The sequence below is a fragment of the Microbacterium sp. AK009 genome (assembly GCF_013410955.1).
In the GTDB taxonomy this organism is placed as follows: domain Bacteria; phylum Actinomycetota; class Actinomycetes; order Actinomycetales; family Microbacteriaceae; genus Microbacterium.
In genome coordinates this window covers 1-56,665 of sequence record NZ_JACCCG010000007.1, presented here as the reverse complement: position 1 = coordinate 56,665, position 56,665 = coordinate 1, and the positions used below count along the sequence as shown (strand labels likewise).

Genomic DNA, 56,665 nt, shown 5'->3' with positions numbered 1-56,665 from the left:
ACGTGCTTGTCGTGCAGGTCGGTGTCGAGGTCCTTCCGGATCTGCACCACGCCGCTCGAGCGGGTTCCGGCGCCGTAGGACGACACCGCCATCCAGTCCATGGGGTAGGACACCGGCAGGGCGCGGGAGAAGTCCGCCATCACCATGATCGCCCCCTTGAGGACGCCGACGAGCACCACGTCCTTGCCCGCGTAGTCGGCGGCGACCTGCGCCGCGATCTCGTCGAGCTTGGTGCGGATCTCCTCCTCGGTGACGAGAACCCGGGTGATGTCGCCTTCGATGTCGGCCGCGCGCATGCGTTCCAGCTTACGGCGCCGCGTGTCGCGCGCCGAGCGCCCGCGTGGCTCTGCAGATTCCGCGCGGGGCACGCCCCCGGCCGAGGATGTCGCAGAACGAGCGGCATCACCTCCGGAACGACGCGTCTTCTGAGACATGCAGGAGAGGATGTCGCATAAGCGACGACCCGCGAGGCCGGAGGCCGCACCTTGTGTGACACGCCGGCGCGAAGCGCGGCCCGCGGCGGCGCGAAGCGCGGCCCGCGGCGACGGCGGCGCGAAGCGCGGCCCACGGCGGCGCGAAGCGCGGCGGCGGGCGCGAGGCGGTCCGCGGCGGCGGGCGCGAGGCGACAGTCCCCCCAGCCCCACGCTGAGGATGTCGCAGAACGAGCGGCATCCATCCCCGGAACGCCGCGACTTCTGAGACACCCGGGAGAGGATGTCGCAGAAGCGGCGACCTGCGCCGCGCGATGCGCGCACCTACTGAGACATGCTCAGGGGGATGTCGCAGAAGAGGCGGCGTGCGGTGCAGAAGGTCGCGCCTCCCGAGACACGGCGGAGCGACGGGCGCACAAGGCGCAGGCCCGCTGCACCCTCACCGGGCGGTGAACACCACGCGGCCGCCCACGCGCGCAGCGCGGCACGACGGGAGGTCGATCGGGCCCTGCCCCGACCAGTCGGTGACCAGGCGCGCGACCTCGAGCGTCTGCACTCGGGTGAGGCTCTCGCCGAACTCGGCGGCCACGACGTGGCGGATGATCCGGTGCCGGAGCGCCGGGGGGTTGGCGGCGAGCGCCGCGACCGAGACGGCGATGCCGGCCTCGGCGTGCTCGACGATGTCCTCGATCGTCTCGTCGATCATCTCCTCGAAGGCCGCCGCATCCTCCCGCAGCTGCTCGGCGGTGCGCGCGAGCGCCTCGGCGATGCCCGGGCCGAGCTCGGCCTCGAGCACCGGCAGCACCCGCTCCCGCACCCGCACCCGCGCGAAGCGCGCATCGGCGTTGTGCGGGTCGTCCCACGGGGTGAGCCCCTCCGCCGCGCAGGCCGCCCGAGTGGTCTCGCGGCGAAGGCCAAGGAGCGGTCGGAGCATCGGCAGGCCGTCGAGATCGGATGCCACGGCCATCCCCTGCAGGCTCGCCGCGCCCGAGCCGCGCGCGAGCCCCAGCAGCACCGTCTCGGCCTGGTCGTCGAGCGTGTGGCCGGTGAGGATCGCTGCGGCACCCTCCTCGCGGGCGGCGTTCCGGAGCGCGCGGTACCGCGCGTCGCGCGCCGCAGCCTCCGGCCCGCCCCCGGCACCTACGTCCACCCGCACCACACGGGCGGAGGCCCCGAGGGTCTCGGCGACCCGGCGGGCCGCATCCGCGGCATCCGCAGATCCCTCCTGCAGACCGTGGTCGACCGTGATCGCGACCACGCGAATCCGCCGCCGTGCGGCCTCGAAGACCGTTGCGGCCGCGAGGGCGAGCGAGTCGGCACCGCCCGAGAGGGCGACGATCACGGGATCACCGTCGGTCACGGCCTCGAGGCTCGTGCGCACGGCCAGCCGCACCGCGGCCACAGCCGGATCGAGCGAAGGTCGGTGGGTCACGACATCACGCTACCGAGCGTCGGCGCGGCGACCGAGGACCGAGCCCTCGAAGGGCTCTACGTTGTGGCCATGGAATCCGAATCCGAGATGGGTCGCACCCGCTACCGGCTGTACATGATCATCGGCCTCGTCGTGTCGTTGCTCTTCACCGCTGCCGGCGTCGCCGCTCTGCTCACCGGCGGCGGTCCGGTACTCGGCTGGGCCATGATCGTCGCCGGCCTCGCCATCGCCGTCGTCTCGGTCGTGCAGCTGCGACGATCCTGAGCGCGCAGGCCGCCGCGACTAGGCTGGTCGCCGGCCACCCACCCGTTCTGAAGGAGCACAGGCATGGGCGCATACGACGCCGTCATCGAGATCCCGCGCAACAGCAACATCAAGTACGAGGTCGACCACGGCACCGGACGGGTCTTCCTCGACCGCATCCTCTTCACGCCGATGGGGTACCCGACCAACTACGGGTTCTTCGAGAACACCCTCGGCGAAGACGGCGACCCGCTCGACGTGCTGGTGCTCCTCGACCAGGACCTCATGCCCGGCATCCTCGCGAAGGTCCGCCCCGTCGGCGTGCTGAAGATGGTCGACGAAGCCGGCGGCGACGACAAGGTCGTCGCGGTGCTCGCGAAGGACCCGCGCTGGTCGCACATCCAGGATGTCGACGACATCCCCGAGTACACCAAGAACGAGATCGGGCACTTCTTCGAGCACTACAAGGACCTCGAGCCGAACAAGTGGGTCAAGGTCGACCAGTGGGCAGGCGCCGCCGAGGCGGAGCGCCTGGTGAGCGAGGCCTTCGTCCGCTTTGAAGAGCACGAGGGCGAGACCCGCACCCAGGGTGAGGGCGAAGCCCCCAACACGCTGGACTGAGGCTGGAGCGACGGTGGCGCGGAACGGGTTCGGGCCACGCGCCGCCGCGCTCTCCGAGGCCATCGCCTCGCGGCTGTGGCCGATCCCGCTCGCCGCGACGGTGGTCGCCGTCATCCTCGGCGTCGTGCTTCCCGAGGTCGACCGGGCGATCGATCAAGACCTGCCCGCCACCTTCGCCGCTCTGCTGTTCGGAGGGGGCGTCGAGGCGGCGCGGGCTGTGCTCTCGGCGATCGCCGGCTCGGTCATCACCGTCACATCGCTGACGTTCTCGTTGACCGTCGTCGCCCTGCAGCTGGCAAGCAGCCAGGGCTCGCCGCGGCTGCTGCGGATGTTCGCCGCCGACCGGATGGTGCACGCGACCCTGGCGATCTTCATCGGTACGTTCGCCTACGCCCTGACGGTGCTGCGGACGGTGGAGGACGCCACCGAGGATGCGAGCGCCTTCGTCCCTCGGATCGCGGTCACCGTGGCATCCGTCCTGACGCTCACCAGCGTGGTGATGCTGACGTTCTTCCTCGGGCATCTTGCGCGGCAGCTTCGGCTCGAGACCATGATGCGCGACGCTCACCGGGAAGCGTCTCGCACCATCGGGATGCTGTGGGATGCTGCGCCGGGGCGCCCGGCCCCGGTCGCCCCTCGAACGCCGCAGGAAGCACGGGAGGTGACCGCGACGACGTCGGGCTTCCTCTCCGAGGTCGACCGGTCCGAGCTGGTCGCGATCGCGCGCGAGCACGACGTCGTCGTCGAGGAGATCTCACCGACGGGCGCGAATGTGGTGACCGGCTCGCCGCTGGTTCGGTGGTGGCCGCGCGCGGGCGAAGCGACGCGCGCTGATGCCGGCCTCGATGGCCGCCTTCGCGATCAGTTCAGCCTGTCGTACGAGCCCACTCCCTCGCAGGATGTGAGCTTCGGGATACGGCAGATCACCGACGTCGCGATGAAGGCCCTCTCCCCCGGAGTCAACGACCCGACGACGGCCGAGTACGCGGTGGGGCATCTGGCCGACCTCCTCGCGGACATCGCCGCGCGCGGTCCGCTGCCGGCGTCGTTCACGGATGACACAGGTGTCGCGCGTCTCATTCCGGCGCACGCCTCGTTCGCATCGCTCGTCGCGCTGAGCCTCGGCCGTGTTCGTCACTACGGCTCCGGTGACCCGCTCGTCGCCGGCCGTCTGCTCCGCGCCTACGGCGAGGTCGGCCGTCGCACCGTCGATGACGGCCAGCGGGAGGTGCTGCGGACCGAACTGGCACGCACCGTGCGCGCGATCGACGTGCACGCCGCCGACGACACGGACATCCGGGATGCGCGACGGATCGCGGACGAGGTTCGAGCAGCCCTCGACTGACCGACGGGCGACACGACCCGGGCGATCAGACGCCGATGCCCCGGGCGGCCATGAAGTCGATCGGGTTCGTCGTGCCCCCGTTGACGTAGCACTCGAAGTGGAGGTGGCAGCCGAACGAGCGTCCGGTGTTGCCCTCGGCGCCGATGAGCTGACCGGCGTTGACCCACTGGCCGTAGCCGACATAGATCGCCGACATGTGGCCGTAGCCGGTGCCGATGCCGCCGCCGTGATCGATGCGGACGTAATTGCCGTACCCGCCGTTGTAGCCGGAATAGGTCACCCGGCCCGCTGAGGCGGCGAAGATCCCCGCACCGCACCCGGCGGCCAGGTCGACCCCGGCGTGGAACGAGCTCGCACATCCCTGCGGGCCGCACTGGCTGGTGCGCCACCCGTAGCCGGAGGACCGCCAGCCCGACGACGGACGAGCCCAGCCGGTCCCGACGACGCCGCCGCCGTTCCCGCCGCCTCCGCCGCCGCCGCCACCGCCGCCACCGCCGCCACCGCCACCGCCGCCGCCACCGCCGCCGCCGCTGTTCTGCTGGGCTTCGCGACGCTTGCGCTCCTCCTCAGCGAGGCGGGCGGCCTCGGCCGCACGGGCGCGAGCTTCCTCCTCCTCGCGGCGCTTGCGCTCCTCCTCGGCCTTGCGACGGGCCTCGACGCCGGCCTGGTAGTCGGCGATCGTCTTGGCGGTGGTGTCGCGAAGGGCCGCGAGCTGGGCCTCGAGCTCGACGCGATGCGTCTGCTGCGCAGCCAGAGCCGCCTCGGCTGCGGCGGCCGCCTCCTGCGCGGCCACCATCTTCTGCTCCGCCTCCTGCTGCAGGCGGTCGCGCTCCGCACGCTGCACGGCGGCCTGGTCGCTGAGGCTCTGCGCTGAGTCGCGGGCGGTGATCGCCTCGGCGTAGACCCCGCGGTTGCGCTCAACGAGCTTGTCCATCGTGCCGAGCTTGGCGAGCAGATCATCGGCCGTGGCGGCGGAGCCGGCGAAGAACAGCTCGAGCGAAGTGTCGTCACCGCCGTTCCGATAGAGCTCGGCGGCCACGCGGCCGGCCTTGTTGGCGGCATCCGTGGCCTTCTCGGCCTGCTCGTCCGCCTGCCGCTGCAACTCATCGGCGCGGTAGGCGGCCTCGAAAAAGGCCTGCTGCGCCTCGTAGTACTCGTCGCCGGCCCGGACCGCTTCCGCCTGTTTCGCGGCGACATCGGCGGCGAGGCTGGCGATCAGGCCCTCGATGCGGGTGATCTCCGCGGCCTTCGCGCCCTCGTTCTGCTTGGCGCGCTCGACGTCGTCCCACGACGGGTAATCGACAGCGAAGGCCGGCGCAAGAGCAGGACCCGTCAGCGCGCCCGCTGCGGCGAGGCCGAAGATCCCGAGCCCGAGCAGGCCGCGACGACTGAGGTCGGGCCAGAGCATCGCCTTCTCGCGTGCCGTGGGCGCGCAGCCGCAGTCGTCATGCATAGCGTCGGAGTCCACAGGCCCTCTCCTTCGCGCACAGGCAGAAGTAGACGTGCATCACATTAGCAACATCAGTCACAATCGCAACGGTGATCACCGGAATCGTGCCCGTCGATCCCGGTCTGCCTTTCGCCCCAGTGTCGTGGTGGAGCCCACCGCTCACGCGCGCGACGCGCGGAGCGACGCGGCATCCGAGAGCTCGATTGGCGCAAGCGCCGGGGATTGCGTATGCTTGGGCGTCGGCGAGTGAGCCTCCGGGTTCGTTCATCCGGCCCCATCGTTTAGCGGCCTAGGACGCCGCCCTTTCACGGCGGTAGCACGGGTTCGAATCCCGTTGGGGTCACTCCGTAAGGCACAATTGAATAAGCATGGCCCTGTAGCGCAGTTGGTTAGCGTGCCGCCCTGTCACGGCGGAGGTCGCGGGTTCAAGTCCCGTCAGGGTCGCTCCAAGCGGCGGGCCTTCTTTCGAGAGGGCCTTTCGTCTAGGACGTGGCATCGCGTCGTTCGCGATACGGATGCTGCGCGGCTCTGTAGCTCAGTTGGTAGAGCGCACGACTGAAAATCGTGAGGTCACGGGATCGACGCCCGTCGGAGCCACTGGGACCCTCGTGTGGCTTCTACACACGGGGGTTTCTTCATTCCCTCCGGGCAACGCCGAAGCCGCAGCGATCCGCCCGATGCGCGGGATCATCGCGCCGGACGTGATGCGTCGTCACACTCGACCGGTCTCACAGATCGAAGCGGTGCGGGACGGCTCCGTCGCCGTCGCGATAGGGAGCGAATCCCATCGCCGCGTAGTACGCCAACGCCGCGGAGTTGTCCGCCCCGATCGTCGCGTCGATGTGGGCGAGCCCGGCGGCTCGGGCCGCCGCGAGCGAGCGGTCGAACAGGCCGCGTCCGATGCCCCTGCGTGCGGCATCGGGATGTATGTGGGTGCCGATGATTCCCCAGCCGGTCTCCACGCCATAGGGGTTTCCCTCCCACGCTCGTTTCAACGACTGGAATCCGACGACCACACCGCCGCGGTCCGCGACCGTGCAGGAGAGGGAGTGCTCGGGGTCGAGATATCGCTCGGTCACGAAGACGGCATCGACCGGAGAGGCGCGCAGCCCCGCGCGGTGGATCGCGTTCTGGACCTCGACCATGTCGTCGAGATCGGAGTGCCGGGCTTCACGGAACTCGATCATGTCGTCATCCTCGCATCCGTCGCGAGAGCCGCACCTCCCCCCGCCGCACGGGTTCCGAACGGTCGACACCTCAAGGGGTGGTTGTGCGCCTCCTTCAGGTGAGAAGTGTCTCGCCGATGAAGCCGCCCTCGGCGCATCCGGGTGGTGCGGCGAAGACGGCGGAGCCGATGGGGGTGGTCCATTCGTTGAGCAGGTCGAGTTCGTCGAGGCGGCGTTGGATCGGGATGAACTGCCGGTCGATGTCGGCTTGGAACGACACGAAGATGAGCCCGGCGTTGGCGATCTGCCCCGCGGCGGGGGTGTCGTCGTAGTTGAACGCGCGACGGAAGATGCGCTCGTGCGGGTTGTCGCTTCGGGAGCGGCGCAGGTGGGAGAACTCCGGGATGACCGGAAAGCCGATCGGCGTCTTGGCGTCGAAGTCGGGTTCGTCGAACTCGTCCGTACCGGTCAGCGGCGCGCCGTTGGACTGGTAGCGGCCGACCGACTGATCCCTCCCGGGCCGATCCAGGCGGTCCCACGTGTCGAGATCCATGGCGATCCTCCGGATCACGACCCCGGTGCCGCCGGCGGCCCATCCGTCAGCGGTGTTCCAGACCACCGCGTCGAAGTCGGCGGTGCCCGGTTCGGGATTGGTGGTGCCGTCGACCTGGCCGAAGAGGTTCCGCATGGTCGTGCCGGGTTTGACCGAGCCGTGAGCGCGTCGGAATCCCTGCTGGGTCCAGCGGAGCGTGGCGAAGCTGCGGGTGTCTTTCAGCAGCATGCGCGAAGCGTGCGCCACCGTCAGCGGGTCGTCCGCAGCGATCTGGATCAGTAGGTCACCATCGCTGTACCCGGGTTGCAGTTGATCGATCCCGAACGCCGGCAGCGGGGCAAGCCATGCCGGACCGGTGCCGCCGGCCCGCGCGACGAGCCCGGCGCCGAACCCGAAGGTGACGGTGAGGCGGGCGGGGGCGACCGCGAGCTCGGGCTCGGAGTCGGCCAGGGCAGGCTGTCCCTGCGTCATGCGGGCGGCGTCGTCGGTGAGGATCCGCATCATCCGCCGCAGCCCGTCCCTGTCGACGCCGGGAAGAAGGTCGAGGGCGAGGAACGTCCCGTGGGCTTGAGCGGCGGTGTCGATGCCGGCCTGATGCTCGCCGTGGAACGGCACCGTCACGTCGCCGTTCAGCGGGACCGATGCGGCAGCCGTGGAGCGGGCGGGTTCGGGCGCGGCGCGAAGTGCGGTGTCGATTCCGATCGCGGTGACGGCGCCGACGCCGGCGACAGCGCCTCCGAGGAGGAACTGCCGCCGGGTCGAGCCGCTGCGATCAGAACGGCTGCTCCGATCGCGGGGAGCCATTACTGATCCATCTCCATGTCCATCTCCCCGCCCTCATACGTCTCGTTCGCGCCGGAGTAGTCCTTCACCGGCGCGGTGAACTCGTATGTGCTGTCGTCGGAGAAGGTGAGGGTGAAGGTGACCTCCTCCCCCGCCGCAAGCGGCGCGGTGAGGTCCATCAGCATGATGTGATTGCCACCGGGTTCGAGGGTCATCGAACCGTCGGCGGGGATCACGAACCCGCCTCCGATCTCGCGCATCACCATCTGGCCGTCATCGTTCTCCACCGTCTCGTGGAGTTCGATCATGGATGACGCCTCGGTCGTGGCCGACACCACCGTCACGTCTGTGTCGCTGTCGTTGGTGAGTTCTCCGAACGCGGCCGACATGCCGGACTCGGCTGACTTGACCCACGCATCACTGATGACGACAGCGTCGCCCGCAGAGATGGTGGCGGCGGTGTCGGTCGCCGGGGTCGTGGAGGTTGCGCAGCCAGTGAGGGCAAGCGCAGCCACGGCGGTGAGGACGCCGAGGCGGGTGCGGGTAGAACGATTCATCACGAAGGTACCTTTCAGGAATGCTCCGACGGCGGCGCAACGGCCTCGTCGGCACCGACGACGTGACGTCGACGGCGAAGGAAGAAGATGGCGGCGAGCACGGCGACAGCCACAGCTGCGCCCGCGATGCCGATGAGGACGACTCGGAGGACGCCCCCGTTCTCCTGTGCGTTCTGACTCTGCTGTTCCGGCGCTGCGGCCCCACCCGTGTCCGTGGACGCATCTGTGCCGCCGGCAGCGGCGCTGCGTTGCAAGGGTTCAGCGTTCCCCACGGTGAACGGGATCACCCCGGAGATGGGGTGACCGTCCGAGGAGACGACCCGCCACCGAATCTCGTACCCACCGACCGGCATGCCCTCCTCGAGAGGAACAGTCAAGGTGTCCCACTCGATGACGGGAGCCGCAGCCGTCCAATCTCGATCCGCATGGTCTGCAACCAGCACCAGGGCGCCGAGCTCCATCACATCGCCGCTGAAGGTCAGTGACACGGAAGACGGCGGGACATCCAGACGCGCATCCTCCCCGGGCGAACTGGACAGCAATTCATCGTGAGCCGAAGCCGGGGCAACGGACGCCAGAACCACGACGACCGCCGCCACCAGCCCGACCGAGAACCGGCGGATCGGTGACATGACAACCTCTCGCACGCACCGTGAAGGGTGCGCAGGATTCGAGCGCTCGGAGGGAACGCGAGGAACGCGCCGAGGCGCGCGTCAGGCTGCGGCGTCGGCGAAGGTCAGAACACAGCGACGGCCGGCGGCCCGCGCCGCGACACCGCGAAGACGATGGCCGAAGCCACCGGCGGCACCCACGTGCCGACGGCGGCGACGCGCCCCGAGAGAGGCCGCACAGGCAGATTCAGAACCGGGAAAAGCCGGCGCCACGCCCAACGAGCGAACTCCGCGACGATCTCCCACAGCCGGTCGAGCGCCCGCTCGCCGCGGTACAGCGCAGCGATCGTCACAACCGCGGCAAGACCGTGCATGAGCCACATCGACGCATCCGCATGCAGATTCGTCGATGACCCCGCGGCGTCGGTCATCGCCAGAGACGCCACGCCGTGAGCGTGATGCGAAGACACGACAGGCGAGGAAGCGGACGAAGGCACCGCGCCCAGAACGAAGAGCGTGTGGAACAGCACCTGGCTCACCGCGACGGCCAGAGACAGCCGCCACAGCGACACCCGCCGTCCAGCGAGAACCGTGCAGACCGCCAGAGACAGGATGAGCGGCACGACGATTCCCAGCCACCCGGGCATGTGACCGCCGCCCGTGACATGCGACACCAGGGCGACGAACGTCGCAACCCCGGCTGCCACCGAACCCCGCACGACGCGGACGGCTCGAGCAGTGGACACTCCCTCAGTCTCGCACGTCGCCGGCATCATGTTCCCAGGGCCGACCTATCGTGGCACGCATGGTCGACGCCCTCACCTCCGCCGACGCCGAGAAGCCGTCGTGGCCCACCCAGATCCGTAGCGCCACCTGGAGATACGTGCTCCGGCGCACGTTCGTGGAGTTCGTGCGCGACGACGGCGTGGACGCGGCGGGCTCCCTCACGTTCTTCGGCGTGCTGGCGATCTTCCCCGCAGGTCTGGCGATCATGGCGGTGATCGGCATCGTGGGGGACAGCGACGACGTCCGCGAGCGGCTGCTCTCGCTCTTGGAACAAGTGGCACCGGGCGCGGTCATCGACACCGCCGACGCCATACTCGCCAACGTCTCGGGAACGACGGGCGCGGACATCGCGCTCATTCTGAGCATCGCGGTCGCGCTGTGGTCGTCGTCCATCTATGTCAGCGCGTTCGGGCGCTGCGTCAACCGCATCTACGGCGTGGCGGAAGGCCGTCCGTACTGGAAACGCAAGCCGTTCCAGCTCGGGCTCACCGTCCTGCTCCTCGCCGCCGTGATGCTGATGATCGCCATCGTGATGCTCTCGGGACCCACCCTGCGGCTCGTCGGAGGCCTCCTGGGCTTCGGAGAGGTGGCCCTCGATGTCTGGAGCATCGCACGGTGGCCGGTGTTCGCGCTCGCCCTCGTCGGCGTCATCGCGATCCTCTACCGGGGCACCGGAAACATCCGATTGCCGCGATTCCGGTGGCTGGTGCTCGGCGCATTCGTCGCTCTGCTGGTGATGGGTACGGCCTCGCTCGGTTTCGGCTTCTACGTGTCGAACTTCGCACGCTACAACGAGACGTTCGGCACGTTCGCCGGAGTGACGATCTTTCTGATCTGGCTCTTCCTGGTCAACGTCGCCCTCCTGCTCGGAGTGGAGCTGAATGCCGAGATCGAGCGGGGCCGAGAGCTGCAAGCGGGGTTTCCCGCCGAGGAGGCCGTCCACATCCCGCTGCGGGACACCACGGTCATCGAGCGGAACGAACGTGCGAGCCGGATCACTCGCGAGCACGGCTCCCTGCTGCGCCAAGGGGAGGTCCCCCCTCCCCGGCCCGACTCCGTCGTCACACGCATCCGCGAGTGGCTCGGACGGCGCGCTGATCGCAGGGTTCAGTCCCGGCCGCGGGACTGATCCGCCCTCCGGCGAGAACCACCGCCCCCCGTCCACCGGACCTCGTTCGGTCGCACGATCGCGATGATGTCGCAGGGAAGGGGCGATCCACTGCGACCTCGGCAGAATTCTGCGACGCCGCGGCACGGGATGACGCATAATCCAGATAGCGCGTCCTCGACCCGAACGGTTCCCCATGCCCTTTCGCAACGCCGCCACCCTGCAGGGGTGGCTGGAGGAGTTCCTCGCCTCCGGCGATCACGCCGGCTTCGCCGGCACGGTCCGTGTGCTCCCGCAGGACGGCGCTGGAGGCGCCGACACCGGGCTGGTGGGCGTGAGCTTCGAGCGCCTGTCCACCACGACCGCGATCCGCCCGGAGCGGCCCGGCTCTTCGCGATGGCTGGTGAGCTTCGAGCCGCGCGACGCACCCATATCGATGCCTCCCGAGCAGGTCAGCGCCCTGGCGGAGGACCTCGCTTACGTGGCCCGGCTCTGTCAGTTCCTGGAGCGCAAGTCGGCGGAGTACCTGGGGCGCGATCAGCCCTAGCCGGACCCGGTATCAGCGCGACGCGACCGCCGCCGTCAAGTCGTCGAGGAGCATCGACAATTCCTGGATGCGCGCCACATCGCGAAGCGCCACGGCCTCGTCGAAGTCCTCGTCGAAGCGGCAGAGCGATGACCACGGGTCATCCGACAGATCGACGGCGGGATTGATCCGGATGACGCGGCGATCGTCGGGGTCGTAGTCCCGGGTCGCGACACCACGCTCGACCAGCCGGTCGATGAGCGCAGTGGCGCCGGCCGCGGTGATGCCGAGGTATGAGGCGATATCAGCCGCGCGAACTCCCGGTCGCTCGCAGATGAACATCAGTGCGCGCGCGTCGCCCTCCCCCATGTTGAGGTCCCGGCGGGCCTGCGCGAACGCCGCGGAGCGCGCATCGGCGTAAACCGAGAGCGACCTGCGCAGAGCGGATGGCTGTCGTGCGATGGTGATCGCCTCCATCCTCATGCCCACCCGAGCGGTAGGTCACCCCCTGAGTATTACATCAATTTAATTAAATTGGTGAACTATCGTGTTACCGTTGCCTCATCGTCATTGGCTCGCTCCCGGTGGTGATACCTCGATCCCAAACGTTGGGTGGGCCCGGCGAAGGAGTGGACCATGGGTAACTTGTACTACGGCAGCGACACGCAGGCGATCTCGATGCCCGACCGCATGCTCGCGCATGTGAAGGTGCTGGCAGCGACGAAGCTGAGGCGGAACGAATCCTTCACCATCACGTGGCGTCACACCGACGACGAAGCCCCCGGGCGCACGACGCTCTGGCTGCATCCGGCCATTCCCCTCCGCTTCACTTTCAGCACCGTCGACGCCGAGAAGATCGATGGCCCGCTTCTGCAGCGGCTCGCAGCCGAAGCGAGCTCATCGGGAGGCCTCAACCTCGATGCACGCATGTTCGAGGCTCCCGTCGAGCCCATTGCGGCGCCGGTGCGAGAACTCGCCCACGCCTGACACCCGACGGTCAAGAGAGCGACATCGCTGATGTCACTCTCCCGAAAGGCGCGCATGGACAGTCTTTCCCGGGCCGTCGGCCGGCTTCTCAAGACCGTGTTCGCGGGCATCCTCGCTCTTCGGCATCCGCGACCCATCCACCCGCACGGCGTGGCATTGGTCGGCCGGTCGCGGTGGATCGGGCCATCCGGAAGCGGCATCCGATGGATCGACGAGGCTCCCACCGAGCCACAGGTGGTGACAGCCCGCGCGTCGCGCTCCCTCGGGGTTCCTGCACCGCTGCCTGACATCGTGGGACTGGCCATCCGCTTCCACACCCCCGACGGCTTCGCGGATCTGGAGTTGGCCTCCACAGGACTTGCCGTCCCCACGCGCTTCGCACTGCGGGTCCACGGCTCGCCGTCTCGCGCGCGCTTCACCACTCTCCTGCCCTACCGCGGCGTCCACGGCAACGTGCTCGTCGGAGCCGTCACCATCTCACCCGGCGATCTCCCCATCGACCCCGGCGAGCTCGCCGTTGCGCTGCGGAAGACCCCGTGGCGCCTGCGCCTGCTCGTCGCGCGACCCTCAGGCCGCTGGCACCCCTTCGCCGAAGTGGAGCTGTGGAGTGAGGAGGAGGGCGGGGACTCGCCCATCCACTTCGACGCCGGCCGGCACATGCTTCCCGGGGCCACGATGCCGGCGTGGGTCTGGAACGCCAGAGAACCCTCGTATCGACTCACCCGTCGCCACAGGTCACGCCGGGTCGACGTTCACGACGCCCCCCGTTCCACCGCGCCGACCCTCCCTCGCTGACGCCGCCGTAGGCTGACGGCATGGGAGACGGTCCGCGACGGGGCACCGCCCCGCTGGAGGCGGGCGAGGCCGAAGAGCTCCGGTCCCTGCGCCGGCGCGCGTTCAGCCCCGAGGCGGACATCCACCTCGATTCCGCAGCGCTCGCGCGCCTCGACGAGCTCGAAGCGCGCGCCCTTCCCGCACCTCCCCCCGCCGCTCCTGAACCCGCGCCGCCCCTGCCCCCGGGCGCCGCGGCCCCCCGCCCCTCGGCGACGGGCGCGGCCACCGACATCCTGCTGATCTCTGTCGATGAGGATGCCGCCGACGCGGCCGACGACCAGCAACCGCGTCGCACCCGACGACCTCGGCCGGCCGTGACCTGGGCGGCCTCGCTCGTGGGCGCCCTCGTCGTCGGTGCGGGAATCACGGCCGGGGTGATGGGGGCTGCCGCCGGCAGCGGCGAGGTCCGCCAGGTGGCGACCCTGACCGTGGTCGAGGACTTCCAGGCGCCGATGTTCATGGATCCCGAGGCGTCATCGGTGCGCGGCTTCGAGGACTTCCACGGCATGGTCGTGATGGCCAGCGACCAGAAGTGGCTCGGGCCGGGTTCGGACCAGTGCCTCGTCATCACCGCCGGTGGCGACATCAGCTACCAGTCCCAGGCGTTCCAAGGACGACTGTTCGTGGGGTGCGGCGCGGGCGAGTTCCCCGCCTCAGCGCAGTTCACGGTCTCCCCGGGGCTCCCCCGCGACCTCATCGCGGCGTTCCCCGTCGGCACCCCGATCCAGTTCGTGCTCGACGGGTCTCGCGTCGGGGTGTTCGTGGGGCAGGAGAAGTCCGTCGAAGCAGGCGGAGCGGGCGGAGCGGGCGGATGACGCGCGATGGCACGATCGACGAACTCCGGCGCCTGCGGGAGCGCGCGTGGGGTCCCGCCGCCGACCTCGCCGACGATCCGGCCGCGCTGGCGCGGCTGCGCGCCCTCGAGGCCGCCGCCAGGGAGAAGTCCGCGCGGTCGGATGACCCGGACCCGCCGGCTCACGGACCCGCAACGCCCACCGCCCCGTCCGCCGGCGCCCCCGCCGCACCGGCCGCACCTGATGCCCCTGCGCCGCTCGGCTCCGAGCCCGAGAGCCGGCCCCTTGCCGATGGCGGTGAGCCCGCGGCATCCGACCTCTCCCCGGCCTCCGACCACCCGCCGGCGTCCGACCAACCGCCGGCCTCCGACCTCTCCTCGGCCTCCGACCTCTCCTTGACCGAGGACCGACGTCCGGCCGAGGAACGACCGCCGCTCCGCGCCTGGTTCCCCCGACGCCGCGCGCCCTGGGCCGCCTCGCTCATCGCGGCGGCGGCGATCGGTGCGATCATCGCCGTCGCCGGCGCGACCACGGTCGAGCGCACCGGCGGCGGCCAGCAGGTCGGCACCCTCGCCCGAGACCCCGGTTTCACTCCGCCGGATTTCCTCGGCATCCCCGCGGACTCGCTGCGCGGGTTCGACGAGTTCTACGGCCTCACCGTCGTCAGCAGCGACGAGGAGTGGATCGGGGGCGGCACGGACGAGTGCCTCCTGGTGGTCGGAGGCAGCGTGGCCGGCGAGCTCGGCGGCGAGGCGCAGCAGCAGGTCTTCCTCGGCTGCGGCGTCGGCGCGTTCGCCGCATCGGTGTCGTTCCGCGTGCAGCCGAGGATGCCCGCGGAGCTGCTCGAGCGCTTCCCCGAAGGTACGCCGCTGAAGTTCGTGCGTCAGGGCTCCGACGTGCGGGTGCTCGCCGGCGACACGCCCTGATCACGACGCGGGCCGGTTTCACGGCTCGCGCGGCGTGCCGCGATCCGACGCCCGATGATGCCCTGCCGCGGCGCGAACAGGTAGGCGAGTGTGAAGAACACCCCCTGCACGAGGACGACGAGGCCCCCGGATGCCGCATCGAACCAGTAGCTCAGATAGATGCCGATCACGGACGCTGCCGCCGAGACGACCGGCGCGATGACGAGCATGCGCCCGAACCGGTCGGTGAGGAGGTACGCGGTCGCGCCCGGGATGATGAGCATCGCCACGACGAGGATCACGCCGACCACCTGCAGCGCGACGACGGCGGTGAGGGCGAGCACCCCGAGCAGGAGTGCCCCGAGCATGCGCGGCGACAGCCCGATCGCGAACGCGTGCGTCGGGTCGAAGGCGTAGAGCGTGAGGTCGCGCCGCCTGACGAGGAGGACGGCGAACGCGACGGCGGCGAGGATGAGGATCTGCACGAACTCGGCGTCGGAGATCCCCAGGATGTTGCCGAAGATGATGTGGCTGAGATCGGCCTGGCTGGGTGTGACCGAGATCAGGACGAGCCCCAGGGCGAAGAGCGTGGTGAAGACGATGCCGATCGCGGCATCCTCCTTCACCCTGCTGGTGCCGCGGATGAGACCGATGAGCGCGACGGCGAGCAGGCCGAAGATCAGCGCGCCGAGCGCGAAGGGCGCGCCGAAGACGTAGGCGAGCACGACCCCGGGGAGGACGGCGTGCGAGACCGCGTCGCCCATGAGCGACCAGCCGACGAGCACCAGCCAGCACGACAGCAGCGCGCACACGATCGCGGCGACGACCGTGGTGGCGAGTGCGCGCACCATGAAGTCGTACTGCAGCGGCTCGAGGAGGATGTCGAGGGGGGTCACGGGGCATCCTCCTCCGCGAGGGGCCGCCGCGGGGCGGGCTGGTCGTCGAGCCCGAACGCGCGCGCCAGGGTCGCGGGTTCGAGAGCCTGGGCGACGGGCCCGTGGAAGAGCACGCGGTTCATCAGCAGCACGGCCTCGTCGGCGAGATCGGGAAGCGCGTGGAGGTCGTGGGTCGAGACGAGGACGGTCCGCCCCGCCGCCGCAAAGTCGCGGAGGAGGCCGACGATGGTCGCCTCGGAGCGCTTGTCGACACCGGCGAAGGGTTCGTCCAGAAGCAGGATGCCGGCATCCTGCGCGATCGCCCGTGCGACGAACGCGCGCTTGCGCTGGCCGCCCGAGAGGCGGCCGATCTGCCGGTCGCCGAGCCCCTCCAGGTCGACGCGGGCGAGCGCGTCGTCGACCGCCCGGCGGTCGGCGGCGCCCGCGCGGCGCGTCAGGCCGAGCCGCCCGTAGCGGCCCATCATCACGACGTCGCGCACCGAGACCGGGAAGGTCCAGTCGACGGCCTCCGACTGCGGCACGTATCCGACGCGCCCCTGTCGCCGCGCGACCGCCGGGTCGGCGCCGTCGATGCGCACGGTGCCGGCGTCGGGGCGGAGGCGCCCCACGATGGCGGCGAAGAGGGTGGACTTCCCCGACCCGTTCATGCCGATGAGACCGGTCACGCGGCCGGCGGCGACCTCGAGCGAGACGTCGCGCAGCGCGACGACGTCCCCGTAGCGGACGGTGAGGTGGGAGACCTCGATGGGATGCGTCATCCGCCTTCCCCTCGCAGACCCCCGGCGATCAGCTCGACGTCGTAGCGGAGGAGATCGAGGTAGGTCGGTACGGGCCCGTCGGGTTCGGACAGCGAATCGACGTAGAGGGTGCCGCCGAAGGCGGCGTCGGTTGCCTCCACGACCTGCTGCATCGGGCGGTCCGACACGGTCGACTCGCAGAAGACCGCCGGGACACGAGCGTCGTCGACCCGCTCGATCACGGCGGCGATCCGCTGCGGGGTCGCCTGCTGCTCGGCGTTCACCGGCCAGATGTAGGCCTCGTCGAGCCCGGCGTCTCGCGCGAGGTACGAGAACGCACCCTCGCAGGTGACGAGCACACGCTCGGCCTCGGGCACAGCTTCGAGTTCGGCGAGCAGGTCGTCGAAGACCGCCTGCAGCTCGGCCTTGTACGCCTCACCGTCCGCGGCGTAGTCGTCGGCGTTCTCGGGATCGAGTTCGCCGAAGGCCGAGACCATGTTGTCGACGTAGATCGCGGCGTTCACAGGGCTCATCCACGCGTGCGGATTCGGCAGGCCCGCGTACGCGTCACCGGAGATGTCGATCGGTTCGACCCCCTCCGACACCACGACGTGCGGCACGTCGACCGATTCGACGAACTGGGCGAACCAAGCCTCCAGCCCGAGCCCGTTGTCGAGGATCAGGTCGGCATCGGCTGCCCGGCGGACGTCGCCCGGCGTCGGCTCGTACCCGTGGATCTCGGCGCCGACCTTGGTGAGCGACTCGACGCGGAGGTTGTCGCCGGCGACGTTCTCTGCCATGTCGGCGAGCACCGTGAATGTCGTGAGGACGACGGGGCGGTCATCGTCCGCGGGGCCGCCGGCGGCGCCGCCGGCGCACCCCGCGAGTGCGACGGCGAGCGCCAGCATCCCTGTGAGGAGCGCACCGGCGCGCGTCGCTCGATTTTTCGGCATACCGAAAAATATAGCGGGCGGAGGCGTCGGGCGACATCACGATGCGGATGCGCGCGCTCCGCGTTGCCGACGTCGTCGCCGTCGAGGGGCTACGATGCCTTCGGCGCGGGGGCGCTGCGAAGGGGGCGTGCGATGGCGCAGGTAGGTCGATCCGGGAGGCGCCGGGCCAGCGCCCGCGTGCGACGCCGGAGGCGTCTGGTCGCGACGATCGCGGCCACCGCGCTCGTGGTCATCCTGGTGGCCACGGTCACGATCGCGGCGCTCACCCGCGGTGCGCCAGCGCCCGCGGCCGACGGCGACACCTCGACCGCGCCCTCGGCCTCGGCCTCGCCGTCGCCCGAGCCGACCCCGCTCACACCGGTCGAGACGCTCCTCGCGAGCACCGACGACCCCAATGCCTGCGCGGTGAGCTTCGCCGGCGACGGCGTCGACCAGGCGCCGATGCTGCAGACGCAGGGGACGCTGTACGCCGGGCTGCCGATCCCGGGGCGCGAGGGCGCTGTGTTCGCCGGCTGGTACGCGACCCCCGAGGATGCCGCGGCGTTCGCCGTGCCCGCCCGGGTGAACGGATCGGAGATGGTCGCCTGCACCGACCGCCAGGTGACGCTGCACGGGGCGTGGAAGACCCCGGAGGAGAACGCCGCCGAAGACGCACGCATCCCGATCCTCATGTACCACCAGTTCACCACCAACCCCGAGGGTGAGAGCGGCTGGTTGCGCGGCAACTACGCGTACATCGGCGACTTCGACGCGCACATGAACCACATCGCCACCGGCGGGTTCTACCTCCCGACGTGGGATGAGCTGAGCGCCTTCATCGACGGGCGCCTGTGGCTTCCGAACCGGTCGGTGATCGTCACCGACGACGACGCCGACCAGACCTGGTTCGATCTCGCGGTGCCGGTGGTCGACAAGTACCAGGTGCTCTCGACGTCGTTCATGATCACCGCCTACCGGCAGGACCCGGCGCCCTCGCCCTATGTACTCCGCCGCTCGCACACGCACGACATGCATCAGGCCGGCGCGAACGGCGATGGGCGGATCACGAACTACGCCGTTCCTGAGATCGTGGCCGACATGGAGGCATCCGCGCAGGTTCTCGGGGTCAAGGAGGTGATGGCCTACCCCTTCGGGCACTACAACGACACCGCGAAGGAGGGCCTGCGCCAGGCGGGCTTCGAGATGGCGCGCACCATCGAGCCCGGATACGTCACCATCGGCACCGACAAGCTCGCCCTCCCCACCATCCGCATCAACTACGGGATGGGCCTCGACGCGCTGGTGAACCTCATCGGCTGAGTTGCGGGGGTGCGCGCGCGCCGGCGGGGGTCGGGTCGCGGCGTCCCGCGATGTGGGTTCCGCGCCGGCCGCTTTTCCGCGTTCGCGCGCCCTTTCTTCGCGTTCGCGCGGGCCCCTTCTTCGCGTTCGCGCTGGCCCTTTCGTTGCGTTCGCGCTGGCCCCTCCGTTACGTTCGCCCGGGCCCCCTCTTCGCGTTCCCGCGGATATCCGCGCTCACGAGGATGGGATCGACGCGAAGGATCCTCAGGAAGGCGGATCTCCTCGTGGAGGTCGAGCGCGCGGGCGGCTGCGCCGGCATCATCGCCGACCGGCGGCATCCGGCTTCCTCGCTCCCGCGGACATCCGCGCTCACGAGGATGGGATCGGCGCGAAGGATCCTCCTGAAGGCGGATCTCCTCGTGAGCGCGAGGAAGACAGGCGTTCGGGCGGCGGGGGCGGCGCGGGCGGCGCGCGCGCAGCGCAGCGCAGGAGCGGAGCGCGTCAGAGCTCGCCGGGCGACATCGCCTGCGCGTCGAGCTCGTCGACGAATTGCCGCGCGCGGCTCGGGGCACCCGCGCGCCGCGGCGCGTAGACGACCAGCGAGTGGAACATGAACCGCAGGAGGAAGGCGACCACGAGGGTCATCCCGGCGGCGATCACGCTGGAGATGTGCCACGTCTCCACCAGGAGCGCGATCACCGGGATGCGGATCAGCGCCTCGGCGTTGTTGAAGGCGAACGACTTCGCGAAGCGGGTCCAGACACCGGATGCCTCGTGCTTCATGTCGTGGAAGACGAAGCGCTCCTGCAGCAGGAAGTTGCCGATGATCGTGGCTTCGGCGGCGATGACGGCCGCGACGATGTAGCCGACGCCGAACTGGATCAGCACCCACATGATCGCGAGGTTCGCCACCGCTCCGAGTCCGCCGATGAGGGCGAACAGCGACATCTTGCCGAAGCGCAGCGCGGTCAGCTGCGCGAGGAAGTGCAGGCCCTGACGAAACGACGCCTTCGACCGGCCCGCGTGACGCTCGGCGAAGTCGAACGGCACTTCGGCGATGCGCAGCGAGCGCCGCGCGAGAATCTCGAGGAGGATCTTGAACCCGCGCGGCATGAGCGTCGCCGGATCGACCGCGCGCCGGTCGATGAGGAAGAACCCCGTCATCGGGTCGGTGACCTCGTGCAGCCGGATGGGGAACATCGCCTTGGTCAGCGCCGTCGACGCGCTCGAGACGAGCACGCGGGTGCGGTCGGCGAGGCCGCCGGAGGTGCCGCCGCCGGCGTAGCGCGAGGCGATGACCACGTCGACGCCGCCCTGGATGAAACGTCGGTAGAGCTCGGGGATCTTCTCGGGCGGATGCTGCAGATCGGCGTCCATCACCAGGCACGCATCCGCGGCGGCGGCCTGCATGCCTGCCATCACCGCGCCGCCGAGGCCCCCGGTGCGCTTCGCGCGGTGGATCAGCCGGACGGGGAGCGCCGCGCTGCGCGCGACCTCCTCCACGACGGCCGGGGTGTCGTCGGTGCTGTCGTCGACCACGATGATCTCGGCCTCGATGCCCTCGACCGCCGCCGAGACGCGCGAGACCAGCTCCGGGATGTTCGGAGCCTCATTGAAGGTCGGGACGATGATCGAGAGCTGCACTGCCGACCATCGTCGCATGATCGTGCGGGGCGGCGCGCGGCGTGGGGGAATGCGTGAAGCGCCCTCAGGTGTTGTCCATGGTCGGCACGAAAGGATTGATGCATGACCGACAACGCCACCCCCATCACGATGTTCGGCGCTGACTGGTGCCGAGACTGCATCCGCACGAAGAAGCAGCTCGACGAGCTGGGCGTCGCCTACACCTACGTCGACCTCGTCGCACAGCCGGAAGCTGCCGACGTCGCCCGCGAGATCTCGGGCCGGACGAACATCCCCGTCGTCGTCTACCCCGACGCCTCGCACCACGTCGAGCCCTCGAACTCCGACGTCGAGGCGAAGCTGCGGGAGCTGGCGCTCCTCTGACCCGAGGCGCGCGCGTCGCGCCGCGCCGCCCGATCGAGGTGGCGGAAATGGTCGCCGTTCGACCCTCAACGCGACCATTTGTGCCACGTGGCTGGCGCGTGCCCGATCGAGGTGGCGAAGATGGTCGTCCCGAGGCGCTGAACGCGACCATATGTGCCACCTCGATCCGCGCGCCCGCTCCCCCGCGCGTCGCGCCCGATCGAGGTGACGGAAATGGTCGCCCCGAGACCCTGAACGCGACCATATGTGCCACCTCGATCCGCGCGCCCGCTCCCCGCGCACCGCGCCCGATCGAGGTGGCGAGGATGGTCGCCCCGAGACCCTGAACGCGACCATTCGTGCCACGTGGATGGCGCGTGCCCGATCGTGGTGGAGATGGTCGCCGTTCGACCCTGAACGCGACCATTTGTGCCACCTCGATCCGCGCGCCCGCGGCCGCGCACCATCGATCCCCCGCCCGCGCACGCGCCTGCGCGCCAGCCCATCCCCGCGCGGCGCCGCGCCGTCCGCCGCACGCGCCATCCGATCCTCCGCCCGCGACGAACAGGTGAGGTCAGGCCGTAGAGCGGAAGGGGCCCGCATGACCACGTCGACGGCACGTCGCCCGATCGGGTGGGCCGCGGCATCCGGGATCATCGCCGCCGCCGCCTTCCTCGCGGCGGCCGAACTCGTCGCCCTGCTCGTCGCGCGGAGCGCGAGCCCGATCCTCGCGGTCGGGTCGTTCCTCATCGACATCGTCCCGCAGCCGATCAAGGAGTTCGCGATCTCCACCTTCGGCGACGCCGACAAGGTCGTGCTGCTGATCGGGATCGGATGCGGCGTGGTCGTCGCCGCGGCAGCGGCGGGCGTTCTGCAGTACGTCCGGCCGCCGCTCGGGGTCGCCGCCCTGGCACTGGCGGGCATCCTCTCGGGCGCCGCGACGCTCACGCGTGCCGGCGCGACCCCCCTCAGCGTTCTGCCGCCGCTCGTGGGCACGGTCGCCGGCGTCCTCGCCCTCATCCTGCTCGTCAACCGTCTCCGCCGGTGGCGCGCGCCGCGCGCGACCGCAGCCGGTGTGGCGCAAACGGACGCCGCTCCCGCCGGCCCGCAGACCGACGCCGCACCCAGGGACGGGCAGAACCCCGTCGCCGAACGATCCAGCTCGGTCGATCGGCGCGCCTTCCTTCGCGCCGGCCTCCTCACCGCCGCGGCGGCGGTCGTCGTCGGCGCGGGCTCCCGCGTCGTCAACGCCGCGACCTCGTCCCTCGCGGCCGTCCGCGAAGAGCTGGCCCTCCCCGCACCCCGCACGACGGTGACGATCCCCGACGGGGCGAGCTTCGACATCCCGGGCCTGTCGCCCCTCATCACGCCGAACGACGAGTTCTACCGCGTCGACACCGCGCTGACCGTGCCGTCGATCGACCCCGCGACCTGGCGCCTGCGCATCGACGGCATGGTCGACACCCCCGTCGAGCTCAGCTTCGACGATCTCGTCGCGATGGGGCTCGACGAGTACGCCGTCACCCTGACGTGCGTCTCGAACGAGGTCGGCGGCGGGCTGGTCGGCAATGCCGTCTGGCTCGGCGTGCCGCTCCGCGACGTGCTGCGGATGGCGGGACCGCAGGAGGGCGCCGACATGGTGCTCTCGCGCAGCGTCGACGGATACACCGCGTCCACGCCGCTCAGCGCCGTCACCGACGACGGCATCGACGCGATCCTCGCCGTCGGGATGAACGGCGAACCGCTCCCCTTCGAGCACGGCTTCCCGGTGCGGATGGTGGTGCCGGGCCTCTACGGTTACGTCTCGGCGACCAAGTGGCTCACCCAGCTGACCGTCACGACCTTCGCGCAGGACGAGGCCTACTGGACCCCCCGCGGGTACAGCGCCGAGGCGCCGATCAAGTTCTCCTCCCGCATCGACACCCCGCGTACGGGCACCCCGATCCCCGCCGGGCGCACGCCCATCGCGGGCATGGCCTGGGCCCAGACCGTCGGGATCGAGCGGGTCGAGGTCAGCATCGACGACGGCCCCTGGCAGCAGGCGACGCTGTCGACACCGATCAACGACGACACCTGGGTGCAGTGGTTCCTCGACTGGGACGCCACTGCCGGCACCCACTACGTCGCCGTCCGCGCGGTCAACCGCGACGGCGAGACCCAGATCCAGGAGCGGGCGCCGATCGCACCCGACGGATCGACCGGATGGCAGCGGGTGCTGGTCACGGTCCGCTGACCCGACCCGCACCGGCGACGACCCGCGCCCCACCCGACCGGACCCGAACCCCCATCGCCCGGACCCCACGCGCCCACAGCCGACCCCCCGCGACTGGCTAGGCTGACGGAGTGACGGTCGAGCGCAACACCCGTCCACTGGAGCCCACGGTCGAGACCGACTTCTCCGACCGGATGAGCTACGGCGGCTATCTGCAACTTCCCACCCTGCTGTCTGCGCAGCTGCCGCTGAGCGACCCCGAGCACCACGACGAGCTGCTGTTCATCGTGCAGCACCAGACCACCGAGCTGTGGCTGAAACTCGTGCTGCACGAGCTCGCCGAGGCGTGCCGACTGCTGCGCCGAGACGAACTCGCCCCGGCGCTGAAGTGCATCGCGCGGGTCAAGCACATCCAGCGCACCCTCACCGAGCAGTGGTCGGTGCTCGCGACCCTCACCCCCACCGAGTACGCCCAGTTCCGGAGCGTCCTCGGCAAGGCGAGCGGCTTCCAGTCGGCGCAGTACCGCGCCGTGGAGTTCACGCTCGGCAACAAGAACGCCGCGGTCCTGAAGGTGTTCGACGCCGACCCCGCCGCACATGAGCTCGTCCGCACCGCGCTCGAGCAGCCGAGCCTCTACGACGAGTTCCTCCGACTCCTCGCGCGCACCGGCTACGACATCCCGAGCGAGATCCTCGACCGCGACGTCACCCAGGCGTGGACCTTCACGCCCGAGCTGGTGCCCGTCTTCACGCGCATCTACGCCGACACCGCGACGCACTGGGCCGCGTACGAGACGTGCGAAGAACTCGTCGACCTCGAGGAGAACTTCCAGTTCTGGCGCTTCCGTCACCTGAAGACGGTTGAGCGCATCATCGGCGGCAAGACCGGAACGGGCGGGTCGAGCGGGGTGCCGTTCCTGCGCCGCGCCCTGGACCTCGCGTTTTTCCCGGAACTCTGGGCGGTGCGCACCGAGGTGCCCGATGCCGCATCCTGAGCCGCTCCGCGCACTGCTCGGACCGGACGCCACCCCGGTTCGTCGCGCCCTCACCGACGAGGCGGGCGTCTCGCTCCCCGCGTTCGTCGATCACCACGTGCACCTGCACCTCATCAACGGCGAGCGTCTGCCGCTCGGCGGGATCGCGGCGGTGGTCGACCTCGGCGGCGACCCCGCGGCGCTCGCCGCCCGCCCCGCCGGCGCGCTCCCGCACGTGACCTATGCCGGCGCCTTCCTCACCACCCTCGGCGGCTACCCCGCCGGTCGCGAGTGGGCCCCGCCCGCCATCGTCCGCCAGATCACCGACCCCTCCCCCCAGGTCGGGCGAGCCGGGGGCGCGGCGACGGCGGTGGACGAGCAACGGCTCGCCGGGGCATCGGTCATCAAGATCGTCCTCCACCACGAACGCCCCCTTCCCGACGACGCCGTGGCGGCGATCGTCGACACGGCGCACGCTGCCGGGCTCGTCGTCGTCGCGCACGTCGAAGGAGACGGGATGACGCGGCGCGCCGTCGACGCCGGGGTCGACGCCCTCGCGCATACGCCGTTCACCGAGCGACTCGACGAGGCCCTCATCGCCCGTGCGGCCGCCGCGCAGATGTGGATCTCGACCCTCGACATCCACCGCGACGACGCCGAGGCGGCCGGTATCGCCCGCGAGAACCTCCGGGCGTTCCGCGCGGCGGGCGGCCGCGTCGTCTACGGCACCGACCTCGGCAACGGCGAGCTGCCGCTCGGGGTGAACCCCCGCGAACTCCGCGCCCTCATCTCGGCCGGCTGCGACGCCTCCGACCTCGTCGCCGCGCTGACCGACCCGTGGCCCGGCACCGCGTCGCTGCCGGGGGTGCGCACGTTCCTGCGCGGCCGGCCGCCGAGCGGCGCCGACGGCCTCGCCGCCCTCGCCGATTGGCTCGCCTCGGCGAGCGTGCTGCCGAGCGAAGACCTTCTCCCCGACCTCGACGACGAGGCCGCGAACGCCGACAGTGAGGACGACGATGACTGACCCCCGTGAGCGTGCCGGTGCGCAGGACTGGGATGCCGCGGCATCCGCTCTCGACGCCGCCGACCCCCTCCGCGGCTTCCGTGACCGGTTCGTCGGATCCGAGACCTCGCTGGTCTACTTCGACGGCAACTCCCTCGGCCGGCCCCCGCGTGCGACCGCTGAGCGGCTCGCCCGCTTCGTCACCGACGAGTGGGGCGGGCGGCTCATCCGCGGATGGGACGAGGCGTGGATGCGCCTCCCCTACGCCGTCGGCGACGAGATCGGCCGGGTGACCCTCGGGGCGGCGGCCGGGCAGACCGTCGTGGGCGATTCGACCACCGTGCTGCTGTACAAGCTGATGCGCGCCGCCGTCGATCGCCAGCGCCGTCTCGACCCCGCCCGGGTCGAGATCGTCATCGACACCGACAACTTCCCCACCGACCGGTTCCTCGTCGAAGGGATCGCCGCCGAGCGGGGCGCGACGATCCGGTGGATCGAGGTCGACACCGCCGCCGGGGTCACCCCTGACCAGCTCCGCGCTGTGGTGGGTCCGGCGACCGCCCTCGTCGTGCTGTCGCACGTAGCCTACCGCTCGGGGCACCTGGCCGACGCCCCCGCCCTCACCGCCGTCGCCCGCGACGCCGGTGCGCTGCTGCTGTGGGATGTCTGCCACTCCGCCGGATCCGTCCCCGTCGAGCTCGACGCCTGGGGCGCCGACCTGGCGGTGGGCTGCACGTACAAGTACCTGGGCGGCGGCCCCGGGTCGCCGGCCTTCGCCTACGTGGCGACGCGGCTGCAGTCGGAGCTCACCCAGCCGATCCAGGGGTGGATGGGCGCCGCCGACGTCTTCTCGATGGGGCCGCGGTACGAACCCGCCGACGGCATGGGCCGGTTCCTGTCGGGTACCCCGCCGATCGTCGGGATGCTCGCGATGCAAGACACCCTCGCGATGATCGATGAGGCGGGCATCGGGCCGATCCGCGAGAAGTCGCGTGCGCTCACCGGCTTCGCCGTCGACCTCGCGGGCGACCTGCTCGCCCGCTACGGCGTCACCCTCGGATCGCCCCGCGACGGGGCCGATCGGGGCGGGCACGTGACGCTGCGGCATCCGCAGATGCGCGCCGTGACGGCGCGTCTCTGGGAGAACGACGTCATCCCCGACTACCGCGACCCGGGGGGCCTGCGCATCGGACTGTCGCCGCTGTCGACGAGCTTCGCCGAGACCCTCGCGGGCATGCGGGCCGTCGCTGACGCGCTGGAGGCCCTCGAGGGGGATGCCGCCGACGCGGCGGACGGGGCCGGCGGTCAGGGGACCACGGCCGGCACCGGCAGTGGCACAGGCACTGGCACCGGCAGTGACACAGGCACCGGCACCGGCACAGCGGCTTAGGCTGGGCGCGTGCCGGCACCTAACATCGACGTCGCCCTTCATGACCTGCGCGAGGGATCGCGGGCCTGGGTCGCGCTGACCGTGTCGCAGCGGGCGCGCCTGCTCGACCGGGTGCATGCGAGCATCAGTGACGCCGCCCCCGAGTGGGCGGCCGCGGCGGCGCGGTCGAAGGGCCTCGACGCCGCTCACCCCCTCCGCGGTGAGGAGTGGCTCTCGGGCCCGTACGGCGCGATCGAACTCGTCGACGCCCTGGCGTCCACTCTCCGTCGCCTGGCGCAGGGCGGCAACCCGCTCGACGGGGTGCGCGTCACCACCGCGCCCGGGGGGCGCGTTCGCGTGGACGCCTTCCCGCTCCGCCCGATCGACGCGCTGCTGCTGTCGGGCTTCACCGGGGAGGTGTGGCTGAGACCGGGCGTCACCGAGGCCGAGGCTCGGGCGAGGGCCGGTCTCGCGCAGCGCTCCCCCGGGACCCCCGGCGGGGTGGGGCTCGTGCTCGGCGCCGGCAACGTCACCTCCATCCCGGTCGCCGATGTGCTGTACGAGCTGTTCGCCCACAACCGCGTGGCGATGCTGAAGCTGAACCCGACGCAGGAGGCGCTGCTGCCGGTGTTCACGCGCGCGCTCGCTCCGCTCATCGAGCCGGGATTCCTGCGCGTGATCGCCGGCGGACCCGAGGTGGGCGCCGCCCTCACCGCGCACCCCGGCATCGACCACGTGCACATCACCGGGTCTGCGGCGACGTTCGAGCGGATCGTGTGGGGCGACGGGCCGCAGGCCCGCCGCCGCCGTCGTGAGAACCGTCCCGCACTGAAGAAGCCGATCACGGCCGAGCTCGGCGGGGTCTCGCCGATCATCGTGGTGCCCGGGGAATGGTCGGCTGCCGACATCCGCTATCAGGCCGAGCACATCGCGACCATGCGGCTGCAGAACGCCGGGCACAACTGCATCGCCGGGCAGGTCGTGCTGATCAGTCGCGACTGGCCGCAGCGCGCGCAATTCCTGGCGGCGCTCCGCCGCGCGTACGACGAGGCGACCCCGCGGACGCCCTGGTACCCGGGCAGTGCGGAACGGATGGATGCCGCGGCGGCGGCCTACCCCGACGCGGTGTGGTGCGCCGACGGCACGCGACTGCTCGTCGAGACCGAGGCGGGCGCTGTTCCCGGACCGATCGAGGAGACCGAGTACTTCGCGCCGGTCCTCGGCGTCATCGCGCTCCCGGGACTTGGTCAGGAGTTCCTCGACGCCGCGGTGACCCACGCGAACGAGCGGTTGACCGGCACGCTCGGCGCCAACATCCTGATCGACCCCGCGACCGAGGCGGCGCTCGGCGACGGCTTCGAGCGCGCGGTGGCCGACCTGCGGTACGGGGCGATCGCGATCAACGCCTGGACGGCCTTCGTCTTCCTCACCCCGACGCTCACCTGGAGCGCGTTCCCCGGGAGCACGCTGCAAGACGTCGGAAGCGGCATCGGCGTCGTGCACAACGCTCTGCTCCTCGACGACGTCGAGCGCTCGGTCGCCCGCGGACCGTTCCGGCCTTTCCCGCGCTCGCTCAGCGCGCTCACGCGCGGCGGCCGGTTCTCGGTGCTGCCAAAGCCGCCGTGGTTCGTGTCGTCGCGCACGGGGGCGACGGTGAGCGAGGGGTTCACGCGGTTCCGGATGCACCGGCGGTGGCCGGCACTCGCGGCGACGCTGCTGCGGGCGTTCCGGGCGTAGGCGGTGCGGCACCTCGGTCGGCGGCGCGATGGAGCGGCGGCGCGGCTCAGCCGACCGCGAGGACCACTCCCCATGCGAGCGCGGTCGTCGCCAGGAGGGGGAGGATGCCCGGGGCGTCGGCGTCCGCCGGCCGGAACCAGCCGCGGAACCACACCGCGATCGACAGCGCGAGGACGACGAGGGTGACGATGCGCGTCCCGAGCCGGACCGGGTCGCCGACGACACCCCCGCCGATCTGCGCGAAGGCGATCAAGCCCCAGGGCACGATGCCGATGACCGCCGCCAGCGCGGCGGGGCGCCGAAGACCCCGGATGCTCTGGGGCGCCGTCGGGGTGTTGGAGGCGTGGGCGGGGTTGGGGTCGTCGCGGCGCGGGGCGACGAGGGCGCCGTCGAGGGCGAGCAGCATGACCGCGCCGGCGGTCAGGGCGTAGAGCGCGACGAGGGTGGTGAGTTCGGTTATGCCGTTCAGCTGGGCGATGAGGAACACCGCGACGCCCGACAGCTGCGACCACCCGATCCAGGTGACCAGGCGCGCGCGCGTGGCGAGCGATTCGATGCGCGCGACGGCGGCGTCGACGAGCCCGCCGAAGGCGAGCAGCACCATCGCGGCCCATCCCGCGTGGACCGTCGCGACCGCGACATCCGTTCCCCCCAGCCGGGCGGTGACCTCGCCGGTGGCCGGCATGGCGGTGAGGGTGATGACGACGCCGACGATGACCGCCTGCACTAGGTACAGTCCTGCGCGAACGAGCCTCATGCGCTCATTCTGCCCGGCCGCGGGCGTCGCGATGCGGGGGTTGCGCGGGCGGATTCACGCCCCACCACCTCGCGCCGTCGGTCGACCCCCGGCCGAACCCGACGAGTTGCGCCACCTCGATCACCGGCGACAACGGGGCGCGGATCGGGGTGGCACGAATCGTCGCCCATCGCCGCCGAACCCGACCAACAGAGCCACCTCGATCACCGGCGCGGACCGGGGTGGCACAGATGGTCGCCGACAGGTCGCACGCGCGACCATTTCCGCCACCTCGCCGCTGCGCGGCATCCACCCATCGACAAAGGTGGCGCAGATGGCGACCTTCCGCGCCTCGAGGTCACGATCTGCGCCACTTTCGCGGCGGAACTCGAGACGAAGGTGGCGCAGATGGTGACCTTCACCCGGCCAAGGTCACCATCTGCGCCACCTCGACGTCGTGCGCCCGGACGGCCCACGTGCGTACGAGCCCACCCGATCCCGCCTGCCGCGGCGTCCTCGCAAGAGGACGGGCGACACGCAGGAAAGGGTGGGCTCGTCGGCCGAGGCCCCCGGCGAGAGGGGCCCCGGCCACCGGCGCGGATTGGGCCGCGCCGGTGTCGTGCAGCGGGTTACTCCGCGACGGGGATCGACTGCGCCTCGAGCGTCGAGATCGTGGCCGCCTGGCCCTCCTCGAGCGCTTCGAGCAGCGTGCCGTTGCCCTGAGCGGCGGCCTTGAAGCCGTCGGAGACGTCACCGTAGGTCTGCGTCATGGTCGGGCCCCACGTGAAGTTGGGGTCGACCTGGGTCGCGGCCTCGGCGAAGACGTCGTAGATCGCCTGTCCGCCGTAGAACTCCACGCCCTCCTTCAGCACGGGCAGCTCGAGGCCCGCGGTGGTGGCGGGGTAGATCTGCGCGGTCTCGTTGAGCGAGGTGAGCGCCTCCTCCGAGGTGTTCAGCCACAGCGCGAACTTCGCCGCCTCGTAGAGGTGGTCGGTGCCGTTGAAGACCGCGATGGACGAGCCACCCCAGTTGCCGGCCTTCTGGTCACCGGCGTTCCACTGCGGGGCCAGGGCCACCGACCAGTTGCCCGAGGTGTCCGGAGCGCCCGAGAGGATCGAGTTCGCACCCCACACGGCCGAGTTCCAGGTCCACACCTCGCCCGAGTTGTAGGCGTTGTTCCACTCGTCGGTCCAGGCCGGGTAGGTCGAGACGAGGTCGTTCTCGATGAGGTCCTGCCAGTAGTCGGCGACCGTCGTCGACTCCTCACCGGTGAGGTTCACCGTCCAGGCGTCGCCGTCGTTCTCGAACCACTGACCGCCCGCCTGCCACACGAAGCCGGCGAACTGGTTGATGTCGCTGTCGGAGAAGTTGGTGATGTACCCACCGGCCTCGCGCACCTTCACGGCAGCCTCGCGGTACTCCTCCCACGTGGTCGGAACCTCGATGCCGTTCTGCTCGAACAGGTCGCTGCGGTAGAACAGCGCCATCGGGCCCTGGTCCTGCGGGATGCCGTAGACCTCGTCCTCGGTGCCGAGCGTCACCTGGCCCCAGGTCCAGTCGAGGAACTGGTCCTCGGCGGCGAGCACGTCCTCGCAGGCGCCGAGGTCGACCAGGCCGTCCTGCACGCGGAAGTTCGGCAGCGCGTCGTACTCGATCTGACCGAGGTCGGGAGCGTTCCCGGCCTCGAGCTGGTTGAAGAAGTTCTGGTAGGTGCCGGCGTTGCCTGACGGGCCCGTCTGCACCTCGACCTGGATGTCGGGGTTCTCCTCGTTCCACATCGCGACGGCATCCTCGATGCCGGGGATCCACGAGGTGAACGTGAGGGTGACATCCTCGCCGGCCGGCTCGCAGGAGGCGGCGTCGCCTCCACTGCCCGAGCCTCCGCCGGCCGCACAGCCGGCGACGGCGAGCGCGGACACGGTGAGCAGGGCTGCGGCGGCCGCTCGTTTCGTTGAACGCATTGTTTCCTTCTCTCGGTGGTGGGTGCCCGGGTTGCTGCCCGGGCGGGGGGGCTACTTCAGCGCGCCGGTGCCGAGGCCCGTGCGCCAATACCGCTGAAGCAGCAGGAACGTGATGATCAGGGGAACGATCGACAGCAGCGACCCGACGAGCACGAAGGTGCGGAGCTCGGGGAACTGGTTGATCGTGGAGTTCCAGGCGTAGAGCCCGTAGGTCACCGGGAACAGCTCTTCGCTGCGCAGCATGATCAGCGGCAGGAAGAAGTTGTTCCAGATGGAGACGAACTGGAAGAGGAACACCGTCACCAGTGCCGGGAACATCAGGCGGATCGACACGGTGAAGAAGGTCCGGATCTCCCCCGCGCCGTCGAGGCGGCTCGCCTCGAGCAGTTCGTCGGGGACGGATGCCTCGGCGAAGACGCGGCTCAGATAGACACCGAACGGGCTGACGATGCTCGGAAGGAAGACCGCCCAGAAGGTGTTGGTCAGCTGCACCTGGCTGAAGAGCAGGAACAGCGGCAGCGCGAGCGCTGTCGCGGGGACGAGCACCCCGCCGAGAACGACGTTGAAGAGCGTCTCGCGGCCGGGGAACCGGTACTTCGCCAGGGCGTAGCCGCACATCGACGCCAGGAGGGTCGCCACCACGGCGCCGACGCCGGCATACAGCAGGCTGTTCAGCAGCCACCGGAGGTACACCCCGTCGCGGTAGGCGACGAGGGCCCCGACGTTCTCGAAGAACCGGAAGTCCGCGAACCACAGCGGGTTGGTGCTGAACAGGTCGCCCCGGTCCTTCGTGGAGGCGATGAGCAGCCACCAGATGGGCGTCAGGAAGTAGAGGGTGAAGACCCCCATGACGATGAACGCGGCGGTGCGGGGGATGACGCCTTCGCGGGGTCCGCGACCCCCGGCATCCTGTCCGCCGCTCTTCCGACGGCGCGACGCCGTGGGGTTCACGGCCGTCATCGTGGTCGTCGTGGTCATGACGCCGCCGCCTTCCGCCGGGTGATGCGCAGGAACGTGAAGGACAGGACGAAGGTCGCGAGGGCCAGGACCACCGAGAACGCCGCCGCCAGCGACACGTTCGGGATCGAGCTCGTGGCGTAGATCGTCATGTTCGGGGTGTAGCTGCTGGTGACCGCCGAGCTGAACGCCCGGAAGGTCTGCGGCTCGGCGAGCAGCTGCAGGGTGCCGATGATCGACAGCACCCCGGTGAGGACGAGGGCGGGACGGATGAGCGGGATCTTGATCGACCACGCGATCCGCGCCTGCCCCGCGCCGTCCAGACGCGCCGCCTCGTAAATGTCGCCCGGAATCGCAAGAAGCGTGGAGTAGATGATCAGCATGTTGTAGCCGACGAACACCCACGTCACGACATTCGCGATCGACCACAGCACCAGGTCGGAGGAGAGGAAGTCGACCTGGCTGGTGACCGCCTCGAAGGGCGACAGGTTGGGCGAGTAGAGGAAGCCCCACATGATCGCGGCGATGACGCCGGGCACCGCGTACGGCACGAAGAACGCCAGGCGGAAGAACTTCTTCCCCCGCAGCAGCGGCGAATCGAGCAGCAGGGCGAACAGGAGCGCGAGGCCCAGCATCACGGGCACCTGGACGACCCCGAAGAGGAACACCCGGCCCACGGATGACCAGAACTCGGCGTTCTGGAAGACCAGCGCATACTGCGCGAACCCGCCGAAGACTTCGCGGGCTTCACCGAACGTTCCCTCGCGCTCGACGACGAGCAGCGACTGCCACACGGCGTAGCCGATGGGGATCACGTAGAAGAGCGCGAAGACCAGCGCGAACGGCGACACGAAGGCGACGATCGCCCACGGGTTCTGCACGCGCGGACGCTTGCGCTTCTGCGGCGGCGCGTCGGGCGCCGCGACCGTGCCGGCGAGGCCGGCGATGGATGGCGAAGTGGTCATGCCGTCTCCTCTGTCGGCTGCTCACGGATGACACGGACGCCGCCGGCGGGGACGACGATGGTCCCCGTCGCGCGGCTCTGGGTCACGAGATCGTCTCCGACCGCGTCGACCTCGACGGGTCGGTCGGTGGTGTTGATGACGAAGCGGTAGGCGCGGTCGGCGCCGCGGCGACGGATGATCTCGACTCCGCGTCCGGCTCCGGGCTCGGGGCTCGCGCCGGCCGCCGCGGCGGCGGTCTCGAGCAGGTCGCGCAGCGCCGGTGCGTCCAGGAGCGTCGCGATGTACCAGGCGTCGCCGCTGCCGGCGGATCCGCCGGTGCGGCGGGTGATCGCCGGGAAGCCCGCCGACGGCCCGTCGGCGAAGCGTGCCACGACCGTCGCGTCGGTCACCGACATCCGCTCGGTCCACATCGTCGCGGTCACGCCGGTGTCGAGGGCGACGGTGGTTCCGGGAAGGACGGGGGCGAACTCCTCGACGCGGATGCCGAGCAGGTCGCGCCAGGCGCCCGGGTGACCGCCGGGGCGGACCCGGTCGTTCTCGTCGACGATGCCGCTGTAGAAGGTGACGACGACGTGGGTGCCGGTGGCGGCCGCGCCGTCCAGCGCGCGGGCGTCGGCGTCGGAGACGAGGTGCAGCCCCGGCACGACCACGAGGCGGTACCGCGAGAGGTCGACACCGGGCCGGACCACGTCGACCGTGTGGCCGAGGTCGCGCAGCGCGCCGTAGATCGCGTGCACCTGGTCGAGGTAGCCGAGCGCGTGGTTCGGGCGGTTCTCGGCGTCGGCGGCCCACCACGATTCCCAGCTGAAGAGCATCGCGACATCGGCGGTGACGGTCGTGCCCGCGACCTCGTCAAGGCGACCGATGAGGGCGCCGAGCTCGCGCACCTCGCGCCAGAGCGCGCTGTCGGTGCCGGCGTGGGGAAGGAGCGCCGAGTGGAACTTCTCCGAACCCTGGAGCGAGGCGCGCCACTGGAAGTAGCACACGGCATCGGCGCCCCGCGCGACGTGAGAGAGCGAGTCGCGGGTCATCTGGCCCGGCGCCTTCGCGAGGTTCACCGGCTGCCAGTTCACCGCGCCGGTGGAGTGCTCCATGAGCAGCCACGGCTCGCCGCCGGCGAGCCCCCGGGTGAGGTCGGCGGTGAACGCGAGCTCGGCGAGCGGGTCGGCCAGGCGCGAGTCGAGGTAGTGGTCGTTGGCGATGACGTCCATCTCGGGCGCCCAGGTCCAGTAGTCGAGGGCCTCGATGTGGGCGGTCACCATGAAATTGGTGGTGACGGGGATGTCGCTGTGGCGACGGATCACGTCGCGCTCGGCCCGGTAGTGCGAGAGCACCTCGTCGCTGCAGAAGCGGCGGTAGTCCAGAACCTGACCGGGGTTGCGGGTGGAGACGGTGCGCAGCGGCGTGAGGACCTCATCGAAGTCGGTGTAGCGCTGGCTCCAGAAGCTCGTCCCCCAGGCGGCGTTCAGGGCGTCGATGGTGCGGTACTTCGCGCGCAGCCACCGGCGGAAGGCGCGGGTCGACTCGGCGCAGTGGCATTCGGCGTTGTGGCACCCGAGCTCGTTCGAGACGTGCCACAGGGCGACGGCGGGGTGCGCCCCGTACCGCGCGGCGACGGCCTCGACCAGCGCGAGCGCATACCGGCGGAACACCGGCGAGCTCGGGCACCAGGCCTGGCGACCGCCGGGGTACCGGGTGGTGCCGTCATCCATCACCGGCAGGATCTCAGGATGCCGCGTGGTCAGCCACGGCGGCGCGGACGAGGTGCCGGTGCCGAGGTTCACGCGGATGCCGTTGTCGTGTAGCAGCGAGACGACCTCATCGAGCTCGTCGAAGTGGAAGACGCCGTCGGGACCCTGCAGCGCCGACCAGCCGAAGACGTTGATCGCGACGAGGTCGACTCCGGCCTCGCGCATTAGGGCGACGTCTTCGCGCCACACCTCGGGCGTCCACTGCTCGGGGTTGTAGTCGCAGCCGAAGGCGACACCCTGGTGCGCGAAGCGCGGGCGAGCCGGCGACACGTCGATCTCGGTGAGAAGCGCGTCGTCGCTCTGCGGGGGGAGCGTCGTTGCGAGATGGTCCACGGATCTCCAGATATACGGTGTTGTCTGCGGTTGCTGTGTGAACGTGCACAGTTTCCCGGACGACAACTCCTCGTCGAGAGTCTGTGAACGTACACACACTGGCATCTCCGCGGGTCAGCTGTCAAGCGGAAAGTCGGACGGCGGGGGCTACAGTGGCCTCGTGACCTCTCCGCCCGTGCGCCCGAAGCGTGCCACCGTGCACGATGTGGCGCAGGAGGCCGGGGTCTCGCGCGGCACGGTCAGCCGGTACGTCAACGGCGACCGCTATGTCTCGTCCGGCGCACGCGAGGCCATCGAAGCGGCGATCGCAAAGGTCGGATACGTGCCGAACACCGCGGCGCGCAACCTCGTCATGCAGCGGAGCCAGGCGGTCGGTTTCATCGTGCACGAGCCCCACTCGCTGTTCATCGAGGATCCGAACATCGGCGAGATCCTGCTGGGCGCCAACGCCGCCCTCTCGGAGGCCGACCATCAGATGGCCGTCCTCATCGCCGACACCGGCCGCGACACCGACCGTGTCGCCCGCTACCTCTCCGGCGGCTTCGTCGACGGCGTCATCATCGTCTCGGCCCGCGCGAACGACCCGATCACGCGGGTCGTGGAGCGCCTCCAACTGCCCGCGGCGTATGTGGGCCACCCTCCCGGCGCCTCCTCGGCCTCGTTCGTCGTCATCGACAACCGCGGGTCGGCCCGGGCCATCACCTCGCGCCTGGTCGAGACGGGTCGCCGGCGGATCGGGATGATCGCCGCCGCGCTCGACCGCGACTCGGGGTCCGATCGCCTCGCCGGATTCCGCGAGGCGCTCGGCGACCGGTTCGACGAGACTCTGGTCGAACCCGTGCCGCTGTACTCGTACTCGGCGGGGAGGGAGGGCATGCAGGCGCTGTTAGCGCGCTCACCCGACATCGACGGCGTCTTCGCAGCCTCCGATGCCGTCGCCGCCGGGGCGGTGGAGGCCCTGCGCGCGGCCGGACGCCGCGTGCCCGAGGATGTCGGCGTGGTCGGCTTCGACGACTCGGCGTGGGCGCGCCGCACCCTGCCGGCCCTGTCGACCGTGCGCCAGCCCGCGGCACGGCTGGGCGCCGAGGCGGCGCGGCTGGTGCTCGACCGGATCGGCGGCGCCCCCGGCGGCGCCGAGGTGATGCTCGAGTGCGAGACGGTGTGGCGGGAGTCGGCGTGAACCTCGACGACAGCACCCTCGCGGCGCGCGTGCTCGAGGCACGGCTGGAGGTGCGGCATCCGTCGCCGCTGAAGCGCGCAGCGAAGTACCTCGGCGCGTTCGCGCTGGCCGTCATGGGTGGGGGCGACGACCTCGCCGCCCCCACGTTCGACCTCGTGGTGGTGCGCTCCGACAGCGACGCTCCGGTGCTCCGCGTGAACGCCGGAACGGATGCCGAGGCGAGCCGCCTGCTCGAAACGGTGCGGCGCGACCTCGGTGAGAAGACGGTGCGGGACTTCTTCGCCGAGTGGCGCGTACTCGACGCCTGAAGCGTCGCCTCCCGCCCGCATCCCCGCCCATCTCCCCCTGTCCTGCTCCCCGCCCTGCCCTCCGGCTTCGGAGAACCGCGCGAACTCCGGACGAGGTGCCGGGGTCGGCTCTGAAGTAGGCGCGAATCCCCGAAGCTCGTCAGGCGCCGGCGAGCCGCCGCCGGTACGCGGCGGGCGCTTCCCCGCAGCGATCGCGGAATCGCGCGTAGAACTGGCTCTGCGAGCCGAACCCGGCGGCGAAGCCGACTTCGCTGATGGGCAGGTCGGTCGTCAGCAGCAGCCGCTGCGCCCGCGCGACCCGGCACTGCAGCAGGTACTCGCCGATCGTGATGCCGAGCGCCCGCCGGAACAGCGTCATGGCGTACTGCGGATGCAGGTGCACGTGCCGGGCGACATCCTCCACCCGCAGGTCGTCGCCCGAGCGCTCCGAGATGAAGGCGGCCATCTCTCCGGCTGTGCCCTTGACCCCCGGATGCCCCGGGGCGACCTCCGTGCGGCGCGCGGCGATCCGCCGCAGGAGCGCCTCGACTTCGAGCTCTGCCGCGCGCCGCTCGACGTCGCCGGGCTCGTGCGAGAGCGCGCCGGCCCACAGCTCCGCGCGCTCGGCGAGCGCGAGCCCTGCGCCTTCCGACACCAGCACGAGGTCGCCGGCGAGGAGAGAGCCGATGAATCCGCCCGGCAACGACCAGCCGAGGGCGACCCCGAGCGGCACGGTGAGCCAGCTCACCTCGTCGACAGCGGTGACCAGCCGGTGCGGCCGGGCCGCCCAGAACACCCCCAGGCTCCCCGCCGGGATCGTGACCTCGCGCCCATCGATGAGGTACACCAGCGGTGACGGCGCGGCGTTGACTTCGAGGTCATCGTGCCGGTGCGCGGCGAACATCGCCGGTACCGCTCCGCGGAACGACGCCAAGCCGAACCACTCCGGCCGCTCCTCCAGCATCCTCATGATCCCGGAATTCTGCCATGCATCCCGGGAAGATCTACGACGGAGTGCTCCGTAGCGTTCTTGCCATGACCGACACCACCCTCACCCGCACCCCCGCACCGACGCGCGCGTGGCACCTGACTTCCGAAGAGATCGCGTTCTTCGACGCCCACGGCTACCTGGTGCTCCGCGACCGGATCCCCGCTCCCCTGCTGGAGCGCCTCCGCGCGGCATCCGATGCCTGGATGACCGAGGGGCGCGCCCTCGGTCCTGATCACCCCGACGCGGCGGACTACGCCTGGGCGAACCGTGGCGGGCAGAAGCGCATGTTCCGCGTCGACTACCTCCACAACAAGGGCCAGGCCGCCTCGCTCGAGCTGCTGGGCAGCCCCGCGGTGCTGGGGATCGCTGAGAGCCTCGCCGGCACGGACTTCGTCCCGACCTACGAGTCGCTGGTGTTCAAGGACGCCGGCGACGGGGCCGCGATCGACTGGCACCAGGACGCCGTGCACCCCCGCACGAACCGCATCTTCAACATCGACGTCTACCTCGACGCCTCCCGCGCCGGCGAGGGCGCCCTCCGGGTCGCCCCCGGCTCCCACCTCGCCCCGGTCGACGTCTGTCAGCTGCAGGAGGAGTACGGATGGGACGCGCCCGGGGTCATCCAGGTCGAGCTGAACCCCGGCGACGTGCTCGTGCACGACGTGATGATCGTCCACGGCTCGGAGGCCGTGACCGGTAATCGCCTGCGCCGGACGATCTACTACGAATTCCGCGCGGCCGAGCAGATCCTCCGCGAGGGACCCTGGGACGCCGAGTGGGTGGACCGGCGCCTCCGGCTCGTGCCGCTGGGACTCCGCGAGCACGCGCGGCAGAACCCCGATGCCGAGGCGTTCGACTGGCGGATCTCGCCCGACCTCGCACCCCAGGTGGGCGACGACGTCGACGCCGAGCTGCGCATCGCGCACGTCGTGCACTCGCCGGGGTCGTACTGCAGCGCCGGGAGCGTGCCCTTCACCGCGTGAGTCGCCGGGTGAGTCGCGGGGTGGAACTCACTCGGTGACCTCGGTCGACGCGGCGGCGTCGTCCGCCGCGAACCGGTCGGTCGCCGCGCGCAGCGCTGCGGCGATCCCCGGTTCGGAGGCGGAGTGCCCCGCGTCGTCGATGATCACGAGCTCGGCCTCCGGCCACGCCCGGTGCAGATCCCACGCCGTCATCGCCGGCGTGCAGACGTCGTACCTGCCCTGGACGATGACCCCAGGGATGTCGCGGAGCGCCGTCGCGCCACGGATCAGCTGTTCCTCGGTGAACCATCCGCCGTGCATGAAGAAGTGGTTCTCGATGCGGGCGAAGGCGGTCGCCGCGACCTCGTCGGTCATGGTGCTGACGAGGTCGGGGTCGGGGCGAAGGGTCAGGGTCGCCGCCTCCCACCGCGTCCACGCCTTCGCCGCGGGCACGTGGACGGCCGGGTCGGGGTCGGAGAGCCGACGGCAGTACGCCTCGATCATGCGAGAGCGTTCGAGCACCGGGATCGGTGCGAGGTAGTCCTCCCAGAGGTCAGGGAAGATCGCCGCGGCACCCCCCTCGTAGAACCACTCCAGCTCATGGGGGCGAAGCGTGAAGACGCCGCGCAGCACCACCTCGGTGACAGCCTCGGGGTGCGTCTCGGCGTAGGCGAGGGCAAGTGCACTCCCCCACGATCCGCCGAACACCTGCCAGCGGGTGATTCCGAGGTTCCGCCGCAGCAGCTCGATGTCGGCGACGAGGTGCCAGGTGGTGTTGAAGCGCAGGTCGGCCTCGGGCGACGACGCGTGCGGAGTGCTGCGGCCGCAGCCGCGCTGGTCGAACAGCACGATGCGGTAGCGCTCGGGGTCGAAGAACCGGCGGTGCCAGGGCGAGGTACCCGCCCCGGGGCCGCCGTGCAGGAACACCACGGGTTTGCCGTCGGGGTTCCCGCTCTGCTCCCAGTAGACCCGGTTGCCGTCGCCGACGAGCAGCTCGCCGGTCGCATACGGCTCGATCGGCGGGTAGAGGATGTCGTCGAGGTGCGCCGGACCGCCCTTCACAGCGCGCTCCCCGAGACCGCGAACGTATCGCAGGCGCCCACACCCCCCTGGTAGCCCGCAGCGAACCAGCGCTGCCGCTGCTCGCTCGACCCGTGCGTCCAGCTCTCGGGGTTCACCGGCGCCCCGGACTCCTGCTGGATGTGATCGTCGCCGACCGTGGCGGCGGCGTTCAGCGCATCGGTGATCTGGGTGCCCGTCGGCGTCTCGAAGAACGGCACGCCGTTCTGATCGAGCTGTTCCGTCATCGCCGCCACCCAGGCGCCGGCGAAGCAGTCGGCCTGCAGTTCGATGCGAACGCCGTTGCTGTCGGGGCCGGTGCCGTTATCGGGGTTCTGCTGAGTGATGCCGGTGATGTTCTGCACGTGGTGGCCGTACTCGTGGGCGAGCACATAGAGCTGGGCGAGCTCGCCGGCGCTCGCATCGAACCGCTCGCGCAGGAGCCCGAAGAAGGTGGGGTCGATGTACACCGTCTCCTCGGGCGGGCAGTAGAACGGCCCCGTCGCATTCGACGCTGTGCCGCACGCCGACGAGGTGGACTGGTCGACGATGATCAGCTGCGGCTGCCGGTAGCCCTCGACCTGTTCGGCCCAGTACTGATCGAGCACGAGAGACCCGGCCGCCAGGCGGCATTCGTCATTGCGGTTGGCGTCGGCTCCGGTCTCGCACGACGCGATCTCGCTGCCCTCGCCGCCCGCGACCCCGGGCACGCCGCCCCCGCCGAGAAGGCCGGAGAAGTCTCCCCCGGTGAACAGGTTCAGCAGCAGCACGGCGATCGCCCCGATACCGGCCACGCCGCCACCGGCGAGAACGAGCCCTCCACCGCGTCGTCGCGCCGTATTCCCGCCGACCTGTGCGTTCTCATTGAACGTCATCTGCTCACGGTACCGCCCCTGGCCACTTCCTCACGGGACGACGCCGCCCGGGCCTATGCTCGGAGCCATGCGCGCGACGACGATCACCCTCACCGGCGCCGGAGGGCAGATCGGCTACGCCCTGCTGTTCCGCATCGCCGCCGGCGACATGCTCGGTCCGGAGCGCCCGGTGAACCTGCGCCTGCTGGAGATCCCCACCGGACTCCGCGCCGCCGAGGGTGCGGCGCTGGAGCTGCAGGACTGCGCCTTCCCCCTGCTCGCCGGCGTCGAGATCTCGGATGACCCGCGCACGGCCTTCGACGGCTGCGAGATCGCCCTGCTCGTCGGCGCCCGCCCCCGCGGCCCCGGCATGGAGCGCGCAGACCTGCTCGCCGCGAACGCGGGGATCTTCGGCCCGCAGGGCGCGGCGCTCAACGACGTCGCCGACGACGCCATCCGCGTAGTCACCGTGGGGAACCCCGCGAACACCAACGCCCTCATCGCGCAGTCGTCCGCCCCCGACATCCCTCCCGAGCGCTTCACCGCCCTGACCCGCCTCGATCACAACCGCGCCGTCGGCCAGCTCGCCGCCGCCCTCGAGGTGAACCCCCGCGACATCGACGGGGTGATCGTATGGGGAAACCACTCGGCCACGCAGTACCCCGACGTGTCGCACGCCACCGTCGCCGGCCGCCCGGTCATCGACGCACTCGCCGAGCGGCTCGGCGACGTGGACACCGCCCTCGCATGGCTCGACGACGAGTTCGTCCCCCGGGTCGCGCGCCGCGGCGCGGAGATCATCGAGGTGCGCGGGTCGTCGTCGATCGCCTCGGCTGCGCACGCGACGATCGAGCACGTCCGCAGCGACGTGCTCGGGGGCTTCCGCACGTCGGCGGCGGTCGTCTCGCACGGCGAGTACGGCGTGCCCGAGGGTCTCATCTGCTCGTTCCCGGTCTCTTCCGACGGCTCGGGCTACCGGGTCGTCGCCGATCTCGGTGTCGACGAACGGTCACGGCGGCTCATCGACGCCTCGGTGGACGAGCTCGTCGCCGAGCGCGATGCCGTGCGGAGCCTGGGCATCCTGCCGTGATCGAGGTCATCGTCATCGCCACGGTGACGGTGCTCGTCATCGCCGGCGCGACCGCGCTCGGTCCGCGCCTGCGGCTCGCCGGTCCCCTGCTGCTCGTCCTCCTCGGCCTCGGCGTCAGCCTGCTGCCGTTCGTCCCGGCGTTCGAGCTCGACCCCGAGATCATCCTCGTCGGCGTCCTCCCGCCCCTGCTGTATTCGGCGGCGGTGTCGCTTCCCGCGATCGAGTTCCGCCGCGACGTGCGACCCATCTCAGGGCTCGCCGTGCTGCTCGTGCTCGTCAGCGCCGTCGCGCTCGGCTTCTTCTTCCACGCCGTCATCCCGGGGCTCGATCTGTATCTCGCGATCGCGCTCGGCGCGATTCTCAGCCCCACCGACGCGGTGGCGACCTCCATCGCGAAGCGGCTCGGCATCTCCCGGCGCGTCACCACCTGGCTCGACGGCGAGAGCCTGCTCAACGACGCCACCTCGCTCGTCATCCTTCGCACGATGGTCGCCGCGGCGGTGACGGGGTCGGTGCCCGAGGGCGGCATCGTCGGGGCGTTCCTGTGGGGTGTGGTCGTCGCCATCGTCGTGGGCTCGGTCATCGGCTACGTCAATCTGCGGGTGCGCGCGCTCGTGCGCAATCCCGCCGCCAACACCGCCATCGGATTCGTCGTGCCGTTCGCGGCCTACCTTCCCACCGAAGCTCTCGGCGGCTCGGGCCTCGTCGCCGCGGTCGTCGCCGGAATCGTCACCGGGCAGGGTGCGGCGCGCCGCTTCACTCCCGAGCAGCGCCTCTCGGACGAGTTGAACTGGCGTACCGTCGAGCTCGTCCTCGAGGGCGCGGTGTTCCTCGTCATGGGGCTCGAGGTGAAGGACCTCTGGGACTCGGTCTCCGCCGACGGCGCGGGCGGTCTCGAGCGGGCGGTCTTTCTCGCAGCGACAGCCCTCCTCATCATCCTCGCCGCCCGCGTGGTGTTCGTCTCGGTCCTCGTGTGGGGTGAATCGCGACGCGCCCGCCGCGCGGCCACTCACCTCCGGCGGGTGCGCACCTGGCCTGAGAGGGTGCCCGAACGCGCGCGCCCACCGGTGCTCCGCTTCATCGAAGACCTCGAGTACCACCGCACCACCCCGCTCGGATGGCGCCACGGCACGATCATGGTGTGGGCGGGCATGCGAGGGGTCGTGACCCTCGCGGCGGCGCAGACCCTCCCGGCCGAGACGCCGTCGCGCGACCTGCTCGTCTTCGTCGCCTTCCTCGTCGCGGTCGGCAGCCTGCTGCTGCAGGGCTCGACGCTCCCCTGGGTCGTGCGGATGCTCGGCCTCGACGGCGAGGGCGACGAGACCGTGGGGCGCGAGGAGCGGCTGCGGCTGGATCAGGAGCTGCGGGATGCCGCGGCCGCGGCCCTGGCCGACGAGAACCTCGCCCGGCGAGACGGCGAGAGCTTCCCGTCGGAGCTCATCGCCCGGGTCGGCGACCGGTACACCCGCCCGCCCGATGACGACACCACCGCGCTCGTGCGCGACGCGCTCGAGCTGCGGCTCGTGCTCATCCGGGCGATGCGACAGCGGCTCACCGAGCTGTCCTCCGGAGGGTCGTACAGCACCGCCGTCCTCCGGCACACCCTCGCCGAGCTCGACGCCGACGAGCTGAGCCTCGAGCTCCGCCTCGACGGCGAGGACTGACAGGGGCGAGGAAGGTCGCGGCACGCGTCATCCCGGGTGAGAATGGATGCCATGACTGCGGGATTCGGCGAGGCGATGGAGACGAGCCCCGTCCCCGTCCCCCACGACGCCGCCGACTGCCCCAAGTGCTTCACCGAATTGCAGCGCGACCGCGACTGGTGGGCCGCCCGCCCCTCGGGCGCACGCTTGGTCGGGCTCGTCATCGCCCGCGACGACATGCCCTCGGTGGTCGAACAGCGCGAGTTGCTCACCCGCTTCGGGGTACCGATCGAAGGGTTCCGCCACCCCGCGCCCGAGACCCTCGAGACCTGGGAGGAGCGGCTGGTGCGCCTGTTCGGCACGCTGCGCCAGGGGGATGTGCTCGTCGTCGCGAACATCCACGCGCTCGGGCGCGACATCGAGGAGGAGACGCGCACCGTCGCCGCCCTCCGCCGCCGCGGCGTCGTCGTGAAGGTGCTCAGTCACGGCGCCCGGCACCTCTACGACGCCGGTCGGTGAGCGGTGGGGAATCGTTCGGGAGGCCGCGCGGTTTCCTCTGTCGTGCCCAGCTCTGAAACATCACGAAACGCGATGACGGCGAACGATCTGTCGCGGGCTAGCCTGCCGCCCATGACCCGTTCCGCCGCCGGCACCCACCCCGCGTCGTTTCCGACCGCCTCGCTGAGCGCCGAGGAGTTCAAGACCGTCTTCCGCGGACACCCCGGCGGGGTGGCCGTCATCACCGCCGACGCCGGCGACGGACCGGTCGCCCTGACGGCGACCTCGGTGTCGTCGGTGAGCGCCGAGCCGCCGCTGCTGATCTTCTCGCTCTCGGCCATCTCCTCGGCCGCCCCGACGATCGCCGCGGCCGACACTGTCGTCGTGCACCTGCTCGACGCGCACGACCTCGAGCTCGCCAAGCTCGCCGCGACGAGCGGCATCGACCGCTTCGCCGACACGTCGCTGTGGGCGCGGCTTCCGACGGGCGAGCCGGTGTTCCCCGGGGCACGGGCGTGGCTGCGCTGCGCGATCATCAATCGGATGGATGCCGGCGCCTCGACCGTCATCGCCGCGCAGGCGCTGCAGCATCAGATCACCCGCGATGTCGAGCCGGGCGAGCCCGCCGACGCGCTGGTCTACCACAACCGCACCTGGCACCGCCTCGGCGAGCACTCCCAGCTCGGCTGAGCGGCGCGGCGCGTCGCGCGTCGGCGCGCGCCGGCGAGAGCGGTCGCGCTCATCGCCCCCCGCGCTCAGGCCCCCACGTAGGTGCGCAGGTGCCGCGCGGTGAGCGTGTCGCCCGTGGCCACGAGATCGGCGGGCGTTCCCTCGAACACGATGCGCCCGCCGTCGTGGCCCGCGCCCGGGCCGAGGTCGATGATCCAGTCGGCGTGCGCCATCACCGCCTGGTGGTGCTCGATGACGATGACGCTGTTGCCGGCGTCGACGAGCCGATCGAGGAGGCGCAGCAGATTGTCGACGTCGGCGAGGTGGAGCCCCGTCGTGGGTTCGTCGAGCACGTAGATCGCGCCCTTCTTCGCCATCGAGATCGCCAGCTTCAGCCGCTGCCGCTCGCCGCCTGACAGCGTGTTCAGCGCCTGCCCGAGCGTGATGTACCCGAGCCCGACGTCGATGAGACGCGCGAGCGTGGTGTGCGCGGGGCCGGTCGGGAAGAAGTCCGCCGCTTCGGCGGCCGACATCGCCAGCACCTCGGCGATGTTCTTGCCATTCAGGAGGTACTCGCGCACCTCGGCGCTGAATCCCGTCCCCTCGCACACCTCGCACAGCGTCTCGACGCTCTGGGTGTAGCCGAGCGTGGTGATGATGACCCCGAGGCCCTTGCAGACCGGGCAGGCACCCGCCGAATTGGCGCTGAACAGCGACGCCTTCACGCCGTTCGCCTTCGCGAACGCGGTGCGGACGGTGTCGAGGATGCCGGTGTAGGTCGCCGGGCTCGACCGGCGTGAGCCCTTGATCGGCGACTGGTCGACCACGACCACGTCGTCGAAGGCCGGAACGTTGCCGTGGATCAGCGAGGACTTCCCCGACCCCGCGACCCCGGTGACGACGGTGAGGATGCCGAGCGGGATGTCGACGTCGACGCCGGTGAGGTTGTGCTGCGTCGCTCCGCGGATCTCCAGCGCCCTACGGCGGTCGCGGGTCGACGCCTTGAGGGTCGCGCGATGGTCGAGGTGCCGGCCGGTGAGCGTCGCCGAGGCGCGCAGCCCCGCGACATCCCCGGTGTATTGGATCTCGCCGCCGGCTCGGCCGGCGCCGGGTCCGAGGTCGACGATGTGGTCGGCGATCTGGATGACCTCGGGTTTGTGCTCGACGACGAGCACCGTGTTGCCCTTGTCGCGCAAGCGTTGGAGGAGGTCGTTCATCCGCTGGATGTCGTGGGGGTGCAGGCCCGCCGTCGGCTCGTCGAAGACGTAGGTGATGTCGGTGAGGGAGGACCCGAGATGGCGGACCATCTTGGTGCGCTGTGCCTCGCCGCCCGAGAGGGTGCCCGACGAGCGGTCGAGCGACAGGTAGCCGAGACCGACCTCGACGAAGGTCGCCGTGAGGTGCTTCAGCCCCGTCATCAACGGCCCCACCTCGCGGTCGTCGACGGTGTCGAGCCAGGCGGCGAGGTCGGAGATCTGCATCGCCGCGGCATCGGCGATCGAGACCCCGTCGATGAGGGATGACCGCGCCGCTTCGTTCAGGCGCGACCCCCCGCACTCGGGGCAGGCGGTGAACATCACGGCACGGTCGACGAATGCGCGGACGTGCGGCTGGAGGGCGTCGCGGTCCTTCTGCAGGAAAGACTTCGTGACCTTGGGGACGAGTCCCTCGTAGGTCATGTTGATGCCCGTGACCTTGACCTTCGTGGGCTCCTGGTAGAGGAGCGCTTGCAGCTCCTCGTCGGAATAGTCGCGGATCTTCTTGTCGGGGTCGACGAACCCCGACTCGGTGAAGATGCGCACCATCCAGCCGTCGACGTTGTACCCGGGGATCGTCAGCGCGCCTTCGGCCAGCGACCTGTCCCGATCGAACAGCTCGTCGAGGTTGATGTCGCTCACCTCGCCGAGCCCCTCGCAGCGCGGGCACCAGCCCTGCGGGAGGTTGAAGCTGTAGTGGAAGCTCGCACCGGCGCTCGGCTGCCCGAGCCGGCTGAAGAGGATGCGCAGCATGGCCTGCGCGTCGGTGGCTGTGCCGACCGTGGACCGCGAGTTGGCGCCCATCCGCTCCTGGTCGACGACGATGGACGCGCTGACGTTCTCGAGGGCGTCGACCTCGGGGCGGCTCAGCTGCTCCATGAACTGCTGCACGAACGTCGGATACGTCTCGTTGATCAGCCGCTGCGACTCGTTGGCGATCGTTCCGAACACCAGCGACGACTTCCCCGATCCGCTGACGCCGGTGAAGACGGTGAGGCGGCGCTTGGGGATGTCGACGGTGATGTTCTTGAGGTTGTTCTCGCGGGCACCGACGACCCGGATGAGTCCGTGCGAATCGGCGATGTGAGCGGATGCTGCGGCCATGCGTTTCCCGTCTGTCGAGGCGTAGCGACCCTACAGCGTGCCACCGACTGCGGACAGGGGCTGTCCGCAGCCCTCACGCACGCGCGCCGGCCGCGCGCCAGCAGCCTTCCAGATGATCGTCGACCATGCCGGACGATTGCATGAGGGCGTACATCGTCGTCGACCCGACGAATCGGAACCCGCGCCTCTTCAGGTCACGGCTGAGCGCGTCGGACTCCGGGGTCGTCGTCGGCAGATCGGCGAACGATCGCGGACGGGGCCGCTCCGCACCATCCGGAGCGTAGGCCCACATGAGCGCGTCGAGCGCACCCTCGGGCATCTCGGTGACGATGCGGGCGTTGCCGATCGTGGCGAGGATCTTCGCGCGGTTGCGGACGATGCCCGCATCGGCCATGAGCCGCTCGATGTCGTCGTCTCCGAACGCGGCGACGACCCTGGGGTCGAACGCGGCGAAGGCGTCGCGGAACGCGGGGCGCTTGCGGAGGATCGTGATCCACGAGAGCCCGGCCTGAAACCCCTCCAGGCTCATCTTCTCGAACAGCGGCCGATCGCCGTGGAGCGGCCTGCCCCACTCCTCGTCGTGGTAGCGCCGATACTCGGCGTCGTCGCCGACCCACGCGCAGCGGTCGCGTCCGTCGGGCCCGGTGACCACACTCATGCGGTCAGTATGCCCGGACCCGACGACATCCCCAGCCCGCTACTTCTTCTGCAGCGTCTTGCCCTCCTGCAGCGTCTTCTCCGAGATCGGCTCGTCGCCGGCGGCGGCGCGAGCGCGGTAGTACTCGCGAGCCTCCTCCTGGCGCACGCGCTCCGCCCCCGAGGCGATCGGCGCTCGCACGTGCTCGGGCGCGAACCCGTAGGCGTCGACGAGGTCCTGCGCGTGGGGGCGCAGCCGCGCGCAGAGCCGGTCGATGTAGCGCGACACCGCGGCGGCGCGCTGCGTCGAAAGCCGCCCGTTGATGAGGTACCACGCGAGGTGCTTCTCGATGAGGTGCAGCCCGAACAGGTCGCGCAGCCACGTCAGCACCTGGCGGGTGCCGGGGTCTGCCACAGCTTTGACGCCGTCGGAGAAGGCCTCCCACTGCAGCAGCTCGCCGTGAGCCCGGGCCGCCTCGATCAGCTCGGCCTGGTGGCTGTTGAACAGGGCGGCGGCCTCGGCCTTGTCGAGCTTGGCCGCGGGGCGGAGCGCAGCGGCGAGATCGGCGACCATCTGCTCGACGCGACCCGAGAGGATCTCGTGCTGCTGCTCGGCGCGAAGCCCCAGCTCCACCGAGCGCGCCGTCGAGCCGAAGTCGGCGACGGCCTGTCCCAGCTGACGCAGGCCCGCGCCGTGGAAGACCTTGCCCGCGGTCTGCGCTGCCGCGAACCGGGCGAGTGCGGCGGCATCCTTGCCCTTGAACTGCTTGGCGTAGTCCGACAGCAGGCGCTTCCCGACCAGCTGCAGGAGCACGTTGTTGTCGCCCTCGAACGTGACGTAGACGTCGAGGTCGTGGCGAAGCCCCGTCATCCGGTTCTCAGCCAGGAATCCCTGTCCACCGCACGCCTCGCGGCTCTCCTGGATCGTGTTCAGCGCATTCCACGTCGACAGGGGCTTCAGCGCAGCAGCGAGGGTCTCGAGGTCTTCGCGCTCCTCGGGGGTGTCGGCGCGCCCCGAGAACACCCCGTCGAACTTGCGCAGCAGCTCATCATGGGCGAAGAACTGCGCGTAGTTCTGCGCCAGGAGCGGCAGCAGCCGGCGCTGATGCTTGCCGTAGTCCAGCAGCACGACCTCGTCGGTACCGGCACCCGAATCGAACTGGCGGCGCTGGTTGCCGTAGGTGATCGCGATGTAGAGAGCCAGAGCGGATGCCGTCGTGACGGCCCCGTCGAGCGAGACACGTCCCTGCACGAGGGCGCCGAGCATCGTGAAGAAGCGGCGTCCGGGGCTGTCGATCGGGCTCGAATACGAGCCGTCGGGCGCGACGTCGCCGTAGCGGTTGAGAAGGTTCTCGCGCGGGACGCGCACCTGGTCGAAGTGCAGGCGGCCGTTGTCGATGCCGTTCAGTCCGCCCTTGGGGCCGTCGTCCTCGCCGCCGATGCCGGGGAGGAAGTTCCCCTCGTCGTCGCGGATCGGCACGAAGAAGCAGTGCACGCCGTAGTTGACGCCGCCGGTGATCAGCTGCGCGAAGACGGTCGCGGCCTTGCCGTGCAGGGCGGCGTTGCCGAGGTAGTCCTTCCACGCCGCGCGGAACGGCGTATGGATGACGAATTCCTCGGTGTGGGGGTCGTAGGTGGCGGTGGTGCCGATGGCAGCGACGTCGGAGCCGTGCCCGGTCTCGGTCATCGCGAACGCGCCTGGGAGCTCCATCGACATGACGGGGCGCAGCCACCTGTCCCAGTGCTGCTTGGTGCCGAGCTGGTAGATCGCCGAGGCGAAGAGGCCCCACTGCACACCCGACTTGATCTGCAGGCTCGGGTCGGCGAGCACGAGCTCTTCGAAGCCGGCGAGGTTCGCACCGTTGTCGTCGCCGCCGCCGTACTCGGCGGGGAACGCGCGGCGCCCACCGCCGTTGTCGGCGAGGAGGTGCAGCTGGGTGAGGGTGCGCTCGCGGTGCTCGGCGACGGTCAGGTCGTTCACCTGCCAGAACGCGGAGTCTTTGATCAGCTCACGCGCCTCGCGGCGGGTGTCGGCCCAGGTGCCGAGCAGCAGGTTCGTGACGGCATCGATGTCGATGCGGGCCTCGGATGCCTCGGCCGCCGTGTGCGCGGCAGTCGGCGCTCCACCGGCGGGCGTGTGGGAGTCGGATGCGGGGGTTTCAGGACGAACGGCGGCGTCGGCCATTTCTCACCTCTCCAGAAGGAGTCGAAGGAAGTCACCTAGAACGGTAGGTGTCCCACAACGTGCTTCCAAGTGCGTTGTGCGTTCGACACAAGGATGTCCGACTGCGTCGCGGGGGCCGATTGTGCCGAAGCGACATCCGGGCGGGATCCGCGTCCGCGGACGCACAGCGGTCAGGTCAGAACAGCCCGACAATCCGTCCGTCGTCGGTGACGTCGATGGTGTTCGCGGCGGGCGCCGCCGGCAGACCGGGCATCGTCATGATGTCCCCGCAGATCATGACGACGAACCGGGCCCCCGCCGCCAGGCGCACCTCGCGGATGTCGACCACGTGCCCGGTCGGCGCGCCGCGCAGCCGCGGGTCGGTCGAGAAGGAGTACTGCGTCTTCGCGACGCACACCGGGTACCCGCCGTACCCCTCCTCCTGCAGGCGCCGGATCTGCGCGCGCACCGCACTGGAAGCCGTGACCTCGGATGCTCCGTAGATGCGTGTCGCGATGGCGCGCATCTTGTCCCACAGGGTCGCGTCGTCGGGGTAGGTGAGCGTCGGCTCTGCCGGCTCGTCGCAGAGGCGCACGACTTCGCGCGCGAGATCCTCGGCTCCAGCCCCACCCTCGGCGAAGTGCCGGGCGACCACGGCGGTGACCCCGGCGGCCACCGCCTCCTCCTGCAGCGCCGCGACCTCGGCATCCGTGTCCTCCGCGCGGTGATTGATGGCCACCACGACCGGGAGCCCGAGCACCCCATGCACGATCTCGATGTGTCGCCGCAGGTTGACCGTGCCGCGGCGGAGCGCCGCGACATCCTCGGTGGCGAGGTCTGCCACCTCCACGCCGCCGTGATACTTCATCGCCCGCACGGTCGCGACGATGACGGCGGCAGAGGGGCGGAGGCCCGTGGAACGGCAGAGGATGTCGACGAACTTCTCGGCGCCGAGGTCGGAACCGAATCCCGCCTCGGTGACGACGTAGTCGGCCAGATGCAGCGCCGTGTCGGTGGCGAGGTACGAGTTGCACCCGTGGGCGATGTTCGCGAACGGCCCGCCGTGGACGAAGGCGGGCGTGTGCTCGAGCGTCTGCACGAGGTTGGGGGCCAGTGCGTCGCGCAGGAGTGCCGCCATCGCCCCGTGGGCGTCGAGGTCGCGCGCGCGCACCGGCTGCCGCTCGCGGGTGTAGCCGATCACGATCTCGCCGAGCCGTGCCTTCAGGTCGGCGAGGTCGGTGGCGAGGCAGAAGATCGCCATCACCTCACTCGCCACGACGATGTCGAAGCCGCTCTCGCGCGGGTAGCCGTTGCCCGGACCGCCGAGCCCCGTGACCACATCGCGGAGGGCACGATCGTTGACGTCGAGAACGCGCCGCCACGTGACGCGGCGCACGTCGATGCCGAGCGTGTTGCCGTGATGGATGTGGTTGTCGATGAGCCCCGCGAGGAGGTTCGTGGCCACGCCGATCGCGGCGAAGTCGCCGGTGAAGTGCAGGTTGATGTCTTCCATCGGCACCACCTGCGCGTACCCGCCGCCGGCTGCGCCGCCCTTCATCCCGAACACCGGCCCGAGCGCCGGTTCGCGCAGGCAGATCGCGGCGCGCGCGCCGACCCGGTTCAGCGCGTCACCCAAACCGACCGTCGTCGTGGTCTTTCCTTCCCCCGCGGGCGTCGGGGACACGGCGGTCACCAGGACGAGATGGCCGCGAGGGCGATCCCGGATGCTGCGGGCGAACGACAGCGCCACTTTGGCCTTGTGTCGGCCGTAGGGTTCGAGGGCGTCGGCGGGGATGCCGAGCTTGTCGGCGATCACTCCGATGGGCTCGAGCTGCGCCGCCTGGGCGATGTCGATGTTGCTCATGGCTGGGTTGGACCTCCCGGGCCTCATCGCCCGATGTCTCGTGGGCATCGTCGCCCGGTGTCTCGCGGGCTCTCTCGCCCGATCTCGCCTCTGGGCACCGTTGGCCCGTCGTCCCGTGTGCTGCGTCGCAGTTCGGCCGCAGCTTGTGACGGAGGCGCCGTCGCCCCCGTCTGGAGCCTAAAGGACAGACGCTCAGCCGGCCCGGACCACGTCGAGAACGGCCTCGCCGTACGCCTCCCGCTTCTTCGCGCCGATCCCGGGGATGCCTTCGAGGTCGGCCGCGCTCTCGGGGCGGCGTTCGGCCAGGGCGCGCAGTGTCGCGTCGCCGAAGACGATGTAAGCGGGCACCCCCTGTTCGCGGGCAACGCCGGCGCGCCAGGCGCGAAGCGCCTCGAACAGCGGCCTGTCGCCGTCATCCAGCGTCTCGCTCGCCGCGGCTTTGCGCACACGGCTACCGCCGCCCGAGCGACCGAGCACGTCGCGGCGGAGCGGCACCTCGGTGTCACCGCGCAGCACATCGGGCGCCGCCTCACCGAGGGCGAGGGTGCCGTACTCGCCGCGGGCGACGAGGATCCCGCGGGCGAGCAGCTGCCGGATGACGCTGCGCCAATCCTGTTCGGACAGGTCGGCGCCGATCCCGAAGGTGGCCAGCTGGTCGTGCCGCTGCTGGCGCACCCGCTCGGTGCTGTTGCCGCGGAGGATGTCGATGAGCTGTCCGGCGCCGAACGACTGGTTCCGCTCGCGCTGGAGCCGGACGATCGTGGAGAGGAGCTTCTGTGCGGCGACCGTGCCCTCCCACGTCTCGGGCGGCTCGAGGCAGGTGTCGCAGTTGCCGCAGGGGTCGGAGGGCTGGCCGAAGTAGGCGAGGAGGTTCTGCCGGCGGCATCCCACCGTCTCGCAGAGCGCCAGCATCGCGTCCAGGTGCTGGCCCAGACGGGTCTTGAACACCCGGTCACCCGGGGAGGCGTCGATGAGGCGCCGCTGCTGGACCACGTCGCCGAGGCCGTAGGCCATCCACGCGATGCTCGGCTCGCCGTCGCGCCCGGCGCGCCCGGTCTCCTGGTAATAGCCCTCAACCGACTTCGGCAGGTCGATGTGCGCGACGAAGCGCACGTCGGGCTTGTCTATTCCCATGCCGAACGCGATGGTGGCCACCATCACCACGCCGTCCTCGCGGAGGAACCGGGCCTGGTGGGCGGCGCGCATCTCGGCGGGAAGCCCCGCGTGGTACGGCAGGGCCTCGATCCGCTGCGCCCGCAGGTATTCGGCGGTCTGCTCCACGGTCTTGCGACTCAGGGCGTACACGATCCCCGCCGAGCCCTCCGGCTGGGCGCGGATGAACGAGACCAGCTGCTTGCGCGGCTCGACCTTCGGTTCGATGCGGTACTGGATGTTGGGGCGGTCGAAGCTCGCCACGAAGTGCCGGGCGTCGGGCAGGCGGAGCCGCTCGGTGAGCTCGCGATGGGTCTCGCGGGTGGCGGTGGCGGTGAGAGCCAGACGGGGGACACCGGGGAAGCGCTCGGCGAGGTCGCCGAGGGCGAGGTAGTCGGGCCGGAAGTCGTGGCCCCACTGCGACACGCAGTGGGCCTCGTCGATCGCAATCACGCTCAGCCGGCCGCGCTGAAGGAGCGCGGTCGTGGCGGGGTTCGAGAGGCGTTCGGGGGCGACGTAGAGGAGGTCGATCTCACCCGAGAGGTAGGCGCGCTCGGTGGCGGCGCGCTCGGGCGAAGACTGCGTGGAATTGAGGAACGCGGCGTGCACACCGTTGGCCACAAGCGCGTCGACCTGATCATGCATGAGGGCGATGAGGGGCGAGATCACCAGCCCCGTGCCGGGTCGCACGAGCGCGGGCACCTGATAGGTGACGCTCTTGCCGGCGCCCGTGGGCATGAGCACCACCGCGTCTCCGCCGGCGATGACGTGCTCGACCACTGCGGCTTGGTCGCCGCGGAACGCGTCGTAGCCGTAGACCTCTTTCAGGACCGTGCGGGGATCGGCGCCGGAGAAGTCGCGGCGCGCGACTCCCGGTGCTGCGACCGGCAATCCCGGAACGTCATCCGGGGGCAGCCAGGCGTCTTCCGGCGGGTACCACTCCTCGTCATCGGGCGGGACGAGATCGGACGGCGGGGGGTCGAACGGGGGCGCCTCGTCGAGGGGGTATCGGTTCGCGTGCGCCACGGCGGCCATGCTACGCGGTGGCGCCGACACCGGGTTCACCCTGTCAACACCACCGCGCGGCGAGGGCGGTGACGACGGTGTGCGTGCGGTTGGTCGCCACGCCGAAGAGCTTGGCGGCGGCGAGCGGGTCGACCCTCCCCTCCTGGTAGCCGGGGCTGAGAAGCGCGTGGGCGGCGCGCCCGCGCACCACCATCCGACCCTCGTTACCGGAGGTCGCCTCGATGGCCGCCGTCTGATCTTCAGTCGGCGGCTCCTTCATCAGGTAGACGTAGTGGCGCGCGAGACCCGGATGCGCGGCTGAGAGTTCCGCGACATCCTCTGCCACACGGCGGAACTCCTCCTGCGAGAACACGATCGTCGGAACCTCGAAGCCCCGGTCGGCGGCGAAGGCTGTTTCGAGCGCCGACTCGATGCGCGCACGTGAGCGCATCCCCGTGGTGAAGCGGACGTTGCCCGTGTTGATGTACGTCTCGACCGCGGTGAAGCCCACGCTCTCCACGACGCGGCGGATGTCATCTTTGGGGAACACGCGCTTCGCGCCGAGATTGACGGCGCGAAGAAAGGCGAGGTACGTGGGCACTCGACCACCCGTCTCATAACTGGTGCCAGGCGCAGGCTGAGGCCGGTCACGTTACGAGACATGGTTGTGAGAATCAAGGATGCTCGCCAACGTCGCGTGAATTCCTTATGCAGCGGGAGTTCGACCGCCGAGCGTTTCGCGGATTAGAGCTAACGGATGAGACGTCGCAAAAGGGAAGGGATATGAGACAGATTCTGATTCGCGATGACTAGCACACAAGTCGCTCTCACGTAGAAATAGTCATGAGCGGTGGCCCGAGTAGTCAGATGACGCGCAAGCTGCCCCGCCGACGGAAAGCATGATGGGTTCGCCGTGCCGAGCGCCGCCTCCAGCGGGCTGTCACCACGATCATCGGATCGCGTCAGCAGGATCGACTCTGGACGCTCGCAACGCTGGTACCGCCGCCGATACCGCCCCCGCAAGAAGGCCAATCGCTGGCGCCATAGCTAGGGTTTCCCACGGGACAACTGCCGACCAGCCTCGTGATGCCGCGACCGCCACCGCGACCGCTAGGCCGCCAGCAACGCCGATGAACGCACCGGCGAGACCTAGGAGCGCTCCTTCAAACACGAACACTAGACCGACTCCCCATGGACTCAAACCCAGTGCTCGGCTCAGTGCTAGTTCTTGGAGCCTTGCCTGGACGGCGAGAAACATGGCTGCGGAAACACTCAGGACCGCGAATCCGAGTAGCGCCCACGACAGCGAAAGGAGCAAGCCCTGGAGATCCGTGGAGACCCCCACACGAAGGTTTCTTAAGTCTCCCACCGTCGAGACCTCGACACTGCCGGGCGAAGAAGGCGAGATAGCAAGCGGGATCGCATCCGCCACCGCAGCTGGGTACCCAGCTTCGGTGTGAATAAGCAACTGCCTGGAACTCACGAACTCGTCTTGCAGTGGGATCACGATGGCTCGAGTGAGGGACTCCTCCCGTCCCCCCGAGTCGATGACTCCCAGCACCGTGTAGGGGCGATCCGCCACCCAAATTTCGTGCCCAAAGGACTCGGACACTACACCTAGTGATTCAGCGATTCGTGTCCCCACAAATGCAACCCTCTGCCCCTCCGCGAAGTCGTGGACCGCAGGAGCGGGCGCAACCTTGGCTCCCGTCATTTCGAGGAACGCTTTGCTGGCCGTGATGGTTGCGGCAGTTAGGTCCGGGGTTGAAGAAAGGAGTCCAAGTCGGGAAGGCCGCGCAAGGCTTCCCTCGACGGTGCCAACTTCGCCAACCCGTGCCACGGCGGGCAGTTCTTGAATCGCGGATATCCAGGACCTTCGGACATCTTCATTGGTGGCGACGGATGCGGGCATCGCGACACGAAGCTCGTCGCGAGCAGCTGCGGCAAGGCGGTCGGCAATCTGTTGGGACGCACTCGCCCCGACCCCCGCAGCCGCGACCAGCCCAGCAATGGCTAGTCCGAAGGCCGCTGCCAGCGCCAACGAGCGAAGAGGTCGGCTCGTTGCGTTGTTGACCGCACGCGCGAATCTATCGAGCAGCTTGATGACTCCTCGACCGCGAGGCGACTCAGCGCGCGGCGCGCGCTTCGCCTGGCCTTCTCGAGAAAGGTTCGACCTCAACTCGTCCTCGACCCGACCGTCCCGGACGGTGACGGTTCGATCGGCGTGGGATGCGACGTCCACATCATGGGTGATGAGGATGATCGTGGTCCCGGCGCGGTGAAGGGAGTGGAGTAGCTCGACTACGCGCGCTGTCGCTGCCGAGTCAAGATTGCCGGTTGGCTCACCAGCAAGTAACACGCGGGGTCGGGCAGAGATGGCCCGCGCCACCGCAAGCCTTTGTCGTTCGCCTCCCGACAAGTAGCGAGCGAGGGATAAGCTCTTTTTCTCCATATCGACAACGCGCAGCGCCCGGGCGACCTCCGCGCGTTGTTCCTTCAGTCGCACACCGCGAGCCGATAAGGCAAAGGCAGCGTTGCGCTCGACACTGTCCCAAGGGTTGACATAAGACGACTGAAAGACAAACCCAAAGGTTTGCGATCTCAACTCATCGCGCTCAGCAGAGGTAAGTGACCTTACGTCTGCCCCGTCAATGAGATATGACCCGGTCCAAGAATTGTCAAGCAGGCCAAGGATGTTGAGCATCGTGGATTTGCCGGAACCGGACGGCCCCACGACCGCGACGAACTCGCCCTCATCAACCCGGAGCGTTGCCCGATCCAACGCGAGCCACTCTGAATTCTCACCGTACGGTCGCGTGACTGACCGCAGCTCAAGGAGCGGCACTTCTCAACCCGACACTAAGACGCGGTCTCCGGCGACGACGTCGTTCGACTCGATGGCGGACCAACCGCCGGCACTTCTCACCTGCTGCACCGATACACGTACGGCGCCCTCGTCGACTTGCTTCATGACGTATGAGCCTCGGGTGTCGCTACGCACAGCGATAGTCGGCACCGCGAGCTGGGGCTCACTCGCCTCTCCGAAAACGATGGTCACCGGCTCGCCCGGCGCAGACGTTCCATCGTCCGTGAATACGACTCGCACATCGCGTCCGGGTGGCCACCCTTCCTCCACGTTCGCTTCTCGAAAATCACTCACCGATTCCACTAAGCCTGTGGACTGACCCCGTCTTGTAGGTCCAGTCGTTGTGTGAGTCGTCCTGTCGCCCGAGGGTTCGGGCAGGGAGACTGGTCAGATCATGACGAACAG

At 70.2% G+C, this 56,665-nt stretch carries 51 protein-coding genes and 3 tRNA genes (1 of these 54 cut by a window edge); 26 read left to right on the top strand and 28 right to left on the bottom strand.

Going from position 1 to position 56,665, the window contains the following annotated elements; genetic code table 11:
• Both hpt and tilS read right to left on the bottom strand, forming a co-directional pair.
• Window positions 1-296, bottom strand: partial view of a hypoxanthine phosphoribosyltransferase gene (gene hpt / locus HDC37_RS15890; protein WP_124292195.1) — the 5' portion only. It extends 256 nt beyond the left edge of the window; the window shows 296 of its 552 coding nt (coding positions 1-296); it begins with the start codon at window positions 294-296; its stop codon lies off the left edge, out of view.
• Between the two features lie 574 nt (window positions 297-870).
• Complete coding sequence (tilS, locus tag HDC37_RS15885) at window positions 871-1,863, bottom strand: tRNA lysidine(34) synthetase TilS (RefSeq protein ID WP_179561380.1); 993 nt, start codon at window positions 1,861-1,863, stop codon at window positions 871-873.
• Window positions 1,864-1,932: 69 nt separating this feature from the next.
• Between tilS and HDC37_RS15880 the strand changes: the two genes are divergently transcribed.
• From HDC37_RS15880 to HDC37_RS15870, 3 genes are all read left to right on the top strand, one after another.
• The gene (locus tag HDC37_RS15880; RefSeq protein ID WP_179561379.1) at window positions 1,933-2,127 is read left to right on the top strand and encodes a hypothetical protein; all 195 of its coding nucleotides are present in this window, start codon (window positions 1,933-1,935) and stop codon (window positions 2,125-2,127) included.
• 63 nt (window positions 2,128-2,190) lie between these two features.
• Window positions 2,191-2,727, top strand: coding sequence for an inorganic diphosphatase (ppa, locus tag HDC37_RS15875; RefSeq protein WP_179561378.1), 537 nt, complete (start codon window positions 2,191-2,193; stop codon window positions 2,725-2,727).
• A gap of 13 nt (window positions 2,728-2,740) precedes the next feature.
• On the top strand, window positions 2,741-4,072 hold the full coding sequence (locus tag HDC37_RS15870) for a DUF2254 domain-containing protein (protein ID WP_179561377.1): 1,332 nt from the start codon (window positions 2,741-2,743) through the stop codon (window positions 4,070-4,072).
• A 25-nt stretch (window positions 4,073-4,097) separates the two neighbouring features.
• Here HDC37_RS15870 and HDC37_RS15865 read toward each other — a convergent pair whose 3' ends face one another.
• Window positions 4,098-5,525 (bottom strand): M23 family metallopeptidase, encoded by a 1,428-nt coding sequence (locus tag HDC37_RS15865; protein WP_179561422.1) that lies wholly within the window; start codon window positions 5,523-5,525, stop codon window positions 4,098-4,100.
• Between the two features lie 267 nt (window positions 5,526-5,792).
• Here HDC37_RS15865 and HDC37_RS15860 point away from each other — a divergent pair.
• The 3 genes from HDC37_RS15860 (at window position 5,793) to HDC37_RS15850 (ending at window position 6,119) form a co-directional block, all read left to right on the top strand.
• A tRNA-Glu gene (locus HDC37_RS15860) sits at window positions 5,793-5,865 on the top strand.
• A 27-nt stretch (window positions 5,866-5,892) separates the two neighbouring features.
• A tRNA-Asp gene (locus tag HDC37_RS15855) sits at window positions 5,893-5,966 on the top strand.
• A gap of 80 nt (window positions 5,967-6,046) precedes the next feature.
• Window positions 6,047-6,119 (top strand) — tRNA-Phe (locus HDC37_RS15850).
• A 131-nt stretch (window positions 6,120-6,250) separates the two neighbouring features.
• Here the strand turns inward: HDC37_RS15850 and HDC37_RS15845 are convergent.
• From HDC37_RS15845 to HDC37_RS15825, 5 genes are all read right to left on the bottom strand, one after another.
• Window positions 6,251-6,709: a GNAT family N-acetyltransferase gene (locus tag HDC37_RS15845; protein ID WP_179561376.1), complete on the bottom strand. Its 459-nt coding sequence runs from the start codon at window positions 6,707-6,709 to the stop codon at window positions 6,251-6,253.
• Window positions 6,710-6,803: 94 nt separating this feature from the next.
• Window positions 6,804-8,045, bottom strand: a complete 1,242-nt coding sequence (locus tag HDC37_RS15840) for a Dyp-type peroxidase (RefSeq protein WP_179561375.1) — start codon at window positions 8,043-8,045, stop codon at window positions 6,804-6,806.
• Window positions 8,045-8,581, bottom strand: a complete 537-nt coding sequence (locus tag HDC37_RS15835) for a copper chaperone PCu(A)C (protein WP_179561421.1) — start codon at window positions 8,579-8,581, stop codon at window positions 8,045-8,047. Before HDC37_RS15835 ends, HDC37_RS15840 begins: the two co-directional genes overlap by 1 nt.
• Window positions 8,582-8,595: 14 nt before the next feature.
• Window positions 8,596-9,213, bottom strand: a complete 618-nt coding sequence (locus HDC37_RS15830) for a copper resistance protein CopC (protein ID WP_179561374.1) — start codon at window positions 9,211-9,213, stop codon at window positions 8,596-8,598.
• Window positions 9,214-9,317: 104 nt separating this feature from the next.
• Window positions 9,318-9,938: a hypothetical protein gene (locus tag HDC37_RS15825; RefSeq protein ID WP_179561373.1), complete on the bottom strand. Its 621-nt coding sequence runs from the start codon at window positions 9,936-9,938 to the stop codon at window positions 9,318-9,320.
• A gap of 59 nt (window positions 9,939-9,997) precedes the next feature.
• Here HDC37_RS15825 and HDC37_RS15820 point away from each other — a divergent pair, with 59 nt between their 5' ends.
• Window positions 9,998-11,107 (top strand): YihY/virulence factor BrkB family protein, encoded by a 1,110-nt coding sequence (locus tag HDC37_RS15820; RefSeq protein ID WP_179561372.1) that lies wholly within the window; start codon window positions 9,998-10,000, stop codon window positions 11,105-11,107.
• A 175-nt stretch (window positions 11,108-11,282) separates the two neighbouring features.
• Window positions 11,283-11,633 (top strand): hypothetical protein, encoded by a 351-nt coding sequence (locus tag HDC37_RS15815; protein ID WP_179561371.1) that lies wholly within the window; start codon window positions 11,283-11,285, stop codon window positions 11,631-11,633.
• A 12-nt stretch (window positions 11,634-11,645) separates the two neighbouring features.
• Here HDC37_RS15815 and HDC37_RS15810 read toward each other — a convergent pair whose 3' ends face one another.
• Entirely contained in the window at window positions 11,646-12,089 is a 444-nt protein-coding gene (locus tag HDC37_RS15810; protein ID WP_257021576.1) for a MarR family winged helix-turn-helix transcriptional regulator, read from the bottom strand.
• Between the two features lie 159 nt (window positions 12,090-12,248).
• On the opposite strand from HDC37_RS15810, the gene HDC37_RS15805 reads away from it, so the two are divergent.
• From HDC37_RS15805 to HDC37_RS15790, 4 genes are read left to right on the top strand one after another with little or no spacing between them, the layout of a single operon-like run.
• The gene (locus HDC37_RS15805) at window positions 12,249-12,599 is read left to right on the top strand and encodes a hypothetical protein (RefSeq protein WP_179561370.1); all 351 of its coding nucleotides are present in this window, start codon (window positions 12,249-12,251) and stop codon (window positions 12,597-12,599) included.
• A gap of 54 nt (window positions 12,600-12,653) precedes the next feature.
• Window positions 12,654-13,394 (top strand): hypothetical protein, encoded by a 741-nt coding sequence (locus tag HDC37_RS15800; protein ID WP_179561369.1) that lies wholly within the window; start codon window positions 12,654-12,656, stop codon window positions 13,392-13,394.
• Between the two features lie 20 nt (window positions 13,395-13,414).
• Entirely contained in the window at window positions 13,415-14,248 is an 834-nt protein-coding gene (locus HDC37_RS15795; protein ID WP_179561368.1) for a hypothetical protein, read from the top strand.
• Window positions 14,245-15,153, top strand: a complete 909-nt coding sequence (locus tag HDC37_RS15790; RefSeq protein ID WP_179561367.1) for a hypothetical protein — start codon at window positions 14,245-14,247, stop codon at window positions 15,151-15,153. Before HDC37_RS15795 ends, HDC37_RS15790 begins: the two co-directional genes overlap by 4 nt.
• Here HDC37_RS15790 and HDC37_RS15785 read toward each other — a convergent pair.
• Genes HDC37_RS15785 through HDC37_RS15775 form a run of 3 tightly spaced genes read right to left on the bottom strand, consistent with a single transcriptional unit; the run spans window position 15,111 to window position 17,718 of the window.
• Window positions 15,111-16,028, bottom strand: a complete 918-nt coding sequence (locus HDC37_RS15785) for a metal ABC transporter permease (protein ID WP_179561366.1) — start codon at window positions 16,026-16,028, stop codon at window positions 15,111-15,113. The genes HDC37_RS15790 and HDC37_RS15785 overlap by 43 nt on opposite strands.
• Window positions 16,025-16,786 (bottom strand): metal ABC transporter ATP-binding protein, encoded by a 762-nt coding sequence (locus HDC37_RS15780; RefSeq protein WP_179561365.1) that lies wholly within the window; start codon window positions 16,784-16,786, stop codon window positions 16,025-16,027. The genes HDC37_RS15785 and HDC37_RS15780 overlap by 4 nt, the downstream gene beginning before the upstream one ends.
• Window positions 16,783-17,718: a metal ABC transporter substrate-binding protein gene (locus tag HDC37_RS15775; RefSeq protein WP_179561364.1), complete on the bottom strand. Its 936-nt coding sequence runs from the start codon at window positions 17,716-17,718 to the stop codon at window positions 16,783-16,785. Before HDC37_RS15775 ends, HDC37_RS15780 begins: the two co-directional genes overlap by 4 nt.
• 132 nt (window positions 17,719-17,850) lie before the next feature.
• Between HDC37_RS15775 and HDC37_RS15770 the strand changes: the two genes are divergently transcribed.
• Window positions 17,851-19,017, top strand: a complete 1,167-nt coding sequence (locus HDC37_RS15770; protein WP_179561363.1) for a polysaccharide deacetylase family protein — start codon at window positions 17,851-17,853, stop codon at window positions 19,015-19,017.
• A 480-nt stretch (window positions 19,018-19,497) separates the two neighbouring features.
• Here HDC37_RS15770 and HDC37_RS15765 read toward each other — a convergent pair whose 3' ends face one another.
• Complete coding sequence (locus HDC37_RS15765) at window positions 19,498-20,640, bottom strand: glycosyltransferase family 2 protein (protein ID WP_179561362.1); 1,143 nt, start codon at window positions 20,638-20,640, stop codon at window positions 19,498-19,500.
• Window positions 20,641-20,742: 102 nt separating this feature from the next.
• On the opposite strand from HDC37_RS15765, the gene HDC37_RS15760 reads away from it, so the two are divergent.
• From HDC37_RS15760 to HDC37_RS15735, 6 genes are all read left to right on the top strand, one after another.
• On the top strand, window positions 20,743-21,003 hold the full coding sequence (locus HDC37_RS15760) for a glutaredoxin domain-containing protein (protein ID WP_179561361.1): 261 nt from the start codon (window positions 20,743-20,745) through the stop codon (window positions 21,001-21,003).
• A gap of 580 nt (window positions 21,004-21,583) precedes the next feature.
• On the top strand, window positions 21,584-23,215 hold the full coding sequence (locus HDC37_RS15755) for a molybdopterin-dependent oxidoreductase (protein ID WP_179561360.1): 1,632 nt from the start codon (window positions 21,584-21,586) through the stop codon (window positions 23,213-23,215).
• 110 nt (window positions 23,216-23,325) lie between these two features.
• Window positions 23,326-24,189 (top strand): tryptophan 2,3-dioxygenase, encoded by an 864-nt coding sequence (gene kynA, locus HDC37_RS15750; RefSeq protein ID WP_179561359.1) that lies wholly within the window; start codon window positions 23,326-23,328, stop codon window positions 24,187-24,189.
• Window positions 24,176-25,192 (top strand): hypothetical protein, encoded by a 1,017-nt coding sequence (locus tag HDC37_RS15745; protein WP_179561358.1) that lies wholly within the window; start codon window positions 24,176-24,178, stop codon window positions 25,190-25,192. The genes kynA and HDC37_RS15745 overlap by 14 nt, the downstream gene beginning before the upstream one ends.
• Entirely contained in the window at window positions 25,185-26,561 is a 1,377-nt protein-coding gene (locus HDC37_RS15740; RefSeq protein ID WP_179561357.1) for a kynureninase, read from the top strand. Before HDC37_RS15745 ends, HDC37_RS15740 begins: the two co-directional genes overlap by 8 nt.
• Window positions 26,562-26,570: 9 nt before the next feature.
• Entirely contained in the window at window positions 26,571-28,277 is a 1,707-nt protein-coding gene (locus HDC37_RS15735) for an aldehyde dehydrogenase family protein (RefSeq protein WP_179561356.1), read from the top strand.
• A gap of 46 nt (window positions 28,278-28,323) precedes the next feature.
• On the opposite strand, the gene HDC37_RS15730 is transcribed toward HDC37_RS15735, so the two are convergent.
• From HDC37_RS15730 to HDC37_RS15710, 5 genes are all read right to left on the bottom strand, one after another.
• Window positions 28,324-29,034: a hypothetical protein gene (locus HDC37_RS15730; RefSeq protein ID WP_179561355.1), complete on the bottom strand. Its 711-nt coding sequence runs from the start codon at window positions 29,032-29,034 to the stop codon at window positions 28,324-28,326.
• A gap of 608 nt (window positions 29,035-29,642) precedes the next feature.
• Window positions 29,643-30,974 (bottom strand): ABC transporter substrate-binding protein, encoded by a 1,332-nt coding sequence (locus HDC37_RS15725; RefSeq protein ID WP_179561354.1) that lies wholly within the window; start codon window positions 30,972-30,974, stop codon window positions 29,643-29,645.
• Window positions 30,975-31,025: 51 nt separating this feature from the next.
• Window positions 31,026-31,952: a carbohydrate ABC transporter permease gene (locus tag HDC37_RS15720; protein ID WP_257021575.1), complete on the bottom strand. Its 927-nt coding sequence runs from the start codon at window positions 31,950-31,952 to the stop codon at window positions 31,026-31,028.
• On the bottom strand, window positions 31,949-32,896 hold the full coding sequence (locus HDC37_RS15715) for a carbohydrate ABC transporter permease (RefSeq protein ID WP_179561353.1): 948 nt from the start codon (window positions 32,894-32,896) through the stop codon (window positions 31,949-31,951). The genes HDC37_RS15720 and HDC37_RS15715 overlap by 4 nt, the downstream gene beginning before the upstream one ends.
• Window positions 32,893-34,917: a beta-galactosidase gene (locus HDC37_RS15710; protein WP_308472255.1), complete on the bottom strand. Its 2,025-nt coding sequence runs from the start codon at window positions 34,915-34,917 to the stop codon at window positions 32,893-32,895. Before HDC37_RS15710 ends, HDC37_RS15715 begins: the two co-directional genes overlap by 4 nt.
• A 223-nt stretch (window positions 34,918-35,140) precedes the next feature.
• On the opposite strand from HDC37_RS15710, the gene HDC37_RS15705 reads away from it, so the two are divergent.
• The gene (locus tag HDC37_RS15705) at window positions 35,141-36,160 is read left to right on the top strand and encodes a LacI family DNA-binding transcriptional regulator (protein WP_179561351.1); all 1,020 of its coding nucleotides are present in this window, start codon (window positions 35,141-35,143) and stop codon (window positions 36,158-36,160) included.
• Entirely contained in the window at window positions 36,157-36,468 is a 312-nt protein-coding gene (locus HDC37_RS15700) for a hypothetical protein (RefSeq protein WP_179561350.1), read from the top strand. The genes HDC37_RS15705 and HDC37_RS15700 overlap by 4 nt, the downstream gene beginning before the upstream one ends.
• 139 nt (window positions 36,469-36,607) lie before the next feature.
• Here the strand turns inward: HDC37_RS15700 and HDC37_RS15695 are convergent, their stop codons facing one another.
• On the bottom strand, window positions 36,608-37,417 hold the full coding sequence (locus tag HDC37_RS15695) for a helix-turn-helix domain-containing protein (protein WP_179561349.1): 810 nt from the start codon (window positions 37,415-37,417) through the stop codon (window positions 36,608-36,610).
• Between the two features lie 65 nt (window positions 37,418-37,482).
• On the opposite strand from HDC37_RS15695, the gene HDC37_RS15690 reads away from it, so the two are divergent.
• Complete coding sequence (locus HDC37_RS15690; protein WP_179561348.1) at window positions 37,483-38,421, top strand: phytanoyl-CoA dioxygenase family protein; 939 nt, start codon at window positions 37,483-37,485, stop codon at window positions 38,419-38,421.
• Between the two features lie 27 nt (window positions 38,422-38,448).
• On the opposite strand, the gene pip is transcribed toward HDC37_RS15690, so the two are convergent.
• Window positions 38,449-39,462, bottom strand: coding sequence for a prolyl aminopeptidase (pip, locus tag HDC37_RS15685; protein ID WP_179561347.1), 1,014 nt, complete (start codon window positions 39,460-39,462; stop codon window positions 38,449-38,451).
• The gene (locus HDC37_RS15680; protein ID WP_179561346.1) at window positions 39,459-40,334 is read right to left on the bottom strand and encodes a neutral zinc metallopeptidase; all 876 of its coding nucleotides are present in this window, start codon (window positions 40,332-40,334) and stop codon (window positions 39,459-39,461) included. Before HDC37_RS15680 ends, pip begins: the two co-directional genes overlap by 4 nt.
• 67 nt (window positions 40,335-40,401) lie before the next feature.
• Here HDC37_RS15680 and HDC37_RS15675 point away from each other — a divergent pair, with 67 nt between their 5' ends.
• From HDC37_RS15675 to HDC37_RS15660, 4 genes are all read left to right on the top strand, one after another.
• On the top strand, window positions 40,402-41,403 hold the full coding sequence (locus HDC37_RS15675; protein WP_179561345.1) for a malate dehydrogenase: 1,002 nt from the start codon (window positions 40,402-40,404) through the stop codon (window positions 41,401-41,403).
• A complete protein-coding gene (locus HDC37_RS15670) occupies window positions 41,400-43,067 on the top strand; it encodes a sodium:proton antiporter (RefSeq protein ID WP_308472252.1) in 1,668 nt (555 codons plus the stop codon). Before HDC37_RS15675 ends, HDC37_RS15670 begins: the two co-directional genes overlap by 4 nt.
• A 51-nt stretch (window positions 43,068-43,118) precedes the next feature.
• The gene (locus HDC37_RS15665; protein WP_257021574.1) at window positions 43,119-43,565 is read left to right on the top strand and encodes a recombinase family protein; all 447 of its coding nucleotides are present in this window, start codon (window positions 43,119-43,121) and stop codon (window positions 43,563-43,565) included.
• 111 nt (window positions 43,566-43,676) lie between these two features.
• Window positions 43,677-44,234 (top strand): flavin reductase family protein, encoded by a 558-nt coding sequence (locus HDC37_RS15660; RefSeq protein ID WP_179561343.1) that lies wholly within the window; start codon window positions 43,677-43,679, stop codon window positions 44,232-44,234.
• Between the two features lie 65 nt (window positions 44,235-44,299).
• On the opposite strand, the gene HDC37_RS15655 is transcribed toward HDC37_RS15660, so the two are convergent.
• The 7 genes from HDC37_RS15655 to HDC37_RS15625 all read right to left on the bottom strand — a co-directional run bounded on the left by HDC37_RS15655 (window position 44,300) and on the right by HDC37_RS15625 (window position 56,239).
• The gene (locus tag HDC37_RS15655; protein WP_179561342.1) at window positions 44,300-46,573 is read right to left on the bottom strand and encodes an excinuclease ABC subunit UvrA; all 2,274 of its coding nucleotides are present in this window, start codon (window positions 46,571-46,573) and stop codon (window positions 44,300-44,302) included.
• 73 nt (window positions 46,574-46,646) lie between these two features.
• Window positions 46,647-47,231 carry a DNA-3-methyladenine glycosylase I gene (locus tag HDC37_RS15650; RefSeq protein WP_179561341.1) on the bottom strand — a complete coding sequence of 195 codons (585 nt, stop codon included), beginning with the start codon at window positions 47,229-47,231 and terminating at the stop codon, window positions 46,647-46,649.
• Window positions 47,232-47,270: 39 nt separating this feature from the next.
• Window positions 47,271-49,394 carry an acyl-CoA dehydrogenase gene (locus HDC37_RS15645; protein WP_179561340.1) on the bottom strand — a complete coding sequence of 708 codons (2,124 nt, stop codon included), beginning with the start codon at window positions 49,392-49,394 and terminating at the stop codon, window positions 47,271-47,273.
• Window positions 49,395-49,569: 175 nt separating this feature from the next.
• Window positions 49,570-51,237, bottom strand: a complete 1,668-nt coding sequence (locus HDC37_RS15640) for a formate--tetrahydrofolate ligase (RefSeq protein ID WP_179561339.1) — start codon at window positions 51,235-51,237, stop codon at window positions 49,570-49,572.
• 192 nt (window positions 51,238-51,429) lie between these two features.
• The gene (gene recQ, locus HDC37_RS15635; RefSeq protein ID WP_179561417.1) at window positions 51,430-53,424 is read right to left on the bottom strand and encodes a DNA helicase RecQ; all 1,995 of its coding nucleotides are present in this window, start codon (window positions 53,422-53,424) and stop codon (window positions 51,430-51,432) included.
• Window positions 53,425-53,458: 34 nt separating this feature from the next.
• On the bottom strand, window positions 53,459-53,995 hold the full coding sequence (locus HDC37_RS15630) for a DUF1697 domain-containing protein (protein ID WP_179561338.1): 537 nt from the start codon (window positions 53,993-53,995) through the stop codon (window positions 53,459-53,461).
• A gap of 348 nt (window positions 53,996-54,343) precedes the next feature.
• The gene (locus HDC37_RS15625) at window positions 54,344-56,239 is read right to left on the bottom strand and encodes an ABC transporter ATP-binding protein/permease (protein ID WP_179561337.1); all 1,896 of its coding nucleotides are present in this window, start codon (window positions 56,237-56,239) and stop codon (window positions 54,344-54,346) included.
• Between the last annotated feature and the right edge of the window lie 426 nt (window positions 56,240-56,665).

Coding starts and splice junctions, on each gene's coding strand:
- HDC37_RS15880 (WP_179561379.1), top strand. CDS start 1,933: ATGGAATCCGAATCCGAGATGGGTCGCACCCGCTACCGGCTGTACATG.
- ppa (WP_179561378.1), top strand. CDS start 2,191: ATGGGCGCATACGACGCCGTCATCGAGATCCCGCGCAACAGCAACATC.
- HDC37_RS15865 (WP_179561422.1), bottom strand. CDS start 5,525: ATGCATGACGACTGCGGCTGCGCGCCCACGGCACGCGAGAAGGCGATG.
- HDC37_RS15845 (WP_179561376.1), bottom strand. CDS start 6,709: ATGATCGAGTTCCGTGAAGCCCGGCACTCCGATCTCGACGACATGGTC.
- HDC37_RS15840 (WP_179561375.1), bottom strand. CDS start 8,045: ATGGCTCCCCGCGATCGGAGCAGCCGTTCTGATCGCAGCGGCTCGACC.
- HDC37_RS15835 (WP_179561421.1), bottom strand. CDS start 8,581: ATGAATCGTTCTACCCGCACCCGCCTCGGCGTCCTCACCGCCGTGGCT.
- HDC37_RS15830 (WP_179561374.1), bottom strand. CDS start 9,213: ATGTCACCGATCCGCCGGTTCTCGGTCGGGCTGGTGGCGGCGGTCGTC.
- HDC37_RS15820 (WP_179561372.1), top strand. CDS start 9,998: ATGGTCGACGCCCTCACCTCCGCCGACGCCGAGAAGCCGTCGTGGCCC.
- HDC37_RS15815 (WP_179561371.1), top strand. CDS start 11,283: ATGCCCTTTCGCAACGCCGCCACCCTGCAGGGGTGGCTGGAGGAGTTC.
- HDC37_RS15810 (WP_257021576.1), bottom strand. CDS start 12,089: ATGGAGGCGATCACCATCGCACGACAGCCATCCGCTCTGCGCAGGTCG.
- HDC37_RS15805 (WP_179561370.1), top strand. CDS start 12,249: ATGGGTAACTTGTACTACGGCAGCGACACGCAGGCGATCTCGATGCCC.
- HDC37_RS15800 (WP_179561369.1), top strand. CDS start 12,654: ATGGACAGTCTTTCCCGGGCCGTCGGCCGGCTTCTCAAGACCGTGTTC.
- HDC37_RS15795 (WP_179561368.1), top strand. CDS start 13,415: ATGGGAGACGGTCCGCGACGGGGCACCGCCCCGCTGGAGGCGGGCGAG.
- HDC37_RS15790 (WP_179561367.1), top strand. CDS start 14,245: ATGACGCGCGATGGCACGATCGACGAACTCCGGCGCCTGCGGGAGCGC.
- HDC37_RS15780 (WP_179561365.1), bottom strand. CDS start 16,786: ATGACGCATCCCATCGAGGTCTCCCACCTCACCGTCCGCTACGGGGAC.
- HDC37_RS15775 (WP_179561364.1), bottom strand. CDS start 17,718: ATGCCGAAAAATCGAGCGACGCGCGCCGGTGCGCTCCTCACAGGGATG.
- HDC37_RS15770 (WP_179561363.1), top strand. CDS start 17,851: ATGGCGCAGGTAGGTCGATCCGGGAGGCGCCGGGCCAGCGCCCGCGTG.
- HDC37_RS15760 (WP_179561361.1), top strand. CDS start 20,743: ATGACCGACAACGCCACCCCCATCACGATGTTCGGCGCTGACTGGTGC.
- HDC37_RS15755 (WP_179561360.1), top strand. CDS start 21,584: ATGACCACGTCGACGGCACGTCGCCCGATCGGGTGGGCCGCGGCATCC.
- HDC37_RS15745 (WP_179561358.1), top strand. CDS start 24,176: ATGCCGCATCCTGAGCCGCTCCGCGCACTGCTCGGACCGGACGCCACC.
- HDC37_RS15740 (WP_179561357.1), top strand. CDS start 25,185: ATGACTGACCCCCGTGAGCGTGCCGGTGCGCAGGACTGGGATGCCGCG.
- HDC37_RS15730 (WP_179561355.1), bottom strand. CDS start 29,034: ATGAGGCTCGTTCGCGCAGGACTGTACCTAGTGCAGGCGGTCATCGTC.
- HDC37_RS15725 (WP_179561354.1), bottom strand. CDS start 30,974: ATGCGTTCAACGAAACGAGCGGCCGCCGCAGCCCTGCTCACCGTGTCC.
- HDC37_RS15720 (WP_257021575.1), bottom strand. CDS start 31,952: ATGACCACGACGACCACGATGACGGCCGTGAACCCCACGGCGTCGCGC.
- HDC37_RS15715 (WP_179561353.1), bottom strand. CDS start 32,896: ATGACCACTTCGCCATCCATCGCCGGCCTCGCCGGCACGGTCGCGGCG.
- HDC37_RS15695 (WP_179561349.1), bottom strand. CDS start 37,417: ATGAGGATGCTGGAGGAGCGGCCGGAGTGGTTCGGCTTGGCGTCGTTC.
- HDC37_RS15690 (WP_179561348.1), top strand. CDS start 37,483: ATGACCGACACCACCCTCACCCGCACCCCCGCACCGACGCGCGCGTGG.
- HDC37_RS15680 (WP_179561346.1), bottom strand. CDS start 40,334: ATGACGTTCAATGAGAACGCACAGGTCGGCGGGAATACGGCGCGACGA.
- HDC37_RS15675 (WP_179561345.1), top strand. CDS start 40,402: ATGCGCGCGACGACGATCACCCTCACCGGCGCCGGAGGGCAGATCGGC.
- HDC37_RS15665 (WP_257021574.1), top strand. CDS start 43,119: ATGACTGCGGGATTCGGCGAGGCGATGGAGACGAGCCCCGTCCCCGTC.
- HDC37_RS15660 (WP_179561343.1), top strand. CDS start 43,677: ATGACCCGTTCCGCCGCCGGCACCCACCCCGCGTCGTTTCCGACCGCC.
- HDC37_RS15655 (WP_179561342.1), bottom strand. CDS start 46,573: ATGGCCGCAGCATCCGCTCACATCGCCGATTCGCACGGACTCATCCGG.
- HDC37_RS15650 (WP_179561341.1), bottom strand. CDS start 47,231: ATGAGTGTGGTCACCGGGCCCGACGGACGCGACCGCTGCGCGTGGGTC.
- HDC37_RS15645 (WP_179561340.1), bottom strand. CDS start 49,394: ATGGCCGACGCCGCCGTTCGTCCTGAAACCCCCGCATCCGACTCCCAC.
- HDC37_RS15640 (WP_179561339.1), bottom strand. CDS start 51,237: ATGAGCAACATCGACATCGCCCAGGCGGCGCAGCTCGAGCCCATCGGA.
- recQ (WP_179561417.1), bottom strand. CDS start 53,424: ATGGCCGCCGTGGCGCACGCGAACCGATACCCCCTCGACGAGGCGCCC.